This window comes from Citrobacter amalonaticus (assembly GCF_037053465.1).
Classification (GTDB): Bacteria; Pseudomonadota; Gammaproteobacteria; order Enterobacterales; family Enterobacteriaceae; genus Citrobacter_A; species Citrobacter_A amalonaticus_H.
The window spans coordinates 576,716-619,944 of record NZ_JBALIF010000001.1 but is presented as its reverse complement, the minus strand read 5'-3'; the positions used below and the strand labels follow the sequence as shown (position 1 = coordinate 619,944).

The 43,229-nt window shown below is 52.6% G+C and carries 40 protein-coding genes (1 of these 40 cut by a window edge); 13 read left to right on the top strand and 27 right to left on the bottom strand.

Annotation, left to right across the window (positions count from 1 at the left end; genetic code table 11):
* Positions 1-349: 349 nt before the first annotated feature.
* On the bottom strand, positions 350-916 hold the full coding sequence (gmhB, locus tag WB371_RS02845) for a D-glycero-beta-D-manno-heptose 1,7-bisphosphate 7-phosphatase (protein ID WP_336218602.1): 567 nt from the start codon (positions 914-916) through the stop codon (positions 350-352).
* 190 nt (positions 917-1,106) lie between these two features.
* Here gmhB and metN point away from each other — a divergent pair, with 190 nt between their 5' ends.
* The 7 genes from metN to WB371_RS02810 all read left to right on the top strand — a co-directional run bounded on the left by metN (position 1,107) and on the right by WB371_RS02810 (position 7,570).
* Positions 1,107-2,138, top strand: a complete 1,032-nt coding sequence (gene metN, locus WB371_RS02840; protein WP_336218601.1) for a methionine ABC transporter ATP-binding protein MetN — start codon at positions 1,107-1,109, stop codon at positions 2,136-2,138.
* Positions 2,131-2,784, top strand: a complete 654-nt coding sequence (locus WB371_RS02835) for a methionine ABC transporter permease MetI (protein WP_336218600.1) — start codon at positions 2,131-2,133, stop codon at positions 2,782-2,784. Before metN ends, WB371_RS02835 begins: the two co-directional genes overlap by 8 nt.
* Positions 2,785-2,823: 39 nt before the next feature.
* The gene (gene metQ, locus WB371_RS02830; RefSeq protein WP_336218599.1) at positions 2,824-3,639 is read left to right on the top strand and encodes a methionine ABC transporter substrate-binding lipoprotein MetQ; all 816 of its coding nucleotides are present in this window, start codon (positions 2,824-2,826) and stop codon (positions 3,637-3,639) included.
* A 118-nt stretch (positions 3,640-3,757) separates the two neighbouring features.
* Positions 3,758-4,162, top strand: coding sequence for an Rcs stress response system protein RcsF (rcsF, locus tag WB371_RS02825; protein ID WP_336218598.1), 405 nt, complete (start codon positions 3,758-3,760; stop codon positions 4,160-4,162).
* On the top strand, positions 4,159-4,866 hold the full coding sequence (tsaA, locus tag WB371_RS02820; RefSeq protein ID WP_336218597.1) for a tRNA (N6-threonylcarbamoyladenosine(37)-N6)-methyltransferase TrmO: 708 nt from the start codon (positions 4,159-4,161) through the stop codon (positions 4,864-4,866). Before rcsF ends, tsaA begins: the two co-directional genes overlap by 4 nt.
* 109 nt (positions 4,867-4,975) lie before the next feature.
* A complete protein-coding gene (gene proS / locus WB371_RS02815) occupies positions 4,976-6,694 on the top strand; it encodes a proline--tRNA ligase (protein WP_336218596.1) in 1,719 nt (572 codons plus the stop codon).
* A 54-nt stretch (positions 6,695-6,748) separates the two neighbouring features.
* The gene (locus tag WB371_RS02810) at positions 6,749-7,570 is read left to right on the top strand and encodes a YaeF family permuted papain-like enzyme (RefSeq protein ID WP_336218595.1); all 822 of its coding nucleotides are present in this window, start codon (positions 6,749-6,751) and stop codon (positions 7,568-7,570) included.
* Between the two features lie 77 nt (positions 7,571-7,647).
* On the opposite strand, the gene nlpE is transcribed toward WB371_RS02810, so the two are convergent.
* Genes nlpE through WB371_RS02795 form a run of 3 tightly spaced genes read right to left on the bottom strand, consistent with a single transcriptional unit; the run spans position 7,648 to position 9,340 of the window.
* Positions 7,648-8,346 (bottom strand): envelope stress response activation lipoprotein NlpE, encoded by a 699-nt coding sequence (gene nlpE, locus WB371_RS02805; protein WP_336218594.1) that lies wholly within the window; start codon positions 8,344-8,346, stop codon positions 7,648-7,650.
* A 32-nt stretch (positions 8,347-8,378) separates the two neighbouring features.
* Complete coding sequence (arfB, locus tag WB371_RS02800) at positions 8,379-8,798, bottom strand: alternative ribosome rescue aminoacyl-tRNA hydrolase ArfB (RefSeq protein WP_336218593.1); 420 nt, start codon at positions 8,796-8,798, stop codon at positions 8,379-8,381.
* Entirely contained in the window at positions 8,795-9,340 is a 546-nt protein-coding gene (locus WB371_RS02795) for a YaeQ family protein (RefSeq protein ID WP_336218592.1), read from the bottom strand. Before WB371_RS02795 ends, arfB begins: the two co-directional genes overlap by 4 nt.
* Before the next feature lie 188 nt (positions 9,341-9,528).
* Here WB371_RS02795 and WB371_RS02790 point away from each other — a divergent pair, with 188 nt between their 5' ends.
* Together WB371_RS02790 and rof are read left to right on the top strand one after the other, a co-directional pair.
* Positions 9,529-9,729: a YaeP family protein gene (locus WB371_RS02790; protein ID WP_044327029.1), complete on the top strand. Its 201-nt coding sequence runs from the start codon at positions 9,529-9,531 to the stop codon at positions 9,727-9,729.
* Positions 9,716-9,976: a Rho-binding antiterminator gene (gene rof, locus WB371_RS02785; RefSeq protein WP_336218591.1), complete on the top strand. Its 261-nt coding sequence runs from the start codon at positions 9,716-9,718 to the stop codon at positions 9,974-9,976. Before WB371_RS02790 ends, rof begins: the two co-directional genes overlap by 14 nt.
* A gap of 92 nt (positions 9,977-10,068) precedes the next feature.
* Here the strand turns inward: rof and tilS are convergent, their stop codons facing one another.
* The 20 genes from tilS to rpsB form a co-directional block, all read right to left on the bottom strand.
* Positions 10,069-11,367: a tRNA lysidine(34) synthetase TilS gene (gene tilS, locus WB371_RS02780; RefSeq protein WP_336218590.1), complete on the bottom strand. Its 1,299-nt coding sequence runs from the start codon at positions 11,365-11,367 to the stop codon at positions 10,069-10,071.
* Between the two features lie 61 nt (positions 11,368-11,428).
* Positions 11,429-11,818 carry a VOC family protein gene (locus WB371_RS02775; protein ID WP_336218589.1) on the bottom strand — a complete coding sequence of 130 codons (390 nt, stop codon included), beginning with the start codon at positions 11,816-11,818 and terminating at the stop codon, positions 11,429-11,431.
* Between the two features lie 65 nt (positions 11,819-11,883).
* Complete coding sequence (ldcC, locus tag WB371_RS02770) at positions 11,884-14,022, bottom strand: lysine decarboxylase LdcC (RefSeq protein WP_336218588.1); 2,139 nt, start codon at positions 14,020-14,022, stop codon at positions 11,884-11,886.
* 98 nt (positions 14,023-14,120) lie between these two features.
* A complete protein-coding gene (gene accA / locus WB371_RS02765) occupies positions 14,121-15,080 on the bottom strand; it encodes an acetyl-CoA carboxylase carboxyl transferase subunit alpha (RefSeq protein WP_336218587.1) in 960 nt (319 codons plus the stop codon).
* Between the two features lie 12 nt (positions 15,081-15,092).
* Positions 15,093-18,575: a DNA polymerase III subunit alpha gene (dnaE, locus tag WB371_RS02760; protein ID WP_336218586.1), complete on the bottom strand. Its 3,483-nt coding sequence runs from the start codon at positions 18,573-18,575 to the stop codon at positions 15,093-15,095.
* A 24-nt stretch (positions 18,576-18,599) separates the two neighbouring features.
* A complete protein-coding gene (gene rnhB / locus WB371_RS02755) occupies positions 18,600-19,196 on the bottom strand; it encodes a ribonuclease HII (protein WP_336218585.1) in 597 nt (198 codons plus the stop codon).
* Positions 19,193-20,341 (bottom strand): lipid-A-disaccharide synthase, encoded by a 1,149-nt coding sequence (gene lpxB, locus WB371_RS02750; RefSeq protein WP_336218584.1) that lies wholly within the window; start codon positions 20,339-20,341, stop codon positions 19,193-19,195. Before lpxB ends, rnhB begins: the two co-directional genes overlap by 4 nt.
* Positions 20,341-21,129, bottom strand: coding sequence for an acyl-ACP--UDP-N-acetylglucosamine O-acyltransferase (lpxA, locus tag WB371_RS02745; protein ID WP_336218583.1), 789 nt, complete (start codon positions 21,127-21,129; stop codon positions 20,341-20,343). Before lpxA ends, lpxB begins: the two co-directional genes overlap by 1 nt.
* Positions 21,130-21,132: 3 nt before the next feature.
* Positions 21,133-21,588 (bottom strand): 3-hydroxyacyl-ACP dehydratase FabZ, encoded by a 456-nt coding sequence (fabZ, locus tag WB371_RS02740; protein ID WP_003018528.1) that lies wholly within the window; start codon positions 21,586-21,588, stop codon positions 21,133-21,135.
* Between the two features lie 103 nt (positions 21,589-21,691).
* Positions 21,692-22,717, bottom strand: coding sequence for a UDP-3-O-(3-hydroxymyristoyl)glucosamine N-acyltransferase (gene lpxD / locus WB371_RS02735; protein WP_336218582.1), 1,026 nt, complete (start codon positions 22,715-22,717; stop codon positions 21,692-21,694).
* A 3-nt stretch (positions 22,718-22,720) separates the two neighbouring features.
* Positions 22,721-23,206, bottom strand: a complete 486-nt coding sequence (skp, locus tag WB371_RS02730; protein WP_336218581.1) for a molecular chaperone Skp — start codon at positions 23,204-23,206, stop codon at positions 22,721-22,723.
* A gap of 125 nt (positions 23,207-23,331) precedes the next feature.
* A complete protein-coding gene (gene bamA / locus WB371_RS02725; RefSeq protein WP_336218580.1) occupies positions 23,332-25,761 on the bottom strand; it encodes an outer membrane protein assembly factor BamA in 2,430 nt (809 codons plus the stop codon).
* A 31-nt stretch (positions 25,762-25,792) separates the two neighbouring features.
* Positions 25,793-27,145 carry a sigma E protease regulator RseP gene (gene rseP / locus WB371_RS02720; RefSeq protein WP_336218579.1) on the bottom strand — a complete coding sequence of 451 codons (1,353 nt, stop codon included), beginning with the start codon at positions 27,143-27,145 and terminating at the stop codon, positions 25,793-25,795.
* Positions 27,146-27,156: 11 nt separating this feature from the next.
* A complete protein-coding gene (gene cdsA / locus WB371_RS02715; protein ID WP_336218578.1) occupies positions 27,157-28,014 on the bottom strand; it encodes a phosphatidate cytidylyltransferase in 858 nt (285 codons plus the stop codon).
* Between the two features lie 12 nt (positions 28,015-28,026).
* The gene (ispU, locus tag WB371_RS02710) at positions 28,027-28,785 is read right to left on the bottom strand and encodes a (2E,6E)-farnesyl-diphosphate-specific ditrans,polycis-undecaprenyl-diphosphate synthase (protein WP_336218577.1); all 759 of its coding nucleotides are present in this window, start codon (positions 28,783-28,785) and stop codon (positions 28,027-28,029) included.
* 188 nt (positions 28,786-28,973) lie between these two features.
* Positions 28,974-30,170: a 1-deoxy-D-xylulose-5-phosphate reductoisomerase gene (ispC, locus tag WB371_RS02705; RefSeq protein WP_336218576.1), complete on the bottom strand. Its 1,197-nt coding sequence runs from the start codon at positions 30,168-30,170 to the stop codon at positions 28,974-28,976.
* Positions 30,171-30,262: 92 nt separating this feature from the next.
* Positions 30,263-30,820, bottom strand: coding sequence for a ribosome recycling factor (gene frr, locus WB371_RS02700; protein ID WP_042323692.1), 558 nt, complete (start codon positions 30,818-30,820; stop codon positions 30,263-30,265).
* A 272-nt stretch (positions 30,821-31,092) separates the two neighbouring features.
* Positions 31,093-31,818, bottom strand: a complete 726-nt coding sequence (gene pyrH, locus WB371_RS02695; RefSeq protein WP_042323694.1) for a UMP kinase — start codon at positions 31,816-31,818, stop codon at positions 31,093-31,095.
* Between the two features lie 152 nt (positions 31,819-31,970).
* A complete protein-coding gene (gene tsf, locus WB371_RS02690; protein ID WP_336218575.1) occupies positions 31,971-32,822 on the bottom strand; it encodes a translation elongation factor Ts in 852 nt (283 codons plus the stop codon).
* 259 nt (positions 32,823-33,081) lie between these two features.
* The gene (gene rpsB / locus WB371_RS02685; RefSeq protein ID WP_012133990.1) at positions 33,082-33,807 is read right to left on the bottom strand and encodes a 30S ribosomal protein S2; all 726 of its coding nucleotides are present in this window, start codon (positions 33,805-33,807) and stop codon (positions 33,082-33,084) included.
* Positions 33,808-34,380: 573 nt separating this feature from the next.
* Here rpsB and map point away from each other — a divergent pair.
* The 4 genes from map to WB371_RS02665 all read left to right on the top strand — a co-directional run bounded on the left by map (position 34,381) and on the right by WB371_RS02665 (position 39,308).
* Positions 34,381-35,175 carry a type I methionyl aminopeptidase gene (map, locus tag WB371_RS02680; RefSeq protein ID WP_336218574.1) on the top strand — a complete coding sequence of 265 codons (795 nt, stop codon included), beginning with the start codon at positions 34,381-34,383 and terminating at the stop codon, positions 35,173-35,175.
* Between the two features lie 108 nt (positions 35,176-35,283).
* Positions 35,284-37,956, top strand: coding sequence for a bifunctional uridylyltransferase/uridylyl-removing protein GlnD (gene glnD, locus WB371_RS02675; RefSeq protein WP_336218573.1), 2,673 nt, complete (start codon positions 35,284-35,286; stop codon positions 37,954-37,956).
* Between the two features lie 31 nt (positions 37,957-37,987).
* Positions 37,988-38,812, top strand: coding sequence for a 2,3,4,5-tetrahydropyridine-2,6-dicarboxylate N-succinyltransferase (gene dapD, locus WB371_RS02670; protein ID WP_336218572.1), 825 nt, complete (start codon positions 37,988-37,990; stop codon positions 38,810-38,812).
* A gap of 109 nt (positions 38,813-38,921) precedes the next feature.
* Entirely contained in the window at positions 38,922-39,308 is a 387-nt protein-coding gene (locus WB371_RS02665) for a DUF3461 family protein (RefSeq protein ID WP_042997870.1), read from the top strand.
* A gap of 94 nt (positions 39,309-39,402) precedes the next feature.
* On the opposite strand, the gene cdaR is transcribed toward WB371_RS02665, so the two are convergent.
* From cdaR to dgt, 3 genes are all read right to left on the bottom strand, one after another.
* Positions 39,403-40,560: a DNA-binding transcriptional regulator CdaR gene (gene cdaR / locus WB371_RS02660; protein ID WP_336218571.1), complete on the bottom strand. Its 1,158-nt coding sequence runs from the start codon at positions 40,558-40,560 to the stop codon at positions 39,403-39,405.
* A gap of 150 nt (positions 40,561-40,710) precedes the next feature.
* A complete protein-coding gene (gene degP, locus WB371_RS02655; protein WP_336218570.1) occupies positions 40,711-42,138 on the bottom strand; it encodes a serine endoprotease DegP in 1,428 nt (475 codons plus the stop codon).
* 129 nt (positions 42,139-42,267) lie between these two features.
* Positions 42,268-43,229 carry the 3' portion of a dGTPase gene (gene dgt / locus WB371_RS02650; protein ID WP_336218569.1) on the bottom strand. 556 nt of this gene lie beyond the right edge of the window, so 962 of the gene's 1,518 nt are visible here — the last part of the coding sequence; its start codon lies beyond the right edge, outside the window — the gene reads right to left on this strand; the stop codon is at positions 42,268-42,270.

Genomic DNA, 43,229 nt, shown 5'->3' with positions numbered 1-43,229 from the left:
TAAACTTCGTAATGAATTACGTGTTCACTCTTCGAGACTTGGTATTCATTTTTCGTCTTGCGACGTTAAGAATTCCTGTCACTTTGAGTGCCCACACAGATTGTCTGATAAATTGTTAAAGAGCAGTTGCGACGCGCTTTAGCGCTCTGTCGCGAGGTGGCGTATACTACGCTTTCCTCTTTCAGAGTCAACTCTTTTTGGAGAATTTTCTCTTCATCATCACTGGCGTTTTTCTGTGAAGTGATTCACATCCGCCGTGTCGATGGAGGCGCATTATAGGGAGTCGACTCAGGAAGACAAGCAGAAATCTGCAGATTTTTCCCAACCGCTCATCTTTTAACCATAATGCTTATTTTTGCTGCTTTTTAATGGCCAATGGCAGGTCAGCAAGGCTATTTAACACCCAATCTGCCGCATTTTCTGCTTCCGGGGTGACCGGCTTACCCGTTCTGACTAATACTTTTGTTCCGACACCAGCCGCCGCCGCGGCCTGCATATCTTCTACTTTGTCGCCCACCATATAAGACGCCGCCATATCAATGTGCAAAAAATCGCGAGCTGAGATCAGCATACCTGGATGCGGCTTACGGCAATCACACACCTGGCGGTACTCTTCCACGCTACCTTGCGGGTGGTGTGGACAGTAATAGATACCGTCGAGGTCGACATCGCGATCGGCCAGTGACCAGTCCATCCATTCTGTTAATGTCTCAAATTGGGCTTCGGTAAATTTACCGCGCGCTATCCCTGACTGATTGGTGACCACCACCAGCGCATAGCCCATTGTTTTAAGCTCGCGCAGTGCGTCAATAACGCCTTCAATAAATTCGAAATCGTCGATTTCATGTACATAGCCGTGATCCACATTAATAGTGCCGTCACGATCGAGAAAAATTGCGGGTACAGACTTTGCCACCTTTTATAGCTCCTGAATAAGGCATGTGGCGCTAGTATCGCATGTTTCGGCAGGCAAGAAAGTGCTCATCGAAGAAACCTTGATTGATTTAGACGTCTGGATGCCTTAACATCCATTTTGTTAACGGTTTTTGACCGAATCAGACAGACGAAAATGCCACGGCTAACTTCATTACGATAATAAATAATCAATGATTAAACTTTCGAATATCACCAAAGTGTTCCAACAAGGGACCCGAACTATTCAGGCGCTGAACAACGTTAGCCTGCACGTCCCTGCCGGACAAATATATGGCGTTATTGGTGCATCCGGTGCCGGTAAAAGTACGCTTATCCGTTGTGTAAACCTGCTGGAACGTCCAACAGAAGGAAGTGTTCAGGTCGGAGGTCAGGAACTGACAACGCTGTCTGAATCTGAACTGACCAAAGCACGCCGCCAGATTGGCATGATTTTCCAGCATTTTAATCTGCTGGCCTCCCGTACCGTTTTTGGAAACGTCGCTCTGCCGCTGGAACTCGACAATACGCCGAAACACGAAATTAAACGTCGCGTGACTGAACTGCTTGATCTCGTTGGGCTTGGGGATAAACACGACAGCTATCCGGCAAACCTTTCCGGCGGTCAAAAGCAGCGTGTTGCCATCGCCCGTGCGTTGGCAAGCCAGCCGAAAGTGTTGCTGTGCGACGAAGCCACCAGCGCGCTGGATCCCGCTACGACGCGTTCGATTCTCGAACTGCTGAAAGACATTAACCGTCGTCTTGGCCTGACCATTCTGTTGATCACGCACGAAATGGACGTGGTTAAGCGGATCTGCGACTGCGTGGCGGTCATCAGCAACGGTGAACTGATTGAGCAAGATACCGTCAGCGAAGTCTTCTCCCATCCGAAAACGCCGCTGGCGCAAAAATTTATTCAGTCAACGCTGCACCTGGATATTCCGGAAGATTATCTGGCACGTCTCAAAGCGGAATCGACAACCGACAGCGTCCCAATGTTGCGCATGGAATTTACCGGTCAGTCTGTGGATGCGCCGCTACTTTCCGAAACGGCGCGCCGCTTTAACGTGAATAACAACATTATTAGCGCGCAAATGGATTACGCCGGTGGTGTGAAGTTCGGCATCATGCTGACTGAAATGCACGGTACACAAGAAGAAACGCAAGCCGCCATCGCCTGGCTGCAGGAACACCATGTAAAAGTAGAGGTACTGGGTTATGTCTGAACCGATGATGTGGCTGCTGGTTCGTGGCGTCTGGGAAACGCTGGCGATGACCTTCGTATCAGGTTTCTTTGGGTTCGTGATTGGTCTACCGGTGGGGGTGTTGCTGTACGTCACGCGTCCCGGTCAAATCATTGAGAACGCGAAGCTCTACCGCATCCTTTCTGCGGTTGTGAATATCTTCCGTTCAATTCCCTTCATTATCCTGCTGGTGTGGATGATTCCATTTACCCGCGTGATTGTCGGTACGTCAATCGGGTTGCAGGCAGCAATTGTTCCGCTGACGGTCGGTGCCGCGCCGTTTATCGCGCGTATGGTGGAAAACGCCCTGCTGGAAATCCCGACAGGGCTGATTGAAGCCTCCCGTGCGATGGGCGCAACACCATTACAGATTGTCCGTAAAGTGCTGCTGCCGGAAGCGCTGCCAGGTCTGGTGAACGCCGCGACCATCACCTTGATTACCCTGGTAGGCTATTCGGCAATGGGCGGTGCTGTGGGCGCTGGTGGACTTGGGCAAATCGGCTACCAGTACGGTTACATTGGATACAATGCGACGGTCATGAATACGGTACTGGTATTACTCGTTGTTTTGGTTTATTTAATTCAGTTTGTGGGCGATCGCATCGTCCGGACTGTGACGCACAAGTAACGTTCTATAAAGCACAACTATCACATTAAGGAAATAAGCATGGCGTTCAAATTCAAAACCTTTGCGGCAGTGGGAGCCCTGATTGGTTCTCTGGCACTTGTGGGTTGTGGTCAGGATGAAAAAGATCCGAACCACATCAAAGTCGGCGTGATCGTCGGTGCTGAACAGCAGGTTGCTGAAGTCGCACAGAAAGTCGCGAAAGAAAAATACGGTCTGGATGTCGAGCTGGTGACATTCAACGACTACGTTCTGCCGAACGAAGCGCTGAGCAAGGGCGATATCGATGCTAACGCCTTCCAGCACAAACCGTATCTGGATCAGCAGATTAAAGATCGCGGTTACAAACTGGTTGCCGCAGGCAATACCTTTGTTTATCCGATCGCGGGCTACTCTAAGAAAATCAAATCGCTGGATGAACTTCAGGATGGCGCGCAGGTAGCGGTTCCGAATGATCCAACCAACCTGGGACGTTCCCTGCTGCTGCTGCAAAAAGTCGGACTGATCAAACTGAAAGACGGCGTGGGCCTGCTGCCAACCTCACTGGACATCATTGAGAACCCGAAAAATCTGAAAATTGTTGAACTGGAAGCGCCGCAGTTACCGCGTTCTCTTGACGATGCGCAGATTGCTCTGGCAGTGATCAACACCACTTATGCCAGCCAGATCAACCTGACTCCGGCGAAAGACGGTATCTTCGTTGAAGATAAAGATTCCCCGTACGTTAACCTGATCGTGACCCGTGAAGATAACAAAGACGCGGAGAACGTGAAGAAATTCGTCCAGGCTTATCAGTCTGACGAAGTTTACGAAGCCGCCAATAAAGTCTTCAACGGTGGTGCTGTTAAGGGCTGGTAATTTTTAGGCGCTTTTCACAATCTGTAATATCATTCAGGACGGGCGTTTGCCCGTCTTGTCATTTATGCAAGCTCCTGATTCAATATGTGACAGTTAGACCATTCATTGAGGAAATATTATGCGTGCTTTACCGATCTGTTTATTGGCACTCATGCTGAGCGGCTGTTCCATGTTAAGCAGATCCCCTGTTGAACCCGTTCAAAGCACCGCAACCCCGCCAAAAGCGGAGCCGGAAAAACCGAAAGCGCCGCGCGCTATTCCTGTCAGAATTTATACCAATGCGGAAGATCTGGTCGGCAAGCCGTTCCGCGATCTTGGCGAAGTCAGCGGCGAATCCTGCCAGGCCTCGAATCAGGACTCCCCGCCGAGCATCCCAACTGCCCGTAAACGTATGCAGATTAATGCGTCGAAAATGAGAGCCAATGCTGTTTTACTGCACAGTTGTGAAGTGACCAGCGGAACGCCAGGCTGTTACCGTCAGGCTGTCTGCATTGGTTCAGCCCTCAACATCTCGGCGAAATGAGCCATTTTCAGTTCGGGCAAATCGGTGTCATCCGCTCACCTTACAAAGAAAAGTTCGCTGTTCCTCGCCAGCCTGGCCTGGTAAAAAGCGTTAACGGCGAACTGCACCTTCTGCCACCTTATAACCAGGCTGACGCAGTTCGTGGTCTGGAGGCATTCAGCCACTTATGGGTGATCTTTGTCTTCCATCAGACGATGGAAGGAGGATGGCGCCCTACTGTACGTCCGCCTCGTTTAGGGGGAAACGCGCGTATGGGCGTATTCGCCACGCGCTCAACGTTTCGTCCCAATCCGGTGGGCATGTCACTGGTCGAACTGAAAGGCATTGTCTGTCAGAAAGAACAAGTTATCCTGAAGCTTGGCGGGCTGGATCTGGTCGACGGCACCCCGGTCATCGATATCAAACCCTACCTGCCATTTGCGGAATCCCTGCCGAATGCCACCGCGAGCTATGCGCAACATGCGCCAGTTGCGGAAATGCAGGTCGCTTTTACCCCTGAGATTGAACAACAATTTTCCGTACTGGAAAAACGTTATCCGCAACTGAAAACATTTATTCGCGAAGTGCTGGCGCAGGACCCGCGTCCAGCCTATCGGAGAGGTGAAGAGACGGGGAAAACGTACGCCGTCTGGCTGCATGATTTTAATGTGCGCTGGCGTGTCACCGATATGGGTTTTGAAGTCTTTGCGCTGGAACCCCGGTAATTTCGCACCCTTCTCTTTTGACATCCCTTTCTCGCTGGTAAACTGAATTACTTTTTTGTGTCAGGCTCGCATTGAGCCTGTTCGATCGTTCAACTGGAACCGTAACAACATGCGTACTAGCCAATATCTGCTCTCCACTCTGAAGGAGACACCTGCCGATGCCGAGGTTATCAGCCATCAACTGATGCTGCGCGCCGGGATGATCCGCAAGCTGGCCTCCGGGTTATACACCTGGCTGCCGACCGGCGTGCGCGTTCTGAAAAAAGTCGAGAACATCGTGCGTGAAGAGATGAACAACGCCGGTGCCATCGAGGTGTCGATGCCAGTGGTTCAGCCTGCTGATCTGTGGCAAGAGAGTGGTCGTTGGGAACAGTACGGCCCGGAACTGCTGCGCTTTGTTGACCGTGGCGAGCGTCCGTTCGTACTCGGCCCAACACATGAAGAGGTCATTACCGACCTGATTCGTAACGAACTCAGCTCTTACAAACAACTGCCGCTGAACTTCTATCAGATCCAGACAAAATTCCGTGATGAAGTGCGCCCACGTTTCGGCGTAATGCGCTCCCGTGAATTCCTGATGAAAGATGCGTACTCATTCCATACGTCTCAGGAATCCCTGCAGGAGACCTACGATGCAATGTACGCTGCGTACAGCAAGATCTTCAGCCGCATGGGGCTGGATTTCCGTGCGGTACAGGCTGACACCGGTTCTATCGGCGGCAGCGCCTCGCACGAATTCCAGGTACTGGCGCAGAGCGGCGAAGATGATGTGATCTTCTCTGACTCTTCCGATTACGCGGCCAACATTGAGTTTGCAGAGGCCGTTGCGCCAAAAGCGCCACGCGCTGCTGCAACGCAAGAAATGACGCTGGTTGATACGCCGAACGCAAAAACCATCGCCGAACTGGTTGAGCAGTTCAGTCTGCCTGTCGAGAAAACTGTCAAAACCCTGCTGGTGAAAGCCGTGGAAGACAGCAAGTCTCCGCTGATTGCCCTGCTGGTTCGCGGCGATCACGAGCTTAACGAAGTTAAAGCGGAAAAACTGCCGCAGGTTGCCAGTCCACTGACGTTCGCGACCGAAGAAGAGATTCGCGCGCTGGTGAAAGCCGGTCCGGGTTCTTTGGGTCCGGTAAACCTGCCGGTGCCGGTAATTATTGATCGTACTGTTGCCGTAATGAGTGATTTCGCCGCGGGCGCGAATATCGATGGTAAACACTACTTCGGTATTAACTGGGACCGCGACGTTGCGACGCCAGAAGTGGCTGACATTCGTAACGTGGTAGCAGGTGATCCAAGCCCGGACGGTCAAGGTACGCTGCTTATCAAACGCGGGATCGAAGTCGGTCACATCTTCCAGTTAGGGACCAAGTACTCTGAAGCGATGAAAGCCGCCGTTCAGGGCGAAGATGGTCGTAACCAGACGCTGACAATGGGCTGTTACGGTATCGGGGTTACCCGTGTAGTGGCAGCAGCGATTGAGCAGAACCATGACGAACGTGGCATCGTATGGCCTGACGCTATCGCGCCGTTCCAGGTGGCGATTCTGCCGATGAATATGCACAAATCTTACCGCGTACAGGAACTGGCGGAAAAACTGTATGCCGAACTGCGTGCGCAGGGCATCGAAGTACTGATGGACGACCGAAAAGAGCGTCCGGGCGTGATGTTTGCGGATATGGAGCTTATCGGGATCCCGCACACTATCGTGCTGGGCGATCGTAACCTCGACAACGACGATATCGAATATAAATACCGTCGTAATGGCGAGAAGCAATTAATTAAAACCGGCGACATTATCAATTACCTGGTCAAACAGATTAAAGGTTGATGTCATAAGAGGCTCTGATTTTCAGGGCCTCTTTTTTTACATGGATTGTATAAAATGGCTACACGAACGTCGTATTTCTGCCTGCTCTCCTCCTGCCTTCTTTTGCTTTCGGCCTGTACTGTCGACGTCAGCCCGCCGAATAAATCCGCCGCCATCGATGCACAATCCAAAAAATGGGCGGTGACTTTCCAGCACCAAAGCTCATTTACGAGTAAAGCACTCGTCGAAATTACCGATACCGACCTTAAGCCTGGCGATCTGCTGTTCTCCTCCAGCCTCGGGGTGACCTCATTAGGCATCCGCGCATTCAGTAACGCTTCCGTAAGCCACGTTGCCATCTATCTGGGCGAAAATGAAGTCGCAGAAGCCACGGGAGCCGGTGTACAAATCGTTTCGCTCGAACAGGCGAAGAAACACAGTGATAAACTTTTTGCCCTGAGAGTGCCGGAACTGACCCCGCAACAGGCCACAGAGATCAAAACCTTCGCCTACAAAATCAAAAACAGCGGCTATAACTATCGCGGTATCGTGGAATTTATTCCGTTTATGGTGACTCGCCAGATATGTTCGCTGAACCCTTTCTCTGCGGATTTCCGGCAACAGTGCGTCAGCGGGCTGGCAAAAGCGCAACTGAGCGATCCCTACGAGGGAAAGAAAACGGCATGGTTTTGCTCCGAATTCGTCACTGATGCGTTTGCCAAAGCGGGACATCCACTTACCCTGGCTCAGTCGGGCTGGATCAGTCCTGCCGACCTGATGCACATGCGGGAAGGCGACGTGGCAGCCTTTAAGCCAGAAACGCAGCTACGCTATGTCGGTCATTTGAAGTTAGGGATTTATATTAAGATGGGACGATTTGTCGGACTGACGCGATAAGCGCGGCACACAATAACAAAACAGCGGAAAAGCGAAAGCAGTCCGGTCAACCGGACCGCTGTCGCTCAGCCCATCACTTAGTCGGTGCAATTCTTACCTGGGATAAATTTAATCTCTTTGTCAGCTATCAGCGTTTTCACCGGCTCATGGGTATCCGGATTAGCTTCCAGCGTGAAGTGCCCTTCGACCGACAGTAACACGGGCTTTTCACTGGCGCCACGCGCCGCAAGGTACTTACGCTCCAGTTCTTCATTGTTCGCAACTGCCACACGTTTTCCCGTCGCACAGTCAGTGAACGTCGCGGCATCCGCCATATAGAAATACATCCCACGCATCGCCATCGGCGTAACCGGGAGGCTCGATTTTACCGGCTCCAGCGTGTAGTTGAACTGAGATTCGACAGGATTACCTTCCCGATCCAGCATTTCCAGCGCGTCGCCTTTCGCACGATAGTACGATTTCTCACCCTGACTGTCGGTCAGCACCAGTTTATCGGCAGTACGCGCCCAGGTGCCGTAGGAAGCAAAAGACGATGGCTCTTCACGCACGCCTTGATAGCGTTCGTTCATCACCCACGTGCCATCTTTCTCCAGAAACAGTGAGGTCTCAATTCCCTCGCAGTCGGCGCAAGGCAGAACGCCCCGCCAGCTTTGCTGCATCGGTTTTAATTCGGCAACCTGAGTGGGCTGTAAAGCGTCAACTTCCGAACGGTTATTACAGCCAATCAATGCGACAAGCGTAAACACCGCCATCGCTGAAAGTAGTGTTTTTTTCACCGTGACTCCCTATCCATTATTATTCCTGTCCGTCAGTCATCGCGACGGACTTTTCCACGAAGGGCTTTGACTGAGGATTTCTGCGCCTTCGAATTTAATCTTCGCTCTTTCGACGCGCGCGTTGGTCGGGTGGCCCGTCGACTTTTTTGCTCTGCGGTAAGTTCTTTAATCACCGCCACCAGTCTGGCAAACGCCGCTTCCCGATTTAGCTCCTGGCTGCGGTATTCCTGCGCTTTTATGATTATCACACCCTCAGCCGTGATCAGATGATGGCTCGCAGCCAGCAGACGCTCCTTATAATACTCTGGCAGGCTGGAGGCCCGGATGTCAAAACGCAGATGTATCGCCGTTGAGGTTTTATTCACGTGCTGTCCCCCTGCGCCCTGGGCGCGAATGGCGCTTATTTCCAGCTCATCGTCAGGGATCGAGACCGTTCGTGAAATAACAATCATGCCAGTGGTTGCCAGCAGGCCAGATGAATTTCCAGATTATTCTGAGCATCGGATAACCAGACTGCGCCATCCTGAATCGTTGCCTGTAACGTCATCGTGCGATCCGCGAAGGCGCTGAGTCGGGACAGTTGCTCATCATCCAGATACCAGACCGTCAGATTCGAAAACGGCGCGCATTTGCTCTGATTTTGCTGCCACCAAATCTGCGCGGCACGGCTGTTATAGGCAAACAGCGCCACCTCAGCGGCCTGGGTACACGCCTTTTTAATACGACGCTCATCCGGCAACCCCAGCTCTATCCACAGATCGATACCCAAATGGTCGTTACGCAGCCATGCTTCCGGTTCATCCTCGGCGCTGAGACCGCGCGTGAATTGCAGACGCTCATTCGCATATTTAATCCACGCCAGCAGACGCAACATCATGCGTTCCTGCGTTTCCGACGGATGACGTGCCAGCGTCAACGCCGCATCAAGAAACTGGTTGCGATCAAGATCCGCCACATTGACAACGGCTTTATAAATTGTCGCTTTAAGCGCCATGAAAAAACTCCTTTCGAATCAGGCGACCATTGTAACGAATATCGCCGCAAAAGGCTGTTGAAGGATCATCTGTCAAGGCGCTGATATTGCACGAATGGCTGTGGTATAGTCACCTTGCTAAACAGAGTTTATCTTCGTAGGCTTAGACTTGCATCCACGGTGAAGTCAGAATACTGACAGGAGGGCATGTGGAAAAATATTGTGAGTTAATACGCAAGCGGTATGCGGAAATCGCCAGCGGAGACTTAGGGTATATCCCGGATGCGCTGGGTTGCGTATTAAAGGTGCTTAATGAAATGGCCGCAGACAGCGCCCTTTCTGAGTCGGTCAGGGAAAAGGCGGCTTATGCTGCTGCGAACTTACTGGTGAGCGATTATGTCAATGAATGATACATACCAACCCATCAATTGTGATGACTACGACAACCTTGAGCTCGCCTGCCAGCATCATTTATTACTGACGCTGGAACTGAAAGACGGCGAAGTTTTGCAGGCGAAAGCCAACGATCTGGTTTCGCGTAAGAATGTGGAATACCTGGTTACAGAGGTTGCGGGTGAAACACGCGAGCTTCGTCTCGATAAAATTGCCAGCTTTAGCCACCCGGAAATCGGTACAGTGGTGGTTAGCGAATCCTGAATGAGTATTGCCGGATGGCGGTGCAAGCACCTTTATCCGGCCTACTCGCCATGGGATACGTAGGCCTGATAAGCGCAGCGTCATCAGGCATTTCAGATGCTCTTATCCCACACCAATTTCACCCCTGATTCCCCCTCTGCCAGTCCCTCACGCGTAACAAAAACACCCGCAGCGGCAATGAGCGTGTCGCCGTAAAACAGCAGTGGCGTGGTATCGCGTCGCCAGGGTGGAACGCCCAACTCCTGCCATATTTTCTTCAGCTTCCGCCCACCATTGCGGCCTACAATATGCAGCAATCCTGGAGCTTTAAAACGTATGCTAACAGACTCGTCGGCACGTGGTTTTCGCAACTCGCCACCGGCAATGAGCCGCAACACCCCACATCCGGCGGGCAGAGATAGCGGCATTTGCCAGTCGGTCCATACCATCACCGTATCACTTTGACCGACAACCGATTTTACCCACCACAATTGCTCCTGATAACGGCGCACTTCAAAGTCGCCGAAACGCAGACAAGGCGATGCATCTTCCCGCGCCAGCGCCACTTCCTGCCAGATCCGCGCCAGTCCCTCCCGTGAGGGCATCGGCGCATTCTGCTTCGCCAGCCAGCGTCTGAGCAGCGCGGCGCGGCGAACATCGCGCATCCCCATAAGCGGCGTCAGCGCCAGCGTCCCGTTTACGGTGATACAGCCCGACAGCTCTTCTGCCAGCAGTTCATCCAGCAGACTTTCCTGTTCCGCACAGAGCGCTGCGCTACGCGCCGCGGCGTCGGCAAAATGTGGCCAGCGCTGCTGTAACAGAGGAAGAACATGCAAACGCAGGAAATTACGATCGTAGGCGTCGTCCTGATTACTTTCATCCTCTATCCAGCGAAGCTGGTGTTCCCTCGCCCACTGCTCCAGCGCATTGCGGCTTTGGGTTAACAGCGGACGGATAAGCCGGGTTCCGGCAAATGACGATACTGCCGCCATTGCAGACAGCCCCGCCGGGCCGCTGCCGCGCTTAAGCGCCAGTAAAAAAGTTTCACACTGATCGTCAAGATGCTGCGCCGTCGCCAGCTCCTCACCGGGAAGTAGCGCCCCGGCAAACGCCTGATACCGGGCCTGTCTGGCATGCGCTTCAATTCCCAGACCCGCGTCTGCCAGCGTTACGTGCTCCACCACCAGCGGCACCTGCCATTGCGCGCAAAGCGTTTCGCAATGTGTCACCCACTCATCTGCATGTGAACTCAGTCCATGATGGATATGAATCGCCCGCAGAGAAAGTGCCGGTTGCTGTGCCCGCCATTGCACCAGTTGATGCAGGAGTACGGTTGAATCCAGACCGCCACTAAAAGCGACCAGAATCTGTTGCGAGGAAAAAAGCGATCTATTCAGCGTGAGTGTTGTCATAGCGGTTACTTACAGTGACGTTGCCCGGCACGTTACCGGGCAATCGCCACAATAACAAGTCTTACTGTTCATACAACTCAAGCGGCAGACCATCGGGGTCTTTAAAAAAGGTGAAGCGCTTTTGGGTGTAGGGATCAATGCGGATGGCTTCACATTTAACGTGATTCGCCTCCAGATGGGCAATCGCTTTTTCCACATCATCCACGCTAAACGCCAGATGACGTAAACCACAGGCCTCCGGACGACCTGGACGCGCCGGAGGGAAAGGGAAAGAAAAAAGCTCAATCACATACTGCCCGTTCAACGCCAGATCGCCCTTCCAGGAGTCTCGCTCTTCACGGTAGGCTTCGCTCATCAGCGTGAACCCCAGGATATCGCAATAGAAAGCCTTACTCGCGGCATAGTCTGTCGCAATGATTGCAATATGGTGAACCTGTTTTAATCCCAGCATAGCGTTTTCGTCTCCTTTGTTTATTATCCTCACGTTACCCGCCAGGGGCCGCGCAACGCAAATCGTCATGCCGTTTTTAAGACTCGTACACGGTATACGCCATCATCATCCTGCTTCGCGCCATGAATATCAGTTTCAAAACCCGGATAGTGGTGGCCGACAGAACAGAGCATCAGCAGGAAATCGAGTACCGCGCGGCTTTGTTCCGTAATCATTTCTCCCGGCATTAACAGCGGCACGCCTGGAGGATAAGGCAGGATCATATTCGCCGATACGCGGCCCACTAGCTGATCGAGCTCCACCGTTTCCACTTCGCCTTTAATCTGCCGCTGCCAGGCCTGGTGTGGCGTCATGATCATTTCAGGCAATGTGTCGAATGCCCGTAACATCAGTCCGGAGAGATCGTGCTGACGGATAAGCTTATGGATCCCCTGCGCCAGATCCTGAATACGCATGTTGCGATAGAAATCCGGATCTTCCGCATAGAGATCGGGCAATATGTTTTTCACCCGCAGATTGAGATCGTAAGCGCGTTTAAACTCGGTCAGACCACGAAGCAACCCCATTGCACGGGTTTTATCAATGCCAATACTGAAAAGAAACAACAGGTTGTACGGGCCTGTTTTTTCCACCACCACGCCGCGCTCATCGAGGAATTTCGCCACCAGCGCGGCGGGAATGCCCTCATCGCTCATGTTTCCCTGCTCATCCATGCCAGGCGTCAAAATGGTCACCTTCACCGGATCGAGGAACATATGATCATCGTCCGCATCGGTAAAGCCGTGCCAGTCCTCACCGGGCGCTACAGGCCAGCACTGTGCCTCATCGATCTCTTCCGGTTGCCAGATATCAAAGAACCAGCCGTCCGACTCCTGGCGCAGCCGCTGTACCTCTTTACGAAAATGCAGCGCCCGCTCTACTGAGCGATTAATCAGGCGTTTACCCGGATTCCCCCGCAACATCGCCGCCGCCGTTTCAATCGAGGCGACAATGGGATAACTCGGCGATGTGGAGGTGTGCATCATAAAGGCTTCATTAAAGGTCTCTTCGTCATAGTCTCCTTTAATATGGATCAGCGAAGCCTGCGATAACGCTGCCAACATTTTGTGGGTGGATTGCGTTTCGAAGAAAACCTTGCCCGGTACACGTTCACCACTCATCCCACTTTTTCCCTGATAAATGGGATGAAAATGGGTATATGGCACCCAGGCGGAATCGAAGTGGATAGAGGGAACGTCCAGCGTCTGCTTGATCCAGTTAGTGTTATACAGCAAACCGTCATAGGTCGAATTGGTGATCACCGCATGAACCGGCCATTGTGCCTGCACCGTCGCCGCCACTTTGCTTTCAATACTTTCTCGTGTGAACTCACGCTTAGGAATGCCGCCCAGAATGCCGAGCGCATTACGGGTGGGTTTCAGCCAGATTGGTACGACATCGCTCATCATCAACAGATGCGCAAGCGACTTATGGCAGTTACGATCAATCAGCAATGTGCTGCCGGTTGGCGAAGCGTACATCCCGACAATTTTGTTTGATGTGGAGGTGCCATTGGTCACCATGTAGCTCTGCTCCGCACCAAAGGTACGGGCGATGTACTCTTCCGCCTCCAGATGCGGTCCGGTGTGATCGAGTAACGATCCCAGTTCCGTTACCGAAATCGACACATCTGCTTTCAGCGTGTTGCCGCCGAAAAAATCATAAAACAGGCAGCCAACCGGGCTTTTTTGATACGCCGTACCGGCCATGTGTCCCGGTGTGCAAAAGGTATATTTTCCCTCTTTGACATAGGTGAATAACGCGCGGGTGAAGGGCGGCGTGATATTGTCGAGATATTCATTGGTATACTGACGAATACGCGTGGCAATATCTTCCGCCTGTCCCAGCGCGTACTCAAAAAACCATAATGCCATGCGCATGTCGTGAACGCTGACATCCATCGTCGAGTGCGTATTAATAAACGCATACAGCGGTAAATACTCATTGAGCTGGTTAATGTCGCTGCACAAATCGAGGCTGTACTCATCCCAGTCAAAGACCACTCCGCAGATACGCGGATTGTGCTCGATGAATTTCAGCAGATCGACGCTATTTTGCGGCCAGATAATCTGAAAGCCTTGTGATTGCAGCGCACGTTCCAGTTCCTTAATGGGCTCGTCTTTATAAAAGACTCCGTGCGGCCCCATGATGGCGATGATGTTCATGCGTTCCTCCTGGAAAAACCTAAGCTAATCATAGTCTGTTCAAACCGCAGGTAAAAAAAAGGGCCACAGATTGTGGCCCTTTTCGGAATGGTCAACGCTTACGCGTAGCCGTAGCTCATCAGACGTTGATAGCGACGGTTTTTCAAATCTTCGGTGCTCAGCACATCGAGATCGGCAAGGTCGGCCAGCAGTTGCGCTTTCAGTGAAACCGCCATTGCCTCCGGGTTGCGATGCGCGCCGCCCAGCGGTTCCGGGATAATGGAATCGATGAGTTTCAGCTCTTTCAGACGCGGAGCGATAATGCCCATCGCTTCTGCTGCCAGCGGCGCTTTATCGGCGCTTTTCCACAGAATGGAAGCGCAACCTTCCGGCGAGATAACAGAATAGGTGCTGTATTGCAGCATATTCACTTTATCACCCACACCGATAGCCAGCGCGCCGCCAGAGCCACCTTCACCGATAACGGTACAGATAACCGGCACGCTCAGACGTGACATTTCACGCAGGTTACGGGCAATGGCTTCCGACTGTCCACGCTCTTCCGCGCCGACGCCCGGGTAAGCGCCCGGGGTGTCGATAAAGGTGATGATTGGCATCTTAAAACGCTCGGCCATTTCCATCAGACGCAGGGCTTTGCGGTAGCCTTCCGGTGCTGGCATACCAAAGTTACGACGGATTTTCTCTTTGGTTTCGCGGCCTTTCTGATGACCAATGATCATCACCGGGCGACCATCCAGACGCGCAATCCCGCCGACGATAGCTTTATCGTCCGCATAGGCGCGATCGCCTGCCAGTTCGTCAAATTCGTCAAACGCCAGGCGGACATAATCCAGGGTGTAAGGACGCTGCGGATGGCGTGCCAGTTGGGCAACCTGCCATGCGCCAAGATCGGCAAAGATTTTGCGCGTCAGCTCTACGCTTTTTTCACGCAGGCGATGCACTTCTTCATCGATATTAATATCCAGTTTCTCGTCCTGACGGCTCACCGCAGTCAAAGAATCGATTTTTGCTTCCAGCTCGGCAATCGGCTGTTCAAAATCAAGGAAATTCAGACTCATAGTATTCCTGTATTAGTCAAACTCCAGTTCCACCTGCTCCGAACCAATGAGGCCACGGAGATCGTTTAGCAAACGATCGCTCGGAGAGACACGCCACGTCGCACCAAAACGCAACCGCGCACGTGCATCCGCCCTCTGATAGTAGAGATGTACTGGAATTGTCCCAGAGCGGTGGGGTTCCAGAGACTGACGGAGTCGGTTTAAAAGCTGGTCATCAATTTGCCTGTCCGTCAGCGAGATAGCAAGCCCGCGAGCATATTTTTCCCGGGCTTCGTCAATATCCATCACTTCGCGGGCGGTCATTTTAAGCCCCCCGCTGAAGTCATCAAAGCTGACCTGTCCGCTGACGATAAGTATGCGGTCTTTTTCCAGCAATTGCTGGTATTTATCCAGGGCGTCGGTAAACAACATGACCTCAAGACGTCCGGAACGGTCATCCAGTGTACAGATGCCAATACGATTGCCGCGCTTGGTGACCATAACCCTCGCGGCAATGACGAGCCCCGCAGCCGTGGTGACTTTACCACGTTCTGTCGGATGCATGTCTTTCAGCCTGTAGCCTCCGACATAGCGCTCAATTTCTTTTAAATACTGGTTGATGGGGTGGCCCGTCAGGTACAGTCCCAATGTTTCACGTTCCCCATCTAATACCACCTGCTCTGGCCATGGCTGGCAGCTGGCATAAGACTGTTCAATTTGCTCTGGCTCTTCTGCCAGTACGCCAAACATATCTGCCTGACCGATCGCTTCCGCTTTTGCGTGCTGATCGGCGGCTTTCAGGGCATCGCCCAGCGAATTCATCAGGGCAGCGCGATGGGGGCCGAGCCTGTCAAACGCCCCGGACATGATCAGTTTTTCCAGTACGCGGCGGTTTAGCTTTTTAGTATCAGTGCGCGCGCAGAGGTCGAACAACTCACGGAAATAGCCGCCGTTGTTACGCGCCTCGATGATCGCCTCGATCGGGCCTTCGCCCACGCCTTTAATCGCGCCGATGCCGTACACGATCTCCCCGTCGTCATTGACGTGGAAATGATACAAACCGGAGTTAATATCTGGCGGCAGAATTTTCAGCCCCATCCGCCAGCATTCATCAACCAGGCCGACCACCTTCTCGGTGTTATCCATATCGGCGGTCATTACCGCCGCCATAAACTCGGCAGGATAGTGCGCTTTCAGCCATAGCGTCTGATAGGAGACCAACGCATAAGCCGCAGAGTGCGATTTGTTAAACCCATACCCGGCGAATTTCTCTACCAGGTCGAAGATTTTCATCGCCAGTTCGCCGTCAATGCCGTTCTTTTTCGCCCCTTCTTCAAAGGTGCCGCGCTGCTTGGCCATCTCTTCCGGCTTTTTCTTACCCATTGCACGGCGTAGCATGTCCGCGCCGCCAAGTGTATAGCCAGAGAGTACCTGGGCAATCTGCATGACCTGTTCCTGATACAGGATGATGCCGTAGGTTGGCTCCAGTACCGGTTTCAGACTTTCATGTTGCCACTGCACATCCGGATAAGAAATCTCTTCGCGCCCGTGCTTACGGTCGATAAAGTTATCCACCATCCCAGACTGTAACGGCCCCGGACGGAACAGGGCCACCAGGGCTATCATATCTTCGAAGCAGTCAGGCTGTAGACGTTTAATCAGGTCTTTCATGCCGCGGGATTCGAGCTGGAAGACCGCCGTGGTCTCCGAGCGTTGCAGCATGTCGAAGCTTTTCTTGTCGTCCAGCGGGATAGCGGCGATATCCAGCGGCGGCTCGCCGTTCTTCTCGCGACGGGCGTTAATCATCTCCAGCGCCCAGTTGATGATGGTGAGCGTACGCAAGCCGAGGAAGTCGAACTTCACCAGTCCCGCATATTCCACGTCGTTTTTATCAAACTGGGTAACCGGATGCTGCCCCTGTTCATCACAGTACAGCGGCGCAAAATCGGTGATTTTCGTTGGTGCAATTACCACCCCTCCTGCGTGTTTACCGGCGTTACGGGTGACACCTTCCAGCTTACGCGCCATGTCAATCAGCGCTTTAACTTCTTCATCCGCCTCGTAAATTTCCGGCAACTGCGGTTCAGCTTCGAAGGCTTTCGCCAGCGTCATTCCCGGGTCAGGCGGAACCAGTTTCGAAATTCTGTCGACAAAACCATACGGGTGGCCCAGCACACGCCCCACGTCGCGGATCACCGCTTTCGCCGCCATCGTACCAAAGGTAATAATCTGCGATACCGCATCGCGGCCGTACATATCCGCCACGTGTTCAATGACCTGGTCGCGTTTCTCCATACAGAAGTCAACGTCGAAGTCAGGCATAGAGACACGTTCCGGGTTGAGGAAACGTTCAAACAGCAGGTCAAATTCCAGCGGATCGAGGTCAGTGATTTTCAGCGCATAAGCCACCAGCGATCCCGCACCGGACCCACGGCCCGGGCCAACCGGCACACCGTTGTCTTTCGACCACTGGATAAACTCCATTACGATGAGGAAGTAGCCCGGGAACCCCATCTGGTTAATCACCTGTAACTCAATATCCAGACGCTCATCGTAAGGCGGGCGTTTTTCCTGACGCACGGCTTCGTCCGGGAACAGGAAGGCCAGACGTTCTTCCAGCCCCTCTTTCGATTTTTTGACCAGATAATCTTCGGTGGTCATGTCACCGGTCGGGAACTGCGGCAGGAAATATTCACCAAGACGAACCGTCACGTTACAGCGCTTGGCAATCTCAACGGTGTTTTCCAGCGCTTCCGGAATATCGGAGAAAAGCTCACACATCTCCTCTTCCGAACGCATGTACTGCTGCGGTGAATAGTTACGCGGACGCTTGGGATCGTCGAGGGTAAAACCATCGTGAATCGCTACGCGGATTTCATGTGCGTCAAAGTCATCGCTGTTGATAAAGCGCACGTCGTTGGTTGCCACCACCGGCAATCCACGCGCTTCCGCCAGTTCAACGGCAGCGTGCAGGTATGTCTCTTCATCGGGTCTGCCGGTACGAATCAGTTCCAGAAAATAGCGGTCGGGAAAGTGTTCTTCGTAGAACGCGATGCACTCATCCACCAGCGCGCTATTGCCGCGCAGCAGACTGCGTCCAACATCACCCATGCGACCGCCAGAGAGCAGGATCAACCCCTCTTTCAGCTCAATCAACCAGTCGCGATCGATAATCGGCCCCGCTGCTCCGTAGCCACGCTGATAAGCTTTGGAGATCAGCAGGGTGAGATTTTGATACCCGGTGTTATTTGCGGCGAGCACTGTCAGATGCGTGAGTTCATCAGCCATCAGCTCGCTCTGGACATGGAAATCAGCGCCAACAATGGGTTTAATCCCCGCGCCATGACCCGCTCCGTAGAACTTCACCAGACCGCAGAGGTTCGTAAAATCGGTGATCGCCAGCGCAGGCATGCCCAACGCGGCCGCCTTTTTTACCAGCGGCCCGGTTTTCGCCAGCCCATCGATCATGGAGTAGTCGCTGTGCACCCGCAGGTGGACGAAACGTGGTTCAGACATCTTCAGATTCCTTCGACACAAGAATCAGGACGCGAGTCCCAGTGCGCGTTTAACCGGCGCAAAGCTACGTCGGTGATGCTCCGTTGCGCCATGTTCAGCCAGTTTTGCCAGATGGAACGCGGTGGGATATCCCTTGTGCTGAGCAAAACCGTATTGTGGGAAAACGAGATCCAGCGCGGCCATTTCGGCATCCCGGGTGACTTTCGCCAGTATGGATGCCGCACTGATTTCCGCGACCCGGCTATCGCCCTTCACCACCGCCATCGACGGCACAGGCAATGCCGGACAGCGATTACCGTCAATCAGCACATATTCTGGCGCGATATGCAACCCAGCCACTGCACGCTGCATGGCCAGCATGGTCGCGTGGAGAATATTCAGTTCGTCGATCTCATGCGGCTCTGCGCGACCGAGACTCCAGCTCAACGCTTTTTCTTTGATTTCGTCATACAGCGCCAGACGACGCTTTTCAGATAATTTTTTAGAGTCGTTAAGACCCACTATCGGGCGGGCCGGATCGAGAATAACGGCAGCCGTCACAACCGCCCCAACCAGTGGACCCCGCCCAACCTCATCCACACCCGCCACTAACTGCGTATGTGGATAAACGAATTCTATCATCGTGCTAACTCCAGGACTGCGTCCGCTGCCTGTTCGTCGGCGTTACAACGGATCTGCTGATGCAATTCGCGAAACGTATCGTGCATCGCATGGCTGGTTTTTCCATTCGCCAGCAGGGGAAGCAGCGCCTCAGCCAGCTTTTGCGGCTCACACTCTTCCTGCAGCAACTCTTTGACTATTTCTCTTCCCGCCAGCAGATTTGGCAGCGAGACATAGTCTGTTTTTACCAGACGTTTTGCCAGCCAGAAGGTGAAGGGCTTCATTCGATATCCGACCACCATCGGGCATTTCGCCAGCATACATTCAAGCGCAGCAGTACCCGACGCCAACAGCGCGGCATCGCTGGCAACCATTGCTTCCCGCCCCATCCCGTCCAGCAGATGAACAGAGAGTTCTGGCGCAACTTCCGCTTTGATCTTCTCGAACTGCTCGCGGCGTTTCGCGTTGACCAGAGGCACCACCACTTCAAGATCAGGATACGTCTGGCGCAGCCGTTGTGCGGTTTTCAGGAAGTCTGCGCTGAGCATTTCCACTTCCGCGCCACGGCTGCCGGGTAAGAGTGCCAGACAGTGTGCGTCATGTGGGATTCCCAGCACATCCCGCGCCGCGTTCTTATCGGGATCCAGCGGCATCGCATCCGCCATCGTGTGACCGATAAAGCGACATGGCACGTTGTACTTGTCGTAAAACGCTTTTTCGAAAGGCAGAAAAGCCAGAACCATATCGGTGGATCTGCCTATTTTGAAAACGCGTTTCTGTCGCCACGCCCAAACGGACGGACTGACGTAATGAATCGTTTTGATACCCTGTTTTTTCAGATTGCCTTCAAGCGTGATATTGAAATCTGGGGCATCAATCCCGACGAAGACATCAGGCTGGAGCTCGGTGAACCGGCGGGTGAGATCGGCGCGAATATGCAACAGGCGACGCAGGCGGCCAAGCACTTCAACAATGCCCATAACAGCCAGCTCTTCCATTTCGTACCAGGCTTCACAGCCTTCGGCCTGCATTCGCGGGCCGGCAACGCCGACAAAGCGCGCGTCAGGCACGCGTACTTTCAGCGCCCGAATTAAGCCGGCACCAAGAATATCGCCGGAGGTTTCTCCGGCGACCAGGGCAATCGTTAAAGGACGTTGCTCAGTCATTAACGAATCAAACCGCGCGTTGATCGGGCGAAGAAATCACTGAACGCCTGGACTTCCGGATACTGCTTCGCCAGTTCGGCTATTTCCGGTTTCGCTTCATCAAGTGTCTTACCACTGCGGTACAATGCTTTATACGCATTGCGGATCGCGGTGATCGCCTCACGGGTAAAACCGCGACGCTTTAGCCCTTCGATATTAACGCCAAACGGCGTTGCGTGGTTGCCCTGGGCAATAACGTACGGCGGAACGTCCTGAGCTACGCCAGAACAGCCGCCCACCATCACGTGCGCACCAATAATGCAGAACTGGTGCACGGCGGTCATTCCACCAATGATGACAAAATCATCCAGTGAGACATGACCCGCAAGCGTGGCGTTATTAGCCAGAATACAGCGATCCCCTATAGTGCAATCGTGTGCCACATGAGCATTGATCATCAGTAAGTTATCGCTGCCCACCTTCGTCAATCCACCGCCCTGCACAGTGCCACGATGAATGGTCACGCTTTCGCGAATGCGGTTACGATCGCCAATTTCCACACGGGTCGGTTCACCAGCATATTTCAGATCCTGGTTAACTTCGCCGATGGAGGCAAACTGATATATCTCGTTATCGCGGCCAATTTTGGTATGACCATTCACGACAACGTGAGATTTCAGTACGGTACCCTCACCAATTTCAACATGGGGTCCAACAAGGCAAAACGGACCAATATGAACGTTAGCGCCCAGTGAGGCGCCCTCTTCCACAATGGCGGTCGGATGAATAAAGGCGGATTTATCAATCACGTATCAGGCCTCCCGGCTACGAGCACACATCATCGTTGCTTCGCAAACTACTTTACCGTCGACCAGCGCAACCCCTTTAAAGCGGGTCAGGCCACGGCGCGTTTTCTCGAAAGTGACTTCCATGATCATCTGATCGCCTGGCACGACAGGACGCTTAAAGCGCGCTTCATCGATACCTGCGAAGTAGTAAAGTTCTCCTGGCTCCAGTTTACCTACGCTTTTGAACGCAAGAATACCGGTCGCCTGCGCCATCGCTTCCAGAATCAGTACGCCCGGAAAAATCGGCTTACCCGGAAAATGGCCCTGGAAAAACGGTTCGTTAACAGAGACGTTTTTCACCGCGCGCAGAAAACGACCTTCTTCAAAATCCAGCACGCGGTCAACCAGTAAAAACGGAAAACGGTGCGGCAGAAGTTCTAAAATCTCTTCAATATGCAGAGTATGAGTGTTAGTAGTCAAAATACTCTTCCTGTCCAAATATGCTAAAAGCCAATAATAACACGGCCTGCCGCAATCGTATGAATGCCGACAGGCCGTAAAGTATGTGTGACCGGGTGGGAGTTTAGTCTTGTTGATTAACCTTGCGCTCAATAGCTTTGAGGCGCTTGCTCATATCATCAATGCTCATCACCAGTGCGGCTGTCTTACGCCATACTTTGTTAGGTTGCAGCGGAATGCCTGAAGAATAAACGCCAGGTTCAGTGATGGGACGCATCACCATCCCCATGCCCGTCACGGTAACCTTGTCACATATTTCCATATGTCCGTTGATTACGCTGGCCCCCCCAATCATGCAATAACGGCCAATCTTCAGGCTACCCGCCATGATGACGCCCCCGGCAACCGCCGTATTGTCGCCAATCACAACGTTATGTGCAATCTGACACTGGTTATCAATGATAACCCCATTGCCGATCACCGTATCATCCAGCGCACCACGGTCGATGGTGGTACAAGCGCCGATCTCCACGCGATCGCCAATAATGACGCGACCAAGTTGCGGGATCTTCACCCAATTGCCACGATCGTTAGCGTAGCCAAAACCATCGGCACCAATAACCGTACTGGACTGGATCAGGCAATTTTCACCGATCTGAATGTCGTGGTAAACCGTTACATTCGCCCACAGGCGCGAGCCTGGGCCAATTTTCGTATTTTTCCCAACGAAGCAACCTGCGCCGATAACCACGTTATCGCCAAGTTCTACGCCAGATTCAATCACCGCGTTCGCGCCAATTGAGATATTGCTACCCAGCTTCGCCGTGGCATCAATCACTGCACTCGGTGCAATGTTTTGCGCGGGCTGCGGCGTGGTATCTAATAGTTGCGCCATGCGCGCATAAGTCAGGTAGGGATTCTTCACTACCAGCGCAGCACTTTTAGCAAAAGGGAGATCGTCTTGCGTCATGACAACGGCAGACGCCTGGCACAAGCCTAAATGTTCACGGTATTTCGGATTCACCATGAACGTGATGTGACCCGTTTGCGCAGACTGCATGGACGCAACGCCGGTGATGACGATATCGCCATCACCGTGTAATTCTGCATCCAACTGCTCTGCTAAATCAGCCAGTCGAATTGAAGGCATTACTTATTTAACCTGTTTCAGTACGTCAGCGGTGATGTCTTTTACATCGCTGCTGTTGTAAGCAACGGTGTTCGCGTCAACGACCAGATCGATGCTCTGGCTGCTGGCAACAGATTTCACAGCAGTCTGGATACGGGTAACCAGTTTGCCACGTTCTTCATTGGAACGACGTGCACGATCCTGCTCAAAAGCTTGCGCTTTCTGAGAGAACGTCTGGCGCTGAGCCATCACCTCTTTTTCCAGCTTAGTACGATCGCTGCCCGCTTTCATGGATTGCAGACGCTGCATTTTAGATTGCAGGTCAGATTCCATACGCTGCAGTTCACTGGCGCGGCCTTTAAATTCATTTTCCAGCGTGCTGGAAACACCCGTCTTCTGCGCAACCTGCTGGAACAGGCTACCCATGTTAACGATCGCAATTTTGTCAGCAGCCTGTGCAGACGTAACCATTGCTAAACCGAGACCTGCCGCTAATAACCACTTTTTCACAATAAACTCCTTACCATCCCATTTGCACCCGAAGGTGCAGTTCTTTGCGTGGCCAGGCGATCCCATGCAAGATGATCGCCTAAAGTCATCGCTACACTACCATTACATTCCTTTGCGAAGAACAATTACCAGGTTTTACCAATGTTAAACTGGAACTGCTCCTTTTTGTCTCCATCGTAATCCTTAAACGGCTGGGCGTAGGAGAAGACCAACGGCCCCAATGGGGACATCCATTGTAATGCGATACCAGCGGACATACGGATATTGCTCGGATCGCTGTAGTCCGGATAACCAGCGTAACGGCTGGAATCCCAGTTTGTATCCCACACAGTACCCATATCCCAGAAGAAGGAGGTACGTACTGAGTTCGCGTACTTATCACTGATGAACGGCGTCGGGGTGATGAATTCCAGGCTGGCGACAGCCATGGCGTTCCCGCCCACTGCATCATTTGACTCACACGGTGCGGAGTTAGTGCTGGCACATTCGTTATTGTAGTCGTCATCGCCATCATGACGGCTGCTGGCTGGCAGATACAACGCCTTCGGACCGATGGTGTTGGACTGGAAACCACGTACGGTGCTGGAACCACCCGCATAGAAGTTTTCATAGAACGGCATCTCTTTGCCGCCTAAACCATCACCATAACCCCAACGTGTACGACCCAGAACCACCCATTTGTGATCGTCATCGATAGGCACATAGGTCGCGGTATCCAATGTTGCTTTATAGTATTCGTTATCAGAACCCGGAATGGTCACTTTACCGTTCAGGTTGATACGCGTACCTTCCGTTGGGAAGAAGCCACGGTCCAGTTTGTTGTAGGTCCAGCCGTAGTTGAAGGTGAAATCATCTGCGGCGAAGCTGTTATTGTCGTTGGTCGGATCCGGATGCTCGCCCATCGAATCAAGATAACGCCACATGGCGACCTGCGGCTGCATGTTGGACAGCTTGTTATGCACATAGCCAAGGCCCGCACGCAGCGTGTTGTATTCATTGATGGGGAAGCCCAGCGTCACATCTGTACCGTAACTCTTGTTAGTATAGTCGGACAGATCCGCGTCATCCGCACGGAAATCATTATAGAATACGCGTCCACCCAAGCTTACACCATCGACGGTGAAGTAAGGGTTCGTCACCGACAGTTCAGTATAGGTCTGGTAATCGTTCTTCGTACCGTTGATCCCTACCGCATAACCGGTACCCAGCCAGTTGTCCTGCTGAACGCCCGCCTGGAAACTAACGCCACTTTCCGTACCGTAACCGACACCGAAGTTGAAGCTACCAGTGTTACGCTCTTTCACCTTATAGACCACGTCAACCTGGTCCGGGCTGCCCGGAACACGCTGCGTATCGGTGTCGACCGTTTCAAAATAACCCAGACGGTTCAGACGCTCTTTGCCTTGATCCACGAGGTTGCTGCCCAACCATGCCCCTTCCATCTGACGCATTTCGCGGCGCAGAACGGCATCTTTGGACGTATCGTTGCCTTCAAAACGAATCTTACGCACATAGAAACGGTTACCCGCATCCACGTTTACGCGCAGCTTAACGGTTTTATCAGCATCATTGATTTCAGGTTGAGACTGAACGCGCGGATAGGCATAACCATAGCGACCCAGAAGCTTCTTAATATCATCTTCCATTTTGGTCACTTTGGTGCCGTTATAGAGTTCACCCGGCTCAATTTTCGTCAGGCTTTCAATCTCCGCGGAGTGACCAGCCAGGTTACCCGATACCTCAACGCCAGAAAGCTTATATTGATCGCCTTCTGTGATGTTCACGGTAATGTAGATACCTTTTTTATCCGGGGTCAAACTGACCTGCGTGGAGTCGATATTGAAACGTGCGTAGCCGCGATCCAGATAGTAGCTGCGCAGAGTTTCAAGGTCACCCGCCAGTTTCTGCTTCTGGTATTTACGATCGCCTACCACGTTCCACCAGGGAACTTCATCACGCAACTGAAAGTGAGAGATCAGTTCATCTGTGCTGAAGGCATGGTTACCGACGATATTGATCTGCTGGATCTTCGCCGATACCCCTTCCTGGAACACCAGTTTCAGGTCAACACGGTTGCGCGGCAGTGGTGTGACAACGGCCTTCACGCTGGCGCTGTATTTACCGACGCTGTAGTAGAAGTCTTCCAGACCTTTCTCGATATCGGCAATGGTGGTGCGATCCAGAGATTCGCCAACACGCACGCCAGAAGCCTCGAGGTTTTGCTTCAGCATGTCATCTTTCACCGATTTGTTACCGGAGAAAGTGATGCTGGCAATGGTCGGACGTTCTTTTACCTGAACGAGAAGAGTATCACCATCGCGAAGGACGCGAACATCCTCAAAGTTGCCGGTGGCAAACAGAGCGCGAATGGTATTACTGATATCTTCATCATTAACCGTGTCGCCTGTGCGCACCGGCATACTGAGGAGGGCCGCACCAACGGCGACACGCTGCAAGCCTTCGAAATGAATGTCCTTCACTACGAACCCTTCAGCACCGTATACGGTGGCGCTGCTAAACAGCAGCGACGCTATGAGCAACTTTTTCATCGCCATCGTTATTATGCGTTCTTCCTAACTAACTCTCTTACAACCGAGAGAAATCATTGAAAAGTGCAAGCCCCATTAACAGCACCAGCAAAATCGAGCCAATGCGATAACTAAAGTCTTGAACCCGCTCGGATACCGGCCCGCCCTTAAGCTTTTCAATCGCCAGGAACAGCAGATGCCCCCCGTCAAGAACGGGCAACGGAAACAGGTTGATTATCCCTAAGTTCACGCTAATAAGCGCAAGGAACATCAGGTAATAAATCACCCCGAACTCCGCTGACATCCCAGCCCCCTGAGCGATAGAAATCGGCCCACTGAGGTTGTTCAGTTTCACATCACCGGTTATCAATTTTCCCAGCATACTGACCGTCAGCTTCATCAACTGCCACGTTTTATCCGTGGCCTGTGCAATGGCGCTAAACGGCCCATACTGGCGTACTGTCTTGTACTCATCCGGCAAAGGTATAACTTTTGGCACTACGCCAGCAAACCCCTCTGCCTTCCCGTTACTCGATTTCGAATCCGGAATTAACGTCAGCGACAGGGTACTCCCCTGTCTTTCAATTTCCAGCGCTAACGATTTGCCTGGATTATCGCGCACAAGGGTCACGAACGTCATCCATTGCGTTAGCGGTTGACCATCGACTTTAACGATCCTGTCGCCAGCTTGCAAACCCGCCTTACTTGCGGCGGACTGCGCCTGGACTTCAGATAACACCGGTTCAATCTGTGGTCCACGCGGCCGAATCCCTAAAGAAGATACAGGATCTTCTTTATCAGGCTCAAATGCCCACTGCCGCAAATCCAGCGTTTTTTCCTGCCGCTGATTGCTGCCGAAAGGCGCCACGCTGATTGTAGTTTGCTCATCACCAATTTTGGAGACCAGTTGTAAGCGCACAGCATCCCAATCAGGGGTTTCGATGCCATCAACGGCTTTAAGTTCCGTGCCTGGAATAATTTGCGCCTGAGCGGCAATCGAGTTGGGTGTTATTTCACCAACCACCGGACGAACGCCAGGGACACCGATGATAAACACCAGCCAATAGGCAAAGATAGCGAAGAGAAAGTTTGCAACTGGACCCGCGGCAATAATCGCGGCGCGTTGCCCCACGGATTTATTATTGAAAGCGTGGTGACGCAGCTCCGGTATTACCGGTTCAGCGCGTTCATCCAGCATTTTGACATAGCCGCCCAGAGGAATAAGAGCGATGACATATTCGGTGCCCGCCTTATCAGTACGGCGCCAGAGCGCTTTACCAAAGCCAATGGAAAAGCGCTCTACGCGGACACCACAGCGCCGGGCAACCCAGAAATGACCAAATTCATGCACGGTGATAAGCACACCCAGTGCGACGATGAATGCAGCCAGATTCCAGAGAATACTCAGCATAAAACCTTCCGTTATAGCGTCTTGAATACCAGTAACAACAGACAAGCAAAGACCGGTACTGCCGCCGTCAGGCTGTCAATACGGTCCAGAATGCCACCGTGTCCTGGAATCAAATGACCGCTGTCTTTAATTCCTGCTTCACGCTTAAACATGCTCTCAGTCAGATCGCCCAGTACAGAGGCGAGGGCTGCAACAATAGAACAGATTAATAAGGTGACAGGCGCAACATCCAGATTCACCCACATGCCGTACCCCCAGGAGATAACAGCCGCCGTCGCGAGCCCGCCAAAAAAACCCTGCCAGGTTTTACCTGGCGAGACTTTTGGTGCCAGTTTATGTTTGCCAAACAGTTTGCCAAACATGTACGCTCCGGAGTCTGCCCCCCAGACCAGGATCATGACATAGAGCAGCCATATTGCGCCACTGTAATGATTCTCGTCATAGTGCCAGGCGCGCAATGCCAGCATTCCCCAAAAGAAGGGAATAATGGTTAACACGCCAAAAATTATGCGCAATGTCTTCGAGTTACGCCAAATTGCCGCCGAGCCGGGATAAAAAAACACCAGCAGTAACGCGACAATCCACCAGCCTAACGATGCCCAGAGCGAAACCTCGACAAGGGGCTGATGAATATTATGATGATATTCCGGCAGTAAAAACAGCATGAGTGCAAGCAAAAGCCCGCACAAAACCGCCAGCCATACGCGTTGCGTGCGAGTAGCAAAACCACTTAACTGTCCCCATTCCCACGCGGCCAGCATACAGACAACCAGCGTCACAATGGCGAACCCCACCGGCGGCAATAAAAACAGAGCCGCGATGACCACGGGAATTAAAACAAAAGCAGAAATCAGGCGATACTTCAGCAAAAGCGACCCCCATCAGGCTTTTTCATCACCGGGCTCGGTGCCGCCGAAACGACGCTCTCGATTAGCAAAGGCATGCAGCGCACCTTCAAAGTCTTGTTCATCGAAATCGGGCCAAAGAACATCTGTAAAGTAAAGTTCGGCATAGGCAATTTGCCAAAGCAAAAAGTTACTTATTCGATGCTCTCCCCCTGTCCTTATTACTAAATCCACCGGAGCCAACTCATGCATACAGATTTGTTGGTTGAGCATGTCTTCATCAATCTGGTCAGGGCGCAGTATACCTTGCTGCACCTGTTCTGCCAGTTGTCTGACTCCCTGGACGATATCCCAACGTCCGCCGTAATTCGCTGCAATATTCAACGTCAGCCCGGTATTCTGGGCGGTAAGCGCTTCTGACTTACGAATACGTTCTTGCAAACGTGAGTTAAATCGGCTGGTATCGCCAATAATGCGCAGGCGGACGTTATGGCGGTGCAGGCTTTTCACTTCGCTATCCAGCGCCCACACAAACAATTCCATCAACGCGCTGACTTCCTGCGCTGGCCGGTTCCAGTTTTCACTACTAAAGGCATACAGCGTTAACGCATCAATACCATTGTTGGCAGCAAAGGAGACCGCCCGGCGGACGGATTTCGCTCCGGCCTTGTGCCCGAACGCGCGAATCTTCCCTTGCTTTTTCGCCCAGCGACCATTGCCATCCATAATGATCGCGACATGACGACAGCCATGTGCTGGCAAATTTTCGCTTACTGGTTGAGTTGCTGACAACATAACGCGTTTTATAGTCCCTGAAAGGATTTAGCGGTACTCAGGAATACTGAAGCCTTTACACAAAAAAGCCGTGTCAAACCACGGCTTACCTGACCCAAAAAGCCAAATACATGCGATCAGGTGGCGCAGACTATATCACCGAAGCACAACGCTAACAAATAGCACGATCTTCTGTAGCAGGATTATCCTCAGCTTGAGAGTCGCATCACTTGTTTTCTGGCGACTTCTCGCGCAATGGCATCCACCCTCAGAACGTCTTCAACGCTCTGGGGCTCCTGCAAATCCATCTGATCAAGTACCGCTAAATTGAGAGCGGCGATATCGGTAAAGCGAATTTCTTCAGCAAGAAATGCAGCAACAACAATTTCATTCGCTGCATTCAGCGCGGTTGTCGCCGCCTGCCCCTGCTCAAACGCATCCATCGCCAGCTTCAGGCAAGGATAACGTTGATAATCCGGCGCACTGAACGTCAACGCACTGAGTTTGCAGAAATCGAGCGGCTCCACGCCAGAGGTCACGCGATTCGGCCAGGCCATCGTGTGAGCGATAGGCGTGCGCATATCCGGTTCTCCCAGTTGCGCCAGAACGCTGCCGTCCTGATAACGCACCATTGAGTGAATCACCGACTGCGGATGAATCAGCACTTCCATCTGGCGGGCACTGGCGTTAAACAACCAACGCGCTTCAATGTATTCCAGACCTTTGTTCATCATGGTGGCAGAATCGACGGAAATCTTACGCCCCATCGACCAGTTTGGGTGACGGCATGCCTGATCGGGCGTCATTGACACCAGTTCATGCAGCGGCGTTTCCCGAAACGGGCCACCAGACCCGGTGAGCAAAACGGACATCACGCCATTCTGCTCCAGGTCAGCGTATCCCAGATTGTGTTGAATGGGTTGGGGCATACTCTGAAAAATCGCGTTGTGTTCGCTGTCTACCGGTAAAAGTCGCGCGTTACTCTGTTTCACCGCATCCATGAACAGGCGTCCACAGGTCACCAGTGATTCTTTGTTTGCCAGTAGAATAGTTTTTCCCGCACGAATCGCGGCAAGCGTTGGCAGGAGACCGGCTGCGCCCACGATAGCGGCCATAACCTGATCGACCTCTGCAAGCGCGGCCATATCACAGGCAGCCTGTTGCCCACTGAGCACCTCTGTCTGACAACCCTGCTGTTTCAGCGTCGCCTTAAGAAGGTTTGCGCTGGACTCATCATCCATCACGGCATAACGCGGGGTAAACTCAAGACACTGCTCCACCATACGGGTGACATTTTTTCCTGCCACCAGCGCGATCACGCGAAAGTGTTCAGGATTATGGCGCACCACGTCCAGCGTGCTGCAACCTATAGAGCCGGTCGAGCCCAGAATGGTTAGTTGCTTCATGAAACGTCCGAAAAATGAGACAGGTAAAAAGCAAAACGCCGCCAGCCGATCCTAAACGATCTTCTGAGCGGCGTTTCACGCGTACAGGAGAATCAGAACTGCATCAGTTCTGCTTCTTTATCTGCCAGTGCCGCATCCACTTTCTTGATGGCTGCATCGGTCATTTTCTGTACGTCATCCTGAGAACGGCGATCGTCATCTTCGCTGATCTCTTTATCTTTCAGCAGCGCTTTCACTTTGTCATTCGCATCACGACGAACGTTACGAACGGCAACACGCGCTTGCTCAGCTTCACCACGAACGATTTTCGTCAGATCTTTACGACGCTCTTCCGTCAGCGGCGGCAGCGGAACGCGAATATCACTGCCTGCAGAGCTCGGGTTCAGGCCGAGGTCAGATGCCATAATCGCTTTCTCAACGGCCGGGCTCATAGAACGATCAAACACGTTGATTTTCAGGGTACGGGAATCTTCTACTGTTACGCTTGCCAGCTGACGCAGCGGCGTAGGCGTGCCGTAATATTCCACGACAATGCCATCCAGCAGGCTGGGAGAAGCACGACCCGTGCGTATTTTGCTGATTTGGTTTTTGAACGCTTCGACGCATTTTTCCATGCGTACTTCGGCATCTTTTCTGATATCGCTAATCACGTTACGAATCCTTGGATACTAGTCTCAGTCAGACCAGACAGCACACAATACACTTCATCCTTCAAGCTGCCTCTGCGTTGACTGCAAGCGTTCACTCCAGTCACGTACTCAGGTACGCTCCTGGAGATTCACGCTCTTGTCGCCTTGACGCAGCATGAATGACTTTGTGTATTCAGAATGTGCTCAGTATAGTCTCGTTTAATTTATGACACAGGATATAAAAGTCCCGCCGGGTAAAGGCAAATCTTACCCGGAATTGGCCAATACGGGAATTATTCCGTAATTAATGTGCCTTCTTTTTCACCCATGACGACGCGACGCAGCGCGCCGGGTTTGTTCATGTTAAAGACGCGAATCGGCAGTTTATGGTCACGAGCCAGCGTAAACGCGGCCAAATCCATCACTTTCAGTTCTTTATCCAGCACTTCATTGTAGGTCAACTGCTCGTACATGGTCGCAGAAGGATCTTTCGCCGGATCGGCGGTAAAGACGCCATCAACTTTCGTCGCTTTCAGCACCACATCGGCTTCGATTTCAATACCGCGCAGACAGGCGGCAGAATCGGTCGTGAAGAAAGGATTACCCGTACCCGCAGAGAGGATAACCACGCGGTTATTACGCAGCAGGCTAATGGCCTCTGCCCAACTGTAGTTGTCGCATACGCCATTCAGTGGAATAGCGGACATCAGGCGGGCGTTCACATAGGCGCGGTGAAGCGCATCGCGCATCGCCAGTCCGTTCATCACGGTGGCCAGCATGCCCATGTGGTCGCCCACAACGCGGTTCATACCCGCTTTCGCCAGACCAGCACCTCGGAATAAATTACCGCCACCAATCACCACACCAACCTGAATACCCAGTTCAACCAGTTCTTTGATCTCCTGAGCCATACGATCCAGTATGCTTGCGTCAATACCGAAGCCTTCCGAACCCTGCAGAGCTTCGCCACTTAACTTAAGCAGAATACGTTTATAGACGGGTTTTGCATTGGTAGCCATGTTTCTTTCCTGAGACTGTCAACGATTTAAAATGGGGGTAAATTCTGGCGACAATGATATGTCGCTTCTCAGTACAGCGAAATAAGAGCCATACTGATTTTGCGTGACGGGTGACAAAAAGAAGCCGCCCTCAGGCGGCTCCTTTTCGACAATTAAGACTGCTTGGACATCGCAGCAACTTCTGCTGCAAAGTCAGTCTCAACTTTCTCGATGCCTTCGCCCACTTCGAAGCGGATGAAGCCAGTCACGTCAGCGTTGTGCTCTTTCAGCAACTGACCAACAGACTTGCTCGGATCCATAACGAAAGGCTGGCCAGTCAGAGAAACTTCGCCGGTGAATTTCTTCATGCGGCCTTCAACCATTTTCTCTGCGATTTCTTTCGGCTTACCAGACTGCATCGCGATATCCAGCTGAACCTGGTATTCTTTCTCTACCACTTCAGCAGACACGTCTTCCGGCTTAACGAATTCAGGCTTGCTTGCAGCAACATGCATTGCCAGTTGTTTAACCAGCTCTTCATCAGCGCCTTTAGCGGCAACCAGAACACCGATGCGCGCACCGTGCTGGTAGCTACCCAGAACGTCGCCTTCCAGGGAAGCGATACGGCGGATGTTGATGTTCTCACCGATTTTCGCAACCAGCGCAACGCGCTCTTCTTCGAACTGCGCTTTCAGCACTTCAACATCAGTGATTTTGCCAGCAACTGCAGCGTCCAGCACTTTGTCAGCAAATGCCTGGAAACCACCGTCTTTAGCCACGAAGTCAGTCTGGCAGTTAACTTCCAGAATGAACGCAATGTTGCCGTCGATTTTGGTTTTGATAACGCCGTCAGCAGCAACGTTGCCTGCTTTTTTCGCTGCTTTGATAGCACCGGACTTACGCATGTTTTCAATTGCCAGCTCGATGTCGCCATTAGCTTCAGTCAGTGCTTTTTTGCAATCCATCATGCCTGCGCCAGTACGCTCACGCAGCTCTTTTACCAGGGATGCGGTAATTTCAGCCATTCTAAAATCCTCGGAAGATTTGATCTGCCCGGCCATTAACCGCACAGATTTAAAAGTGAAAAAGGGGGCCATATACAGGCCCCCTAACCAAACATGATACTACCTGGTTTATAAGGGCTCTTCCCCTTCATATTCCGAGCCGCAGATGCGTTGTCTTCGCTCGCTCATCCCGGTCACTTACTCATGTAAGCTCCCGGGAATTCTCGAGCTTGCCGCCTTCCTGCAACTCGAACTATCTCAGGGAAGTTATCAAGCCTTATTATTCAGCTTCTACGAAGCTTTCTTCCGCCTGGGAAGCCAGATCCTGAGAACGGCCTTCACGAACGGTTGCAGCGACAGCGCCCAGGTACAGGCTAACAGCACGGATTGCGTCGTCGTTACCCGGGATAACGAAGTCAACACCGTCCGGATCAGAGTTGGTATCAACGATAGCAAATACCGGAATACCCAGGTTGTTTGCTTCTTTGATAGCAATGTGCTCGTGGTCAGCATCGATTACGAACAGAGCGTCCGGCAGACCGCCCATGTCTTTGATACCGCCCAGGCTGTTTTCCAGTTTCTCAAGCTCACGCGTACGCATCAGCGCTTCTTTCTTGGTCAGCTTTTCGAAAGTACCGTCCTGAGACTGAGTTTCCAGGTCTTTCAGACGTTTGATGGACTGACGAACGGTTTTCCAGTTAGTCAGCATACCGCCCAGCCAGCGATGGTTCACGAAGAACTGGTCGCAGCTGTTAGCAGCGTCTTTCACCGCTTCGCTTGCAGCGCGTTTAGTACCAACGAAAAGGATTTTACCTTTGCGAGAAGCAATCTTGTTCAGCTCAGCCAGCGCTTCGTTGAACATCGGTACCGTTTTCTCAAGGTTGATGATGTGAACTTTGTTACGCGCACCGAAGATGAACGGCTTCATTTTCGGGTTCCAGTAACGGGTCTGGTGACCAAAGTGAACACCAGCCTTGAGCATGTCGCGCATGGAAACAGTTGCCATGATTTAAAACCTCTATAGATTAAGTTGGGGTTATGCCTCCACGTATCCCATATTACCGACCCCAAAGGGCACCCCGGAATATGTGCCGATACGTGTGTGTTGTTACACAATGTGAGATTAATACACTGTATCCTTCACGCTGCCTCGTTGTTGGCTTCATCTGCTCACACCAGTCACTTACTTCAGTAAGCTCCTGGCGATTCGCTGCTTTGCCGCCGCGACGCATCATGAATGATTGTGTGTATGTCGCTTCCGTCCATTCTGTGCATACGAAATGGAACGTAAGTCCGGCGCGCTTTATACCACAAATACGCCGTGGACACCAATAATTGTTGACGGTCGGTTCTGGATTGAACAATGCATTTCGTGTTACAGACAGGCGGCAAATTTTTGAATCCCCGGGAGCTTACGACCAGTAAGTGACTGGGGTGAAAAAATGTAGCCAACGCGCTTGTGGCACGAAAGGCGAAGTTCAGAATGATTCTCAATTTGGCAGGGTACACCCCTGACTGTTACCATTGACAGCACTTACACAATTATTGTCGAAATTATCGACACTGATGGACAGAATTCATGGCTATCTCAATCAAGACCCCTGAAGAAATCGAAAAAATGCGCGTCGCCGGTCGTCTTGCCGCAGAAGTGCTGGAAATGATCGAACCGTATATCAAACCTGGCGTCAGCACGGGTGAACTGGATCGCATCTGTAACGACTACATTGTTAACGAACAACACGCGATCTCCGCCTGCCTCGGCTATCACGGTTATCCAAAATCCGTTTGTATCTCGATTAATGAAGTGGTGTGCCACGGGATTCCGGATGATGCCAAACATCTGAAAGATGGCGATATCGTGAATATCGACGTCACCGTGATCAAAGACGATTACCACGGCGATACGTCGAAAATGTTTATCGTCGGTAAACCGACCATTCTGGGCGAGCGTCTGTGTCGCGTCACGCAGGAAAGCCTCTATCTGGCGCTGCGTATGGTAAAACCGGGCATTCGTCTGCGCACGCTTGGCGCGGCCATTCAGAAATATGCCGAAGGCGAAGGTTTCTCCGTGGTACGTGAGTATTGTGGGCACGGCATTGGCCGCGGCTTCCACGAAGAACCGCAGGTGCTGCACTATGATGCGGACGACGGCGGCGTGGTGCTGCAACCGGGGATGACGTTTACCATTGAGCCCATGCTGAATGCCGGTGATTACCGTATCCGCACCATGAAAGACGGCTGGACGGTAAAAACCAAAGACAGAAGCTTGTCTGCGCAATACGAGCATACTATTGTGGTGACCGAAAACGGCTGTGAAATTCTGACGTTACGCAAGGATGACTCCATCCCGGCGGTACTCACGCACGGCGAATAATTTTTCGCCTGATGGCGCTGGCGCTTATCAGGCCTACAAATTGCTCTATCCCGTAGGCCGGATAAGGCGCTTTCGCCGCCATCCGGCTTTTTTAATGGGTGGCGCATAATGAATACTCTTCCTGAACAGCACGCGAATACAGCACTTCCCACCCTTCCCGGCCAACCGCAGAACCCGGGGGCCTGGCCACGCGACGACCTCACTGTCACGGGTATCAAGACCCACATCGATACATTCCAGCAGTGGCTGGGTGATGCCTTCGACAGCGGTATTTCCGCCGAGCAGCTCATCGAAGCGCGTACTGAATTTATCGACCAGTTACTGCAACGCCTGTGGATTGACGCCGGTTTCGGACAAATCGCCGATCTGGCGCTGGTTGCCGTTGGCGGATACGGGCGCGGCGAGTTGCATCCGCTCTCCGACATCGATCTGCTTATCTTAAGCCGCAAAAAATTGCCGGATGAACAGGCGCAAAAGGTCGGTGAACTGCTGACGTTGTTATGGGACGTCAAACTGGAGGTCGGGCACAGCGTGCGAACGCTGGAAGAGTGCCTGCTGGAAGGGTTATCGGATTTAACCGTCGCCACCAACCTGATTGAAACTCGCCTGTTGATTGGCGACGTGGCCCTTTTTCTGGAATTGCAAAAACATATCTTCAGCGAAGGTTTCTGGCCGTCCGATAAGTTTTACGCCGCTAAAGTGGAAGAGCAGAATCAGCGCCACCAGCGCTATCACAGCACCAGCTATAACCTCGAACCGGATATCAAAAGCAGTCCCGGCGGCCTGCGCGACATCCACACGCTACAGTGGGTCGCCCGTCGTCATTTCGGCGCAACGTCGCTCGACGAAATGGTAGGTTTCGGCTTTTTGACCCAGGCGGAACGCGCTGAACTCAACGAGTGTCTGCACATTCTGTGGCGCATCCGTTTTGCGCTGCATTTAGTGGTTAGCCGTTACGATAACCGCCTGCTGTTTGATCGCCAGTTGAGCGTCGCTCAGCGCCTTAATTACCGTGGCGAAGGTAATGAGCCGGTTGAGCAGATGATGAAAGATTACTTTCGGGTCACTCGCCGCGTCACAGAACTCAACCAGATGCTGCTCCAGTTATTTGACGAAGCCATCCTCGCACTCTCTGCCGACGAAAAACCGCGTCCTGTTGATGACGACTTTCAGTTACGCGGCACGCTGATCGATCTGCGTCAGGACGATCTGTTTATCCGCGAACCGGAGGCGATCCTGCGCATGTTCTACATCATGGTGCGCAACAGCGCGATCACCGGGATCTATTCAACAACCCTGCGCCATCTGCGCCACGCGCGCCGTCATCTGAATCAACCATTGTGCTATATCCCGGAGGCGCGCTCACTGTTTCTCAGTATGCTGCGTCACCCGGGCGCAGTCAGCCGTGGTCTGCTGCCAATGCACCGCCACAGCGTGCTGTGGGCCTATATGCCGCAATGGTCTCGCATTGTCGGCCAGATGCAGTTTGACCTGTTCCATGCTTATACGGTGGACGAGCACACGATTCGCGTGATGCTGAAGCTGGAAAGTTTTGCCAAAGAAGAGACCCGTCAGCGCCACCCGCTGTGCGTGGATCTCTGGCCACGCCTGCGGCAGCCCGAACTGATTTTCATCGCCGCGCTGTTCCATGATATTGCCAAAGGGCGCGGCGGTGACCACTCGGTGCTGGGCGCGCAGGACGTGCTCAAATTCGCCGAACTGCACGGGCTGAACTCACGCGAAACACAACTGATCGCCTGGCTGGTTCGCCAGCATCTGCTGATGTCGGTAACCGCCCAGCGTCGTGATATTCAGGATCCCGAAGTCATTAAACAGTTTGCAGAAGAGGTACAAACCGAGCATCGCCTGCGCTTCCTGGTCTGCCTGACGGTCGCGGATATTTGCGCCACCAACGAAACGCTGTGGAATAGCTGGAAGCAGAGCCTGCTGCGCGAGCTGTATTTCGCCACCGAAAAACAGTTGCGTCGGGGAATGCAAAACACCCCGGATATGCGCGAGCGCGTGCGTCATCACCAGTTACAGGCGCTGGCGTTGCTGCGAATGGACAATATTGATGAAGAAGCGCTGCACCATATCTGGTCGCGCTGTCGCGCCAACTATTTTGTCCGCCACAGCCCAAATCAACTGGCCTGGCATGCGCGTCATCTGCTGCAACACGATCTCAGTAAACCGCTCATTCTGCTCAGTCCGCAGGCGACACGTGGTGGAACGGAGATTTTCATCTGGAGCCCGGACCGCCCGTATCTGTTTGCCGCGGTTTGCGCCGAACTGGACCGTCGAAATCTGAGCGTTCACGACGCGCAGATCTTCACCACCCGCGATGGGATGGCGATGGATACATTTATCGTGCTGGAGCCAGACGGCAGTCCGTTGTCATCAGACCGGCATGAAGCCATCCGTTTTGGTCTGGAGCAGGCGATCACCCAGCGCCGTTGGCAACCGCCGCAGCCACGTCGACAACCAGCAAAACTGCGCCATTTTACCGTCGATACCGAAGTCACGTTTCTACCCACGCATACCGACCGTAAATCATTCCTTGAGCTTATCGCGCTCGATCAGCCTGGACTGCTGGCGCGGGTCGGGCAAATTTTTGCCGATCTCGGAATTTCGCTTCATGGCGCCCGAATTACAACCATTGGTGAGCGAGTAGAAGATTTATTCATAATCGCGACGGCGGACCGGCGTGCCCTTAATAATGCGCTGCAGCAGGAAGTGCATCAACGGTTGACAGAGGCCCTCAATCCAAACGATAAAGGGTAGTGTGTTTATTTATTAGGGAAAGAGTTTAACAATGCAGCAGTTACAGAACGTTATTGAGACCGCTTTTGAGCGCCGTGCCGACATTACTCCGGCCAATGTGGATACCGTGACCCGTGAAGCGGTGAATCAGGTGATTTCCCTGCTGGATTCCGGCGCGCTGCGCGTGGCAGAAAAGGTAAACGGTCAGTGGGTGACTCACCAGTGGTTGAAGAAAGCGGTTCTGCTCTCTTTCCGTATCAACGATAACCAGGTGATCGATGGCGCGGAAAGCCGCTACTTCGATAAAGTGCCGATGAAATTCGCCGGCTACGACGAAGCGCGTTTCCAGAAAGAAGGTTTCCGCGTGGTTCCGCCTGCGGCAGTTCGTCAGGGTGCGTTTATCGCCCGTAACACCGTGCTGATGCCGTCCTATGTCAACATTGGCGCTTACGTTGATGAAGGCACAATGGTCGATACCTGGGCCACCGTCGGTTCCTGCGCGCAGATCGGTAAAAACGTTCACCTGTCCGGCGGCGTCGGTATCGGTGGCGTACTGGAGCCGCTGCAGGCAAACCCAACCATCATCGAAGACAACTGTTTTATCGGCGCGCGTTCTGAAGTGGTGGAAGGCGTGATTGTCGAAGAAGGCTCGGTGATCTCAATGGGCGTTTATATTGGGCAAAGCACCCGTATTTACGACCGTGAGACCGGTGAAGTGCATTACGGACGCGTACCGGCAGGCTCCGTTGTCGTTTCCGGCAACCTGCCGTCGAAAGATGGCAAGTACAGCCTGTACTGTGCGGTGATTGTGAAAAAAGTTGACGCCAAAACGCGTGGCAAGGTTGGCATTAACGAGTTATTGCGGACCATCGACTAACGGCAATTCAAAAAAGCGGGTTTATCCCGCTTTTTTTATCTCTGCGAGTGGCAGAAACAGGGCTTTTCGTTAATTATTCAATAGTTATAGTGAGCTTAAGGGTACCGCTATGTATGACAATCTGAAAAGTCTGGGCATTACTAATCCTGAAGAAATCGATCGTTACAGTCTACGGCAAGAAGCCAACAACGATATCCTGAAAATCTATTTCCAGAAGGATAAAGGTGAGTTCTTTGCCAAAAGCGTCAAGTTCAAATATCCCCGCCAGCGTAAAACCGTGGTCGCCGATGGCGTTGGCCAGGGCTACAAAGAGGTGCAGGAGATTAGTCCTAACCTGCGCTATGTGATCGACGAGCTCGATCAGATCTGCCAGCGCGATCGCACAGAGGTCGATCTGAAACGGAAGATCCTCGATGATTTACGTCATCTGGAAAGCGTGGTGGCGAATAAGATCACTGAGATTGAAGCCGATCTGGAAAAACTGACGCGTAAATAAGCAGGTTATTGCCGGATGGCGGCGTCATACGCCTTATCCGGCCTACAGGTACATCCTCGTAGGCCTGATAAGCGTAGCGCTATCAGGCAATTAATCAACGTTGCTCATCCAGTTGCAACGCCACATACAGCAACAGCCTGTCATCGAAGTTACCCAAATCCAGCCCGGTCAATTCTGAAATGCGATTCAGTCGGTATTCCAGCGTATTGCGATGGATAAACAGCGCCTTTGAGGTCGCCAGCGGCTGGACGTTGTGACGGAACCATGCCGTCAGCGTGCGGCGCAATAAGCCGTTGTTATCCATCGCTTTCAACCGTGCCAGCGGTCGCGCCAGTTCATTGGCCTGCCAGCCACCACGCAAACTGTCGAGCAGTACCGGCAACATCAGATCCTGATAAAAGTAGCTCCGGTTTTCCGGCATTCGCTGTTTACCCACCATCATCGTGGTTCGTGCCGTACGGTATGAACGGGCGATACTCCCCGGACCGGTAAAATAGTTGCCCAGCGCAACGCGAAAACGGAGTTGACCGTTCTCTTTCATGCGGGCAATCAACTGTTCAATGCGCTTGCGGTGATCTTCGGCATCCCAGCGGCCAAACGAATTCAGCGCGGGCTTGAGCACCACCATTTCGGTCAGCGAAACGATGGCAATCAGGTTATTACGCTCCGGTGTAGTCAACGCGTTCTGTAACTGCTGCAACTCCGCCATCGCGCTGTCCACCCCGAGTTGCCCGCTGTCCACTTCCACCACCGCCACCACGCGCGGCTGGTTAAGGTCTATCCCCAAACGTTGCGCCCATTCGGTGAGCGCTGGCGTATTTTCTTCCGCCTGGATCAGATTCATGACTAACTCTTCACGCAGGCGGCTGTCCTGGGCCAGCAAATGCATCAGGCGCGACTGTTCAAGCATCATCTCCGCCGTCATACAGACCAGTTCGCCATATTTGCGCAGATACTCAGGCTCGCCAGTCAGGCCGATCACCCCCACGATCTCCCCTTCCAGGCGCAGCGGCAGGTTGATCCCCTGGCGAACGCCGTGCAGATGGCGCGCAACCGCGTCATCAATATCGACCACGCGCCCTTGTGAGAGAACTAACAGCGCGCCTTCGTGCAATTCACCAATACGCTCGCGATCGCCACTACCGATGATCCGTCCACGGGCATCCATTACGTTGATATTGGTATCAATAATGCGCATCGTGCGCCCCACGATATCCTGCGCCATTTCGGTATCAAGATGCCAGCCAGCCATAAACCCCTCCTGTGAGCAGAGCTCCAGCATAAGGAAGATAATTAACAGCGGCATTGTGCAAACGCACAAAGGAGAACGGAGAAGTATGGAGTTGTGGCAGGTATCACAAAAAGCAGCCCCTTCCTGTGTATAGAAGGGGCTTTGAGGGGATTACTGCATCAGCAGATAAATCGTGCTGTCGCCACGCTGAATGTTCAGCGCCAGAACAGACGGTTTGCTGTCGAGGATCTTACGCAGCTCGGCAATGTTTTTCACCGGTTGCTGGTTAGCACCGACAATCACATCACCTTTCTTCAGGCCAATCTGCGCTGCCGGGGTGTTCGCTTTAACGTTGTTCACCACCACGCCTTTGTCCTGCCCTTTATTGCTCATCTCCGCACCTTCAATACCGCTGAAGATAGAGCTGGAGTCAACCTGATTCTGGCTGCTCTGCTGCAGTTCCAGATTGACGTTGACCGGCTTACCGTCACGCAACAGGCCGAGAGTAATTTTGCTGCCGACCGGCATGGTGCCAACCTGCGCACGCAGCGCTGCGAAGCTGCTGATCGGTTTACCGTTCAGGGAGGTAATCACATCCCCGGCTTTAATACCGGCTTTCGATGCAGACGAATTCGGCATCACCTGGCTGACGAACGCGCCGCGCTGAGCGTCGACTTTCATCGCTTTCGCCAGTTCGGAGTTCAGTTCGGTCCCCATGATGCCCAGTTCACCGCGTTTCACCTGACCAAATTCCACCATCTGCGAAGTCAGGTTTTTCACCATATTGCTGGGGATCGCAAAGCCGATACCGATGTTGCCGCCGTCCGGTGCGAGGATCGCGGTGTTAATCCCGATCAGTTCGCCGTTCAGATTGACCAGCGCGCCACCGGAGTTACCCCGGTTAATCGCCGCATCAGTCTGGATAAAGTTTTCATAGTTTTGCGCATTCAGGCCGCTACGACCCAGCGCAGAGACAATACCGGAGGTCACCGTCTCGCCCAGACCAAAGGGGTTACCGATAGCCACGGTGTAATCACCCACGCGCAGCGCGTCGGAATCAGCCAGTTTAATCGCCGTCAGGTTTTTCGGATCCTGAATCTGGATCAGCGCGATATCGGAGCGCGGGTCTTTACCGACGATCTTCGCATCGAACTTACGGCCATCACTCAACTGGACCTTGATCACCGTTGCGTTATCCACAACGTGGTTGTTGGTGACGACATAGCCTTTTGCGGCGTCAATGATGACACCAGAACCCAGCGCCATAAATTTCTGCTGCTGGCCACCGCCGTTATCACCCTGCGGGCCGCCCTGGCAGAAAGGTGAACTCTGGAACGGAGAACCGTCCTGGCAGAACGGAGAATCATCACCAAAGAACTGCTGGAAATTACGCGGCATACGCGGCGTATTGACGGTCGTGCTCCCTTCCACGTTAATGCTGACCACCGATGGCATCACTTTTTCGAGCATCGGTGCCAGGCTTGGCATCTGCTGTGCGGTTGTGGCTGATGCCGTTTCAGCCGCCGATGCAGACAGTGGGGACAACGCCAGACCTAAACTCAGAGCCAGTGCACTCATTGCTAATGTGGTTTTTTTCATGTGTTTCAATCTCGATTAACAGATAACGCAAAATTGCTGTGTACGTCAGATTCATTTTATAGCGCTAAGTTCCGGACAGAAGTTTATGGAAAAGGTAAAAATTTATTGTCCGTCTTTACAAAACTCAGCTTATTGTTCGACTGCCATCAGACGGCGATATTCATCCCATGCATAGAGATCAGTCATCCCGCTGATATAATCCTGAACCAGTCGGCAGCGGTAATAATATTCCAGCACAGGATACTCTGGTGAATCTGACTTTAATTTACCCACGACTTCAACATAAGCAAGCCGGTGACGCGTTGACAGTTTCTGAAATAAGCGTGACTCAATAGGAAGCCGCCCCAGGCGCTCTTTCTCCACCAGTTCACTGAAGTCAGCAAGCGGCAGACTTAATAAAGGACGGTAGATTTCCAGTAAGCCACTGATCACCCGATAGCCCTGTAATTCAAGCTGTTCTACATCAGGGTGGCTAAACACATGTTTCATCGCCACATTCTTATATAGCTTCAGCAGGCGGCTGAAATTACTGCCGTCCTCCAGCAACGCCTGATTAAAGGTTCCGTCGAATATCTGCGATAAATTATCAATAAAGCGCTGTGCGGCGTAGGGCACCAGTTTATTAAGCGTATTCACGCGCAAATACATAAAGAATTGATCTTCGGTACTGCGACTCAGAGAATTCGAACGCGATTTTTCCCAGGCATTTTCAACTACCAGTGCAAAGAGCGAACCTTTTTCATGATGGCCCCAGGCGTCATGTAAATGGTGATAAAGCTGCTCAACGCTAAAAATTCTTTTCTCTACCGCATCCTCCAGATCGGCAACACAATAAGAGATGTCGTCGGCCGCTTCCATTATCCACGTCAATGGAAAGCGACTGTAAACGGCGAGATCCAGTTCCTGACGTAACCTTGCGATATACGGTTCCTCGGACAGGTAATAGCCAGGTTTTTTCATTAAATAATTGTGCGTTACGGGTGTTTCTCCTCGCCACCAGGCCGGACGGGTATATTTTAAGATCCCGCCAACCTGCGCCCAGGTCAGGTTCATTCGCATTAAGGTATGTACCAAACGAATCCCTTGCGCAT

Coding starts and splice junctions, on each gene's coding strand:
- metN (WP_336218601.1), top strand. CDS start 1,107: ATGATTAAACTTTCGAATATCACCAAAGTGTTCCAACAAGGGACCCGA.
- WB371_RS02835 (WP_336218600.1), top strand. CDS start 2,131: ATGTCTGAACCGATGATGTGGCTGCTGGTTCGTGGCGTCTGGGAAACG.
- metQ (WP_336218599.1), top strand. CDS start 2,824: ATGGCGTTCAAATTCAAAACCTTTGCGGCAGTGGGAGCCCTGATTGGT.
- rcsF (WP_336218598.1), top strand. CDS start 3,758: ATGCGTGCTTTACCGATCTGTTTATTGGCACTCATGCTGAGCGGCTGT.
- tsaA (WP_336218597.1), top strand. CDS start 4,159: ATGAGCCATTTTCAGTTCGGGCAAATCGGTGTCATCCGCTCACCTTAC.
- proS (WP_336218596.1), top strand. CDS start 4,976: ATGCGTACTAGCCAATATCTGCTCTCCACTCTGAAGGAGACACCTGCC.
- WB371_RS02810 (WP_336218595.1), top strand. CDS start 6,749: ATGGCTACACGAACGTCGTATTTCTGCCTGCTCTCCTCCTGCCTTCTT.
- arfB (WP_336218593.1), bottom strand. CDS start 8,798: ATGATTGTTATTTCACGAACGGTCTCGATCCCTGACGATGAGCTGGAA.
- WB371_RS02795 (WP_336218592.1), bottom strand. CDS start 9,340: ATGGCGCTTAAAGCGACAATTTATAAAGCCGTTGTCAATGTGGCGGAT.
- rof (WP_336218591.1), top strand. CDS start 9,716: ATGTCAATGAATGATACATACCAACCCATCAATTGTGATGACTACGAC.
- tilS (WP_336218590.1), bottom strand. CDS start 11,367: ATGACAACACTCACGCTGAATAGATCGCTTTTTTCCTCGCAACAGATT.
- WB371_RS02775 (WP_336218589.1), bottom strand. CDS start 11,818: ATGCTGGGATTAAAACAGGTTCACCATATTGCAATCATTGCGACAGAC.
- ldcC (WP_336218588.1), bottom strand. CDS start 14,022: ATGAACATCATCGCCATCATGGGGCCGCACGGAGTCTTTTATAAAGAC.
- accA (WP_336218587.1), bottom strand. CDS start 15,080: ATGAGTCTGAATTTCCTTGATTTTGAACAGCCGATTGCCGAGCTGGAA.
- dnaE (WP_336218586.1), bottom strand. CDS start 18,575: ATGTCTGAACCACGTTTCGTCCACCTGCGGGTGCACAGCGACTACTCC.
- rnhB (WP_336218585.1), bottom strand. CDS start 19,196: ATGATAGAATTCGTTTATCCACATACGCAGTTAGTGGCGGGTGTGGAT.
- lpxB (WP_336218584.1), bottom strand. CDS start 20,341: ATGACTGAGCAACGTCCTTTAACGATTGCCCTGGTCGCCGGAGAAACC.
- lpxD (WP_336218582.1), bottom strand. CDS start 22,717: ATGCCTTCAATTCGACTGGCTGATTTAGCAGAGCAGTTGGATGCAGAA.
- bamA (WP_336218580.1), bottom strand. CDS start 25,761: ATGGCGATGAAAAAGTTGCTCATAGCGTCGCTGCTGTTTAGCAGCGCC.
- rseP (WP_336218579.1), bottom strand. CDS start 27,145: ATGCTGAGTATTCTCTGGAATCTGGCTGCATTCATCGTCGCACTGGGT.
- ispU (WP_336218577.1), bottom strand. CDS start 28,785: ATGTTGTCAGCAACTCAACCAGTAAGCGAAAATTTGCCAGCACATGGC.
- ispC (WP_336218576.1), bottom strand. CDS start 30,170: ATGAAGCAACTAACCATTCTGGGCTCGACCGGCTCTATAGGTTGCAGC.
- pyrH (WP_042323694.1), bottom strand. CDS start 31,818: ATGGCTACCAATGCAAAACCCGTCTATAAACGTATTCTGCTTAAGTTA.
- tsf (WP_336218575.1), bottom strand. CDS start 32,822: ATGGCTGAAATTACCGCATCCCTGGTAAAAGAGCTGCGTGAGCGTACT.
- rpsB (WP_012133990.1), bottom strand. CDS start 33,807: ATGGCAACTGTTTCCATGCGCGACATGCTCAAGGCTGGTGTTCACTTT.
- map (WP_336218574.1), top strand. CDS start 34,381: ATGGCTATCTCAATCAAGACCCCTGAAGAAATCGAAAAAATGCGCGTC.
- glnD (WP_336218573.1), top strand. CDS start 35,284: ATGAATACTCTTCCTGAACAGCACGCGAATACAGCACTTCCCACCCTT.
- dapD (WP_336218572.1), top strand. CDS start 37,988: ATGCAGCAGTTACAGAACGTTATTGAGACCGCTTTTGAGCGCCGTGCC.
- WB371_RS02665 (WP_042997870.1), top strand. CDS start 38,922: ATGTATGACAATCTGAAAAGTCTGGGCATTACTAATCCTGAAGAAATC.
- cdaR (WP_336218571.1), bottom strand. CDS start 40,560: ATGGCTGGCTGGCATCTTGATACCGAAATGGCGCAGGATATCGTGGGG.
- degP (WP_336218570.1), bottom strand. CDS start 42,138: ATGAAAAAAACCACATTAGCAATGAGTGCACTGGCTCTGAGTTTAGGT.